The organism is Bradyrhizobium sp. Rc3b (genome assembly GCF_900114915.1).
Lineage (GTDB): Bacteria > Pseudomonadota > Alphaproteobacteria > Rhizobiales > Xanthobacteraceae > Bradyrhizobium.
Window position 1 is genome coordinate 452,443 of the sequence record NZ_FOUS01000004.1, and the last position, 56,143, is coordinate 508,585.

Consider the following 56,143-nt stretch of genomic DNA (forward strand, 5'->3'; position numbering starts at 1 on the left):
GCCTCGAGAACAACGACCAGAAGCCGATCCAGATGTCGGTCGACATCAAGGGCAAGGTGTTCATCAACGATGCCGAGATCGCGATCAACGAGCTGGTGCCGAAGCTGAAGGCGATCACGGATGCGCGCGGCGGGCTCGAGGAGCGCATCTATCTGCGCGCCGACAAGAAGGCGGATTACGGCACGGTGGCCAGGGTGATGGGCCTGTTGTCTGGCGCGGGCTTCAAGAAGCTGGCGCTCGTGACCGAGGCGGATCAGGGATAGGCCGGTGAAGGTGAACGTCGACAAGACACTCGTTGCGTCGATTGCCCTGCATGTCCTCGTGCTGGGATGGGGCCTCGTCACCTTTAGCAGCAAGGCCTACGTCGCGCCGGAAGAGTCGCTCCCGATCGACATCATCTCCACCGATCAGCTCGCGAAGATGATGGCCGGGCAGAAGACCGGCAAGAAGGAAGAGCCCAAGCCCAAGGTCGAGAAGATCGCCGAGCCCAAGCCGGAGGAAGACGCCGTCGGCAAGGTCACCGAGAAGAAAGAGCTGATCAAGACCAATTCGCAGCCAGAGCCGCCGCCGAAGCCGGTCGAGAAGCCGGTGGAGAAGAAGCCCGAGCCGCCGAAGCCCGTCGCCGAGGCGAAGCCGAAGGAAGAGCCGAAGCCGCAGGAAAAGAAGCCTGATCCGGCCAAGGAAGATCCGATCGCCGAGCTGCAGAAGAAGCTGGAGACCAAGAAGCCGCCGCCCAAGCCCGTGGAGCAGAAGGTTGCGGCGGTGCAGCCGCAGCAGCAACCGAAGCCCAAGGAGCGCAGCTTCGATCCAGCGCAGATCCAGCGCGACCTCGACAAGCGTGCCGCGACCCGGCACGAACAGACCGGCTCGGCGCTGAATGCGTCGGCCTCGCTGGGATCGGCGACCGGCACTGCTGCCAACAACGTTGCGACATGGCGCGGTGCGTTCCAGGGCGCGGTCAAGCGCTGCTTCACGCCGACCTATAACGGGCAGGATGCCGACCAGTACGAAGCCGACATCGACATTCCCATGAAGATCGACGGATCGCTGGCGTCCGAGCCCATCGTGGTCGCGGTGAGGGGACCGTCGCGGTCGATCGCCCAGGCGGTGGCGGAGAGCGCCAAGCGCGCCATCGTGCAGTGCCAGGTCTACTCGTTCATGCCGAAGCAGCAGTACGAGAGCTGGAAGCTCATTCCGATGACTTTCGGCCTGAAAGATATGTTGTGACATCCGAACAAAAGAATTTTGCAATGAATGACGTCCGATCGATGAACCGCCGCCGCTTCATGACCCTGACCGGATCGACGCTCGCGATGCTCGGGGGCGGACGTGCCTTCGCTCAAGGCCAGGACGGCCGCATCCGCATCGACCCCAATGCATTTCAGCCGATCCCGATTGCGATCACCGGCTTCGTGCCGGGCTCGCCGTCCGACGGCGACGTCGGCAACGGCGTCACGCAGGTCATCACCAACAATCTCAAGCGTTCGGGCCTGTTCGCGCCGATCGACCAGGCCGCCTTCATCGAGCGCATCAGCAACATCGACGTCGCGCCGCAATTCCAGAACTGGAAGACGCTCAACGCGCAAGCCCTCGTCACCGGCCGCATGACGCGGCAGTCAGACGGACGGCTGAAGGCCGAATTCCGTTTGTGGGACGTGGTCTCCGGCCAGCAGCTTGCCGGGCAGCAATATTTCACCTCGCCGGAATATTGGCGCCGCATCGCCCACATCATCTCCGACCAGATCTACGAGCGGATGACCGGCGAGAAGGGCTATTTCGACAGCCGCGTGGTGTTCGTGGACGAAAGCGGTCCGAAGGAGCGCCGCGTCAAGCGGCTCGCGATGATGGACCAGGACGGTGCCAATGTGCGCTACCTGACCCGCGGCTCCGACCTCGTGCTGACGCCGCGCTTCTCGCCGAACTCGCAAGAGATCACCTATATGGAGTTCGGCCAGGGCGATCCGAAGGTCTATCTGTTCAACATCGAGACCGGCCAGCGCGAGATCGTCGGCAACTTCCCGGGCATGACCTTTGCGCCGCGCTTCTCGCCGGACGGCCAGCGCGTCATCATGAGCTTGCAGCAGGGCGGCAATTCCAATTTGTTCGTGATGGATCTGCGCTCGCGCTCGACCACGCGCCTCACCGACACGCCGGCGATCGACACGTCTCCGTCTTACTCGCCGGATGGCACCCGCATCTGCTTCGAGTCCGATCGCGGGGGCAGGTCGCAGATCTACGTGATGGCGGCGGGCGGAGGACAGGCGCAGCGCATCTCCTTCTCCAAGGACGATACCAACGCCAGCTACTCGACCCCGGTGTGGTCGCCGAAGGGCGATTACATCGCCTTCACCAGGCAGGGCGGTGGACAGTTCTCGATCGGCGTCATGAAGCCGGACGGCTCCGGCGAGCGGCTGCTCACCTCCGGCTTCCACAACGAAGGGCCGACCTTCTCGCCGAACGGCCGGGTGCTGATGTTCTTCCGCGATCCCGGCGGCAGTGGCGGGCCGTCGCTGTACAGCGTCGACATCTCTGGCCGCAACGAGCTCAAGGTGCCGACGCCGGGCTTCGCCTCCGACCCCGCGTGGTCGCCGCTGCTGTCCTCGACGGCGGGCTGACAAGAGAACGCTAAAACATCGCGCGTTCAGACGCGCGATGTTGTCGAAAAAACGCGCCGATTTTTTCGACTTCTCGGCGCCAAGCAAGCTTTCCTTCACCTTGTGCCCGGCAAGGCTTGCCTAGTTGCTTGATATTTAAGCGGAAATCGGTTCGCTGATACCGAAAAACAACTCGACTTTAACGATGTTCCCTCAGAAAGACTTCATCTGGGCTGGGTAAGACTACGCGCCAAACAGGACGCGTAACAAGCCAATGCAACTGGCCGACCAGAAGCAGAGTGATCGAGACGAGCTGGAGCCGATACTCTACGCCGCTCTCATCAACTCCATGGTGCAGAATTTCTGGGCGATCTTCTTCGGCTCGGCCTCCGCGGCCGTGGCCGCGGTGATGACTGCGTTGAAGACGGGCGATGTCTGGCTGTGGCCGCTCGCGTTTCTGCTGATCGCTATCGGCACCGCGCGCGCGTTCCAGATGCGCGGGTATGAAAACCGCACCCAGGTGCTGTCATTCGAAGAGGCCAAGCACCTGGAGCCGCGTTACTGGATCGGCGCGCTGAGTTATGCGGCGGTGCTCGGTGTGTGGGCCTTCGTCGTCATCTACAACAACAACGATCCGGTCGCCGACATGCTCTGTGTGGCCATCGGCATCGGCTACACCGCGGGCGGCGCCGCCCGCAATTACGGGCAGCCCCGGGTGATCCAGTGGCACGTCGCACTGGCCTGCGGTCCGATGTCGCTCGCCCTGCTGCTGCACGGCGGCTTCTACCACATCGGTCTTGCCATCCTGCTGGTGTTCTTCTTCATCGGACTGAAGAACATCAACCTCAGCCTGCATGCGATCTTCGTCAAGGCGCTGACCTCGAGCTTCCGCGAATCCGCGCTGGCGAGCCAGTTCGACACCGCGCTCAACAACATGCCGCATGGCCTGTGCATGTTCCGCGCCGACGGCCGCCTTGCGGTGATGAACCATCGTTTCGGCGAGCTGATGGCCTTGCCCGAGGACCTCGTCAAGCGCGGCGCCACCGCCGCCGATATCGCGGCGGCCTGCGTTTCCGCCGGGTCGATCTCGGCGGAGAGCGGCGATCAGATCCTGGCCGAGATCGAGCATGCGCGGATCTGCGAGATCGTCACCGCGGATCCGGATTCCTCGCGCGGCCGCACCCTGGCCTGGACGTTCCAGCCGATGACCGGCGGCGGCACGGTGCTGCTGCTGGAAGACATCACCGAACGCACCAATGCGGAAGCCCGCATCAGCCATCTCGCCCGTTATGACGAGCTCACCGCGCTGCCCAACCGTGTCAGCTTCCACGACGAGATCGAGCGGCTGCTGAAGAATTCGCATCACGCCGAGCGGCTGTCCGCGCTGCTGTTCGTCGACCTCGACCAGTTCAAGCAGGTCAACGACACGCTCGGTCATCCCTGCGGCGACCAGCTGCTGTGCGCCGTCGCCAACCGTCTGCGCGAGATGCTGCGCCCCGAAGATTTCGTCGCCCGATTCGGCGGCGACGAATTCGTCGTGTTCCAGCAGAACATCTCCTCGCCCGAGGACGCCGCCGCGCTGGCCCGCCGCATCGTCGAGCGGCTGAGCGAGCGCTACCGCATCGACAATCATTTGGTCGAGATCGGCGCCAGCGTCGGCATCGCGCTGACCTCGCCGGGCGATGCCAGTGCCGATACGCTGCTCAAGAATGCCGACATGGCGCTGTACCGCGCCAAGGCCGACGGCCGCGGCACCTTCTGCTTCTTCCGCGACGAGATGGCGGCGACCGTCGAGGCCCGCCGCATCCTCGAGCTCGATCTGCGCAAGGCGCTCGCCAACGAGGAATTCGAGCTGTTCTACCAGCCGCTGGTCAATCTGAAGTCCGGCAAGATCACCACCTGCGAGGCGCTGCTGCGCTGGAATCATCCGGTGCGCGGCACGGTCTCGCCGATCGACATCATCCCGGTCGCCGAGGACATGGGCCTGATCGTCGATCTCGGCCGCTGGATCCTGCGCCGCGCCTGCATGGAATGCATGAAGTGGCCGGAGGGCGTCAGCGTCGCCGTCAACTTCTCGCCGCAGCAATTCCACCAGCGCGACGTGCTGAGCGAAATCCGCTACGCGCTGGAGGTGTCGGGCCTGCCGGCGCATCGGCTGGAGATCGAGATCACCGAGTCCTCCCTGCTGCGCAACACCCAGCTGACCCACGACATCCTGTCGCAATTGCATGCGCTCGGCGTGCGCATCTCGCTCGACGATTTCGGCACCGGCTATTCCAGCCTCAGCTATCTGCACAATTTCCCGATGCAGAAGGTGAAGATCGACCGATCCTTCCTCGAAGGCATCGACACCGACCGCCCGCTGACGCTGCTGCGCGGCGTGGCGCGGCTGTCCGCCGATCTCGGCATGGCCGTCGTGGTCGAAGGCATCGAGACCAATGAGCAGCTCGATCTGATCAGCGCCGACGGCACCGTCTCCGAGGCGCAAGGCTATTTGTTCAGCCGTCCGGTGCCCGCCGTGCGGATGCGCCAGCTGCTCAACGCCTCGCATGGACGGCGCGGCGAAGGCCAGCTCCACGTCGCCAGCTCGCGCTCCTTCGCTTAAGTCCGTTTCTCAAAACGTCCCAACATTTCAGGCTGTTGCAGGGTACCGTAGTGCTACGGTGGTTAACCCTAACCGTTCGATTGCTTTGCATACTTGTTAAGAAGGTGTTAATAAATCATGGCGCGCGCGCAAGTTGTCTTGCGGGAATTGCCTTTGAATGTCGCGACGTGAGTGTGGGTAAGGAGTTGGAATGCAGTCCTCAGCCAGATCTGTCATTTCGGCTGTTGGACGGGGAGCGGAGCTTCTGACCGACGTCGATTATCATCTTGCGGAAACCGTCGCGGAGAAGGAGGAGATCTACAATCTCCGCTACCGCGCCTATCTGCGGGAGGGCGCGGTCAAGCCCTCCGCCGATGCGCGGGTGACCGACCGCTACGACGAGCTGCCGAACGCGTGGACCTTCGGCGTCTATCTCCATGGCGAGCTCTGCAGCTCGGTGCGCATCAGCGTGCTGACATCGGAATGGCGCGAGTCCACCTCGGCCGATGTCTTCCCGGACATCCTGCTGCCGCGGCTCGACCGCGGCGAGGTCATGATCGACCCGACCCGCTTCGTCGCCGATCCCGACCAGGTCAAGCGGGTTCCGGAATTGCCCTATCTGACAACGCGTCTCGCTTACATGGCCTGCGAGCATTTCAATGCCGATCTCGGTCTCGCCATCGTGCGTCCCGAGCATCAGGCTTTCTACCGGCGGGTGTTCCTGCACGAGACCATCGCCGAGCCCCGCCTGGTTCCCGGCCTCACCAAGCCGTTCGGACTGATGGCCGCGGACTTCCCGACCTTCCGCAAGAAGGTGTTCGAGCGTTATCCGATCATGCGGTCGACCGCGTTCGAGCGGCGGATGCTGTTCGGGCGCGGCGGCCAGCGCCAGGTGCCGCAGCGACCGGTGCTCGTGGCGGACGCCGCGCACGCCTAAAGTCGGCGGTGGCGCGGATGCGGCGCCAGGTTTGAGCCTGGGCTCGGCCTTTGCCCGTCACCCTTTACCCGTCGCGCGTCGCCATCACGTCCTGGGCCCAAAATTCAGGCGAAAGCCGGCGTTTTTGCCGGCCGGTGCGACTTGCCTTCACCCTCGCGCCACATTTACAACCCATTAACCATGACGGGTGCTTTTCGCTGGTTGGGGGCATTTGATCGGCTGAGGCAAGGTTCCGTCAAGGTTGACGGAACGTTCGCTTAACCAACCCCCTGTAGACCGGACAGCAGTGGACTAACGTGAGCGTGGAGGCTCCGGAATGAAACATCCTATGCGTATCCTCCAGGGATTGAAGCTGGTCGCGGTGCTCGCCGTCGCGCTGTCGATGGGCGCCTGCGCCAACAAGAATGCTGCGACGGATGCGATGGCCAATGCGGCAACGCCTGGCAGTCAGCAGGATTTCGTCGTCAACGTGGGTGACCGCGTGTTCTTCGAAAGCGACCAGACCGATCTGACCCCGCAGGCGATCGTGACCCTGGAGAAGCAGGCGCAGTGGCTGCAGACCTATCCGCGCTACAGCTTCACCGTCGAAGGCCATGCCGACGAGCGCGGCACCCGCGAATACAACATCGCGCTCGGCGCCCGCCGTGCCCAGTCGGTGCGTTCGTTCCTCGCCTCGCGCGGTATCGATCCGAACCGCATGCGCACGATCTCCTACGGCAAGGAGCGGCCGGTCGCCGTCTGTAACGACATCTCTTGCTGGTCGCAGAACCGTCGTGCCGTCACCGTGCTGAACGCGAGCTCCTGACGCCGAGATACTGACACTCAGTCAGGCGCCGTTCATCTTCCAAGACCGATTATGCCGGCGCCCTCTCGGGCGCCGGTTTCGTTTCAGCAATCCGTGACAGAATCCCCGTGGTGCCAGACACATTTTTGGCGTACTCCCCTTCAATGTGTGGCGCGTCGCATGTTCCGTCGCAGGCCATTTCGCTTTCGTCGTCAGGGCAAGATGTCATCCAGATTTAAGGTCCTTACAGGCGCCGTGGCCATCGCCGCGCTGCTCCCCTTGTGCACGCCCGCCTTCGCCCAGACCGATGATGATCCCGAGATGCGGATCGAGCGGCTGGAGAACCAGCTGCGCCAGCTCACCGGCCAGAACGAAGAGCTGCAATACCGCAACCGCCAGCTCGAAGAGCGGCTGCGGGCGCTCGAGGGCGGCGCCCAGGGCGCGCCCGGACAGGCGCCCAACGTCGCGGCGATGCCGCCCGCCCAGGTCGGACCAGGTCAGGTCGCGCCCGGCTATCGCCAGCAGCCGCAGCAGCAGGCCGTGCAGCCGAATTACGAGCAGCCGCAGAGCGCCGCTCCGGCGCCGATCATTCAGGAGCAGCCGGCGCCCGGCGCTCCCGGCACGCGTCGCCGCGGCGATGCCTTCGATCCGAGCCAGAACCCGAACGCGCCCGGTGCGCCGCGCGCGCTCGGCGGCGGCCCGCAGCCGATGCCGTCGGGAGCACCCGGCGGCCGCGGCGCCGGCGAGCCGCTCGATCTCGCCAACACCGGCCCCCGTTATCAGCAGCAGGCCGCTCCCCCGGCCGCGCAGCCCGGCTATCCGCCGGCCCAATCCGGCTATCCGCCGCCGGCTGGCGGCGCCGGCCTGACCACCCTGCCGCCCTCGGCGACGCCGCGCGACGAGTTCGACCTCGGCATCGGCTACATGCAGCGCAAGGACTACGCGCTCGCCGAGCAGACCATGAAGAACTTCACGCAGAAATATCCGAGCGACCCGCTGCTCGGGGACGCGCAATACTGGCTCGGCGAGAGCTACTTCCAGCGCCAGCAATATCGGGACTCCGCGGAAGCCTTCCTCGCCGTCACCACCAAATATGAAAAATCGGCCAAGGCTCCGGATGCGCTGCTGCGGCTCGGCCAGTCGCTCGCCGCGCTGAAGGAGAAGGAGGCCGCCTGCGCCGCCTTCGGCGAGGTCGGCCGCAAATATCCGCGCGCCTCCGCCGGCGTCAAAGCCGCGGTCGACCGCGAGCAGAAACGGGTGAAGTGCTGACGTCAGGGTCCTGACAATGCGGATGGTGCTGCGCTAGACATCGTAACCATCCGCCTGCGGCAGTCAGGGCCCGCGTCATGTCAGACGATGACAATTCTCCGATCTCGGCACGCGAGGCGAGGCGGCTCTTCGCCGGCCTGAAGCGCGCGCCGGCGCTGGTGCTCGCCGTGTCGGGCGGGCCGGACTCGGTCGCGCTGATGTGGCTTGCGGCGCGCTGGCAGCGCAGCCTTGCGCGGGGCCCGCGTCTCACCGTCGTCACGATCGATCACGGCCTGCGGCGAGAGGCGGCGCGTGAGGCGCGCGATGTCAAGCGGCTCGCCACTGAGCTTGGATTGCCGCACCGGACCCTGCGCTGGCGCGGCGCAAAGCCGAAGACCGGACTGCCGGCGGCGGCGCGCGAGGCACGCTACCGCTTGCTCGCGCAGGCCGCGCGTGCCGTTGGCGCGAGCCATGTGCTGACCGCTCACACCCGCGACGATCAGGCCGAGACCCTCTTGATGCGCCTGTTGCGCGGCAGCGGACTTGCCGGGCTGTCGGCAATGGCCTCCCTCAGCGAGCGCGACGGGATCGTGCTGGCGCGTCCGCTGCTCGAGGTCCCGAAGGCGCAGCTGATCGCGACCTTGAGGCGGGCCAGGATCCGCTTTGCCGACGATCCCACCAACCGCGACACCGCCTTCACCCGGCCGCGGCTGCGCGCGCTGCTGCCGCTGCTTGCGGCCGAGGGTGGCGATGCCCGCACGCTGGTGCGGCTCGCGGCCCGGCTGGCGCGGGCCAATGCGGCGGTCGAGGTGCTGGCCGACGGCGCCGAGCGCTTCCTCCGTTTGCGGGATCGCGGCGATGCGCCGCAGGCAGGCGTTCGCAGCTTCGAGGCCGCCACCTTTGCCGGCCTGCCGGAGGAGGTCCGGCTGCGGCTGCTACTGCGGGCCATCAACGCGCTCGGGCATGAAGGGCCGGCGGAACTCGGCAAGATTGAATCTCTCCTGGCCGTGCTCGACCAGGCCATCGCCGCAAGCCCTCGCGCAGGCGCAAATGGCCGTCCGGCCATGAGGCAGACCCTTGCGGGAGCCTTGATCAGCCTTGCCGGCGGGCGTATCCACATCGCACCGGCGCCGGCCCGGCGTCGCAAGGGCGGATAGGCGTGGGCGTGGGCGGATCATGACACCGGCCAATTCGGCCCCGTGCCGTCAGGACACCTTAACCAGGCAGGAAAAACCACCGTCAGGTCGCCATTATTTCAGCGGGAATCGCTCTAAGATGGGATAAATAGTCCCATCTCGTTCCCTTGGCAGCGACCGGGGCGGCACCTAAATTGTATGCGTCTAACGATGAGGATTCCTTGGGGATTTCCTCGTAGAGCCCAAGGATGAGGCCGCGATCCGCGCGACCACGAAGGAAGATCGATGAACGCCAATCTGCGCAATTTCGCCCTCTGGGTCATTATTGTCTTGCTGCTTTTGGCGTTGTTCACGCTCTTCCAGAATCCAGGTCAGCGGGCCTCCTCGCAGGACATCGCCTTCTCGCAGCTCCTGAGCGAGGTTGACCGCGGCAATGTGCGCGACGTCGTGATCCAGGGGCCGGACATTCACGGCACCTTCACCAACGGCTCCAGCTTCCAGACCTATGCGCCCAGCGACCCGACGCTGGTGAAGCGCCTCTATGACAGCAAGGTCCAGATCACCGCGAAGCCGCCGGGCGACAACGTGCCGTGGTTCGTCTCGCTGCTGGTCTCCTGGCTGCCGTTCATCGCCCTGATCGGCGTGTGGATCTTCCTGTCGCGGCAGATGCAGGGCGGCGCCGGCAAGGCGATGGGCTTTGGCAAGTCGCGCGCCAAGATGCTGACCGAAGCGCATGGCCGCGTCACCTTCGAGGACGTCGCCGGCGTCGACGAGGCCAAGCAGGACCTTCAGGAAATCGTCGAATTCCTCCGCGACCCCGGCAAATTCCAGCGCCTCGGCGGCCGCATTCCGCGCGGCGTGCTGCTGGTCGGCCCTCCCGGCACCGGTAAGACGCTGATCGCGCGTGCGGTCGCGGGCGAAGCCAACGTGCCGTTCTTCACCATCTCCGGTTCTGACTTCGTCGAGATGTTCGTCGGCGTCGGCGCGAGCCGCGTCCGCGACATGTTCGAGCAGGCCAAGAAGAACGCGCCCTGCATCATCTTCATCGACGAAATCGACGCGGTCGGTCGTCACCGTGGCGCCGGTCTCGGCGGCGGCAATGACGAGCGCGAGCAGACGCTGAACCAGCTGCTGGTCGAGATGGACGGCTTCGAGGCCAACGAGGGCGTGATCCTGATCGCCGCGACCAACCGCCCCGACGTGCTCGATCCCGCGCTGCTGCGTCCCGGCCGCTTCGACCGCCAGGTCGTGGTGCCCAATCCGGATGTCGTCGGCCGCGAGCAGATCCTCAAGGTTCACGTTCGCAAGGTGCCGCTGGCCCCCGATATCAACCTCAAGACCATCGCGCGCGGCACCCCGGGCTTCTCCGGCGCCGACCTGATGAACCTCGTCAACGAAGCCGCGCTGACCGCCGCCCGCCGCAACAAGCGGATGGTGACGCAGGCCGAGTTCGAAGAGGCCAAGGACAAGGTGATGATGGGCGCCGAGCGCAAGTCGCTCGTCATGACCGAGGAAGAGAAGTTGCTGACGGCCTATCACGAGGGTGGCCACGCCATCGTCGGCCTCAACGTCGTCGCGACCGACCCGATCCACAAGGCGACCATCATTCCGCGCGGTCGTGCGCTCGGCATGGTCATGCAGCTCCCCGAGCGCGACAAGCTGTCGATGTCTCTGGAGCAGATGACCTCGCGGCTCGCGATCATGATGGGCGGCCGTGTCGCCGAAGAGCTGATCTTCGGCCGCGAGAAGGTGACCTCGGGTGCGTCTTCCGACATCGAGCAGGCGACACGCCTGGCACGTATGATGGTGACGCGCTGGGGCCTGTCCGAGGCGCTCGGCACCGTGTCCTATGGCGAAAACCAGGACGAGGTTTTCCTGGGCATGTCGGTGTCGCGCACCCAGAACGCATCGGAGGCGACGGTCCAGAAGATCGACACCGAGATCCGGCGTTTCGTGGAAGAGGGCTACAACGAAGCGACGCGTATTCTCACCGAGAAGCGCGCCGATCTCGAAGCTCTCGCCAAGGGCCTGCTCGAGTTCGAGACGCTGAGCGGCGACGAGATCGTCGATCTGCTCAAGGGCAAGAAGCCGAACCGCGAGTCCGTGCTCGAGCCGAGCACGCCGCGCGCCTCCGCGGTGCCCCCGGCCGGCAAGTCGCCGCGCCCGCGGCCCGATGCGGATCCCGGCCTGGAGCCGCAGCCGCAGGCGTAATCGCGAGCGACAGATGAGATTGCAAAACGCGGCGGAAACGCCGCGTTTTTTGTTGGCCGGCGGTTCGTGGATGCAGGGCGTCCCCGGCGCGAGCGAGGCGCGCGGCTTCCGGGGCAAACGCGGGAATCACTAAAGAAGAACTTAACGCTTGCGGCCTATTTTGGCCCGCCATGACTGACCAGGTCGTCCACAGCGCGGTTCAACCGTTTTCGGCACGTTCAGCGCTCCCTTGGGCAGTGGGCCTCGGTGTCTATGCCCTGCTGCTGATCGTTGGGCCGTGGCTGCTCGGTGATCCCGACAGCTATTCTCATATCGAGGTCGGGCGTTGGATCATCGCGCATGGCACCCTGCCGGAGAGCGATCCCTTTTCGTTTTCGAAGAATGGCGCGCCCTGGATCACGTTCGAATGGCTCTCCGAAATCGTCTACGCCGGAGCCTACGCATTGTCCGGCTGGCCCGGCGTCGTCGTCGTCGCAGCAGCGGCCATAGCGCTCGCCTTTGGCCTGTTCACCTTCTTCCTGCTGCGCGAGCTCTCGCCGGCCCTGACCCTGCTCATGGTGATCGCGGCCGTCATCCTGCTCGCGCCGCATATGCTGGCGCGGCCACATGTCCTCGTGCTGCCGGTGATGGTGATCTGGGCGGCTGCCCTGGTGCGCTGCATGGATCGCGGCGGGCCTCCGCCATACTGGGCGCTGCCGCTGCTGGTGCTGTGGACCAATCTGCATGGCAGCGTCGTGCTCGCGCTCGGGCTGATCGGTCCGGCGGTGCTCGAGGCGCTGCTGCGTGAGGAGCGAAGCGAATGGCCGCGCGTGCTGCTGCGATGGCTGCCCTTCTCGGCCCTTGCCCTCGCAGCTTCCTGTCTGACGCCGCACGGGCCGGAGCCGCTGCTGATGCCGCTGACGACGCTCGGCCTCGGCTCTGCGCTCGCCTGGATCGGGGAATGGCGGCCGCAGGATTTCAGCCATGTCGGTGGCTTCGAGTTGCTGCTGCTGGCCGGCATCTTTGCGCTCGCGCGCGGCGTGACGCTGCCGGTCGTGCGGGCCCTGGTGGTGATCGGCCTGCTCCATTTCGCACTGGCGCAGGTCCGCAACGCGGATCTGCTGGCCATGCTGGCGCCGCTCTATCTGGCGGCTCCCTTGGGGAGGAAGTTCGGCGGGCGGATCACGGACGATGCGGAGGGCGCGTCGCGCGGCCTGAATCTGGCCGCGTTCGGTGTTCTGATCGCGATGAGCGGGGCGGCGCTGGCGCGCGACATACGGCCGGCTCCCGTCATCACCCCTCAGGCTGCCATCGCTCAAGCCGACCTCGCCAAGGCGGGGCGCGTGCTCAACGACTATTCCTTCGGCGGCTATTTGATCTTTGCCGGCATTCCCACCTTTATCGATGGTCGCGGCGAACTGTATGGCGGGCCGTTCATCGACCGCTACAATCGTGCCCTGGCGCTGGTCGACCTCGCAGATTTTCTCAAGCTGCTCGACGAATACGACATCGGCGCGACGCTGCTCGCGCCGCGGACACCGGCGGTCGCGATGCTCGACCGGCTGCCGCAGTGGCAACGCGTCTACAGCGACGACGTGGCGGTCGTGCACAAGCGGCGGGATACGCCGCAAAGATAAAGTCAGACGGTCCCGAAGGCCGCGTATTGGCCGCCGAGCGACACGCCGCTCAGGGCATCTTCGAGGCGACGCGCCGGTTTGGTGTCCCAGGGGAGCAGCAGGAAATGGCGGGCGCCGATCTCGCGCAAGCCGCCCGCAGCCATCAGCTTTCGGGTTTTGCCGGCACTGAGCAGGACGGCGTCCCGGTCGAACTCACAGCGCGCAACGGCAAGACGTGTCAGCGGGTTGTAGGGATTGTGCTCGATCACGCAGACGAGCCCCCCGGGGCGCACCACCCGCCGCATCTCGGTGATGAAATGCGTCCATTCGGCCGGCACGATATGGTGCATCACGCAGATGGCCGTCACGAGATCGAAGCTGGCGTCCTCGAAGGGAAAACTGCGGCCGTCAAACTCGCGGTAGTCGACCCCGCTATTGGCCGCGCGTGCCTGCGCCAGGCTGGCCGACGAAACGTCGATACCGCTCAAGCGGCCGACCATGCCGTGCAGCAGGGGATGAAGGCTGCCCACGCCGCAGCCGACGTCCAGCATGTCGGGCCTCTCGGTGTTCAGCCGCTGCGCGATCAGATTGCGCAGCAGATCGGCCTTCGCGCGCATGAAGAAATCATGCGGCAAGCCGGAGAAGTCGATCGAGGATTGGACAACGTCACGGTAGTTGGCGTGATAGCCGTCGAAGAGCTCGCTCATGCGCCGGGTCACTCGTTGACGGCGTGGATGGCAGGTGCTGCCGCCGCCTCGTTGCGATCGAAGCCGGCGCGCGTCTGCACCACATAGAGCGGGCGGCGTTTCACCTCGGCATGGATGCGGCCGACATAGAGCCCCACGATGCCGGTCATCAGCATGTTGATTCCGCACAGCAGGGACACGACGACGATCGTCGACGACCAGCCGGTGACGAGATGGCTGTCCTTGCTGAGCCACAGCAGGATCACCCAGCCGCCGTAGAGCAGGGCCAGTCCCGAAACCGTCAAGCCGCACCAGATCGCAAGCCGCAGGGGCAGATCGGAAAAGCCGAGCGCGGCGTTCACCGCGAGCCGCACCATCTTGAACAGCGGGTATTTGGTTTCGCCCGCAGCGCGCTCGAGGCGGTGGAAGGCGACCTCGGCCTGCCGGAAACCGAGCCAGGCGATCATGCCGCGTACAAATCGATCCTGCTCCGGCATCTGCCTGAGTGCGTCGAGCACCTTGCGATCGATCAGGCGGAAGTCGCCGACATCGGCGGGGATGCCGACCGAGGACATCCTGCCGAGGAGCCGGTAGAACAGATGCGCGGTCGCACGCTTGAACCGGCTTTCGCCTTCGCGCGACAGGCGGCGGGCGTGGACGACGTCGTTGCCTTCCTGCCATTTTGCGATCAATTGCTCGATCACTTCGGGCGGATCCTGCAAATCGGCATCCATCACGATGATCGCGTCACCTTCCGCGGCGTCCATGCCGGCGGTGATGGCGACCTGATGGCCGAAATTTCGCGACAGGCCGATATAGCGAAAGCGCGGATCGCGCTTGGCGAGCGCCTGGAGCACGATCGAGCTGGAATCGCTGCTGCCGTCATCGACGAAGATCGCTTCGGCCGGACCGTCGAGCCGGGACAAGACGAGGTCGAGCCGGCGCAGCAGGACCGGCAGCACGGCTTCCTCGTTGAACACGGGGATGACGAGGCTGTAGCGGATCGATCTGGAATTGGCCGCCATGCGAGAGCTTCCGGCTGGGTTGCAGGGGCGGAGTCTAGTTCGGCGGTGGTTAAGGTCGCCTTGCCGCAACTGTTAAGGATCTAGGGCCCCGGGGCGACTGAGGGCAGGAAGCGGAGCGGAATGGCGATGCACGATTAACCATGCTTGCGCAGCCGTGGCCTCGGTCTAGGGCCTGCGGCGGATCTTGTAGAGGACAAATCGCTCCGAGGTGTCCAGCACCTCCAGCAGTTCCGGCAGCGGGTTCGCGGCCGGCGGTGCGAGCACATAGAGATAGTCGTAGTCCCGGTACCAGGTGCGGATGAATGGCGGAACGTCCTCCGGCGGCTGTCTCGTTGCGATCGCCGCAAGCAGCTCCGACGGCACCGGTCCTCCGTAGGGAATGGCAAGGCGGCGCACGGCCTCGCGTGGCCGCACCGGCTGCTTGCCCGCTTCCGTGAAGAGGTTGGGCACGAACGCGTTGGCATAATGCACGGCCAGCGTCGGCGCATAGTACATCGGATACGAGGTGAGGTCGGCGAAGGGCGGATCACCATTGTCGCCCGTGCTGCCAACGAGAACGCGTGAGCCGCGCTCGATCTTCCGGAACGAGGCGATGATCGCCGCATAGTCGGCGCGGTAAGGCAGCCACACCGCGAAAACGACCGCGAGATTGATCAGTATGATGCTGCTGATCGCGGCGAGCGCAGCCGTTCTCCAGGTCCGGCTGGGAAGCGACAGCGAGCAGAAGGCCGGCAGGATCAGAGCTGCAGCGGGAATCACGCGAAGGTCGACGAACGAGGTTCCGAACAGCTTCGAGGGAATGACGAGGTAAAGCAGTGCAAAGCCGATCGCGAGCCAGAGGCCGGCCGGCTCGAGCTTGAGGACGCCGCGCCTTGCAGCGAACAGCAACGAGATCATCAGCGCCAGCCCGGTCACTGCCGATGCCGTCAGGCTGTAGCCGTTCAGGATGCGCAGCGGCCAGATCGGCTTGAATCCGAAGAACCAGCTCGTCCCTTCGCTTCCGATCGAGCCCGCGGTCAATTGCATGATCCCGAACAACACAAGCGCCGGCAGGGCCAGCGCGCCGAGCCGCGCGGCCGCCACCCGGTACGATATTCGCTGCTGACGAATGCGCGAGAGCTCGTAGAGGCCAAGCGTCGCACCGTAGATGCCGAGCGAGAAGAAATGCGCCGCGTAGAGCGCAGCGACGAACAGCAGGTTGGCGACGAAGCGCAGCGGCCATGGGCCTTCGGCCAGCATCAGATAGATTGCGATGCCCCAGAGAGCGAGGCCGAGGCCAAACTCGAAATTCACGAAGCCCCAGCTGAACGGCAGACAGTAGAGGAAAGCGAGCGCAGCGAAGCCGGCAAGATGGACCCGTCCCTTCCGGGTCCATTCCAGCAGCAGCGCGCCCCCGACGATCAGCAATTGGCTCAGCAGCAGAAACAGCCGCGTGGCGTTCTCGACGCTCATCAGCCGCGCCAGCTGCGGCACCAGCAGATCCATTCCAAGGTTGGGATAGAAGGCCCAGGCCACCTCGTAATACGGATTGGCGTCGGGGGTGCCGTTCCGGCTCAGAATGTACATGCGGGCGAGGTGATTGGGATAATCCACCATCGCAGGAATGGGGGTCAGCAGCACCGGAAGAAAGGAGACCGCCGCCAGCACCGCAAGAACGGCGATCGCAAGGGACCGCTCCGAGCCGAGCCGAGCCGGGATTGTCAAAGTCGGCCTGTCAAAAGAAGACATGTCGCGGGATCGCCGGGGTTTGAGCGTGGTGTGCCAGGTCGCGTCCACGTCGTCTTTGGAGGGACATCTCACGGTTACGAGTACGCGCCCTCAAGGAGGTTCTCACTTCGAAGGCGTCGCGGTCGCGCTGTCCGCATGGTCTCGCACATGGATCACCGCGATGTCGTCCGCATAGATCCGCTTCCAGCCCTTGAGCTGGTCGAGGATCTGCGGGCCCGGCGCATCGGCAACCAGCAGCGTCGCGTCGATCTTGTACTCGTCGAGCAGGCGCGGCAGCAGCTCGGGCTTCTTGCCCTCCGTCGCCTTGAAGAAGTCCATGACGAATTTCTCGCCATAGAGCTCGGCACGGCCGTCAACGAAGACCGGAATATCGCGCGAGATCAGATAGCCGCCGAACTGATAAGCATTGAAGATGCGCTGCATCTTGCGTTGCTCGAGCACGTCGACGGCCGCAACCGGCGTGTGCGTCGTCGTGAAGGTGAAGCGGTGGTGCGCCATGTAGAGCGACGTCGAGGTCCAGCTCGCCACCACGATCATCAGCGCGCCAAGCGCGGTGACATAGCGGGCGGGCCAGCGCCCGGCACCGGCGGCGTCAGGCGCCGGGCGCGGGAACATCTCGCCGAGCGGCTTTGCCAGCACCAGCGGCACGACGAACGCAAATGCCTCGATGCTCCTGACATGGGTCAGCGCGCTCCAGGTCAGGAACAGGATCAGGAAGATCCGGGGCGCCGACAGTACCAGGCCGCGATAATAGCCGAATGCGATCAGGCCGAGCAGGGCGCCTTCGAATGGGGTGAACGTGGAGAAGTTCGCGGGCATCCATTCGAAGATCAGCGACAGCAGTTCGCCGAGGCCGAGAATATTGGTCGCGCCCAGCAGCGTCCGCCAGCCATACGGCGTGCAGCAGCTCGCGATCAGAGCGCCGATTCCGAACAACACCCAGCGCGTGAACAGCTGGAGCCGTCGTCCCTTCTCGGCGTGCTCGACAGCCTCGAGCGCGATCGGGCCGATCAGCACGAGGCCCAGCACGAAGCCGCCATGCAAATTCGCCCAGAGCGCCATCAGCGGCAGCCAATACCAGGACGGCGCGCTCTTGCGGTCGGCAGCTGCCATCAGCAGGCCGACCCACGCCACCATGACGGGCAGCGCCAGGATATGCGGCCGCGCCAGCACGTGATGGGCCGACAGCAGCAGCGCCAGCATCGCGAACAGCACTGCGCGTGGTGCCTCGATCTGAGCATCGAGCAGATAGACGAAGATCGCGACCGTGACCGCGACCGCGACCGCGGTGAGGATGACGGGACCTGCCCAGTCCCATTGCGCATGGGAATAGGCGAACAGCACCTGCGACAGCCACGACGTCGAGATCCATGGCGCGCCCGTTCGTGTGAACGAATAGAAGTCGGTGGTGGGCATGGCGCGGTGATCGAGGATCCACTGCCCGATCTTCACCTGCCAGAACGAGTCGGAGTCCTGCAGCCGGGTGTCGCCGAGATAGAGGAAGAACAGATAGACGCCGGCACCGACACACAGCGGCACCAGGGCCCTCGCGCGGCTCTGCGCCGCGATGCTGTTGGCAAAGGAAAGGGACATGCCGCCTCGTCGTCCTGTTGTTCTTGTCGGTCGGGCATGATCCGGACCCGGCGGGCCGCGTTGGCGCAAAGTGAGGCGCGGTTTCCGAGAAGATCATGCTCGAGCAATCACCTGAAGCGCGATGAACGATTTATCTCATCGCGCGCCAGTCCGAGCGGGCGGCATTGGACCACGGGCGGTCATAACTTCGGGTAAACCGGCAGGCCACGCCGGTTTCAGGTCCCGACAAATTTAACAGATTGTTTTAGATTTCAATTTACCATCGGCGAATACACGCGAACCGCTCGGTGTTTACGCAGTCGAATTAACTGCGGCGCAATTCTTTGCCTCTACGTTCGGTTCCATGGTCGGGCGGCGCTGGGAAGCCGAAAAGACCAGATCAGTTGTAGCCTCGTGTACTCATTTGGAGCACTCTATGAAGAACCTCGTTGCGCGTTTCCTCAAGGATGAATCCGGCGCCACCGCCATTGAATACGGCCTGATCGCTGCCGGCATCGCGCTGGCGATCATCACCGTCGTCAACAATCTCGGCACCACGCTGAACACCAAGTTCACCGCGATCTCGACCGGCCTCAAGTAAGACCGGACGAACTGCGAATTTCTGAGAGCCTCGTCGCTGACGGGGCTCTTTTCTTTTGGGCGAGGCCGGCAAGGGCCCTAACGAAGCCGGCGCTGCGGACCCACACGCCGTAACTCCGGTCGAGATAGAATTTCGCGGCCCAGATCGAGACTGCGGCGAGCGCGGCGCCGGCAGCGACGTCGGTGATAAAATGCGCACCGATCACCGGCGTCGCCGCGATCATCAACAGACTGAGCACGGCCACGATGCCGCCGATGCCACGCACCGGCTACAGCGCCCACATATAGAGCACGGCTGACGCCGCGTGAAAGCTCGGAAACGAGACGATGCCGGACAGAGAGAACAGCCGGCAAGCTCGCCTTTGACGAGCCGGTGGCCATAGGCGGCCGCGAGTAGCGCCGCGGCGATCGCCAGGGTCACACCTTAGGCGACCGGCTCGAGACTCAGTCCGGTCGAGGGGAGGCCGAGCGCCAGCAGGGTGGCCATCCCGAGAATCGGAAACCAGTTGAGGTGGAAAAGCTGCCAGGCGGTCCGGGAGTCCGTGTCGAGCATGGTGCGCGTTTGCGGCGCGGCCCCTCCGGTGGCGCTCCCACGCATTTGCATCTTGTCATCCCGCCTGAATAGTTGTTCAGTCCTTGCGGGGCGATTTGCATCTTTTGCGTGACGAAGCGTTTAGCCGCAGGGCGTGCGGCAGGCGTGTGGGACAGGAAGCGCGCCATGGTTTATCGGCGGACGCATCAAGTGGTGAAGCGCCTTGCGGCGCGGCGCAGTGCGATCTTGACGGCGGCGCGGGAGACTGCGGCGGAAGGCGGGATGGCGGCGGTGCAGATCGCGCCCGTCGCGGTCCGGGCCAATGTCGCGGCCGGCACGGTCTACCGCTACTTCCCCTCCAAGGCCGAGCTGATCTCCGAGCTGATTGCCGAGGTCTCCCGCGATGAGCTCGCGGCGATCCGCCGGGCGGCCGATGCCGCGCCGGGGCCGTCCTCGGCGCTGGCGGCCGCCGTCACTACCGTGGCGGTCCATACCCTGTCGCAGCGGCGGCTGGCCTGGGGCATTCTGGCCGAACCTGTCGATGTCGATGTCAGCGCCTCCCGCCTTGCCAGCCGGCGGGAGATTGCCGGCGAGATTGCCGCCCGGATCGATGCCGCCGTGCGTGCCGGTCACCTGCCGGCGCAGGACACCGCACTCGCCGCGACCGCCTTGCTCGGCGCGCTGCATGAGGCCCTGGTCGGGCCGCTTGCGCCTGACAATCTCGATGATCCCGTCAAGATGCGCGATGCGGTGCAGACCGTGACGCTGCTGGCGCTCCGTGCCGTCGGCGTCATGGACGCCCGCGCCCGGGGTCTGGTGGTGCAGCAGACGCTGCTGCCGACCGCGAAGGCGCTCGTTGGGGCGTGAAATCGCGGTGCGCACGAAGCGGCCGGCCTGACAGCGCTCAGCTGGTTGACTGAGCGAGCCTTTTCGCAAAACCGCAGCAGGCTCGCCGGGCACTCCGGCTACTGTGCATGGGGTTGTTTTTCGACTTTTTGTTTGGCGTGCCCTGGCGGGCCTACATGATCGCGTCGCCCTCGGGGCCGACCGAGGCGATGCGCACCATGTTGGTGGTGCCGGGGATGCCGAGCGGCACGCCGGCGACGATGATCACGCGCTGGCCGGCGCGGACGAAACCGTCCCGGAACGCGATCTGGCCGGCGCGGCCGACCATGTCGTCCTGGTCGCGCGCGTCTTCCGCCACGACGCAATGCACGCCCCAGACCACCGCGAGCCGGCGGCCGGCGGTGATGTTCGGCGTGATCGCCACGATCGGCGGCTTCGGCCGCTCGCGCGCCACCCGCACTGCGGTCGAGCCCGATGAGGTCCAGCAGATCAGGGCGGGCAGGTCGAGCGTCTCGGCGATCTGCCGCGCGGCGTCGGCAATGGCATCGCCCGCGGTGGATTCCGGCGCGGGGCGCTGCGCGGTGAGCACGGAACGATAAATCGGATCGCGCTCGACCTCCTCGCCGATGCGGTTCATGGTCGAAACCGCCTCGACCGGGAATTTGCCGGCCGCCGATTCCGCCGACAGCATGATGGCGTCGGCGCCCTCATAGACGGCAGTGGCGACGTCGGAGACTTCGGCGCGGGTCGGCACCGGCGACTGGATCATCGATTCCAGCATCTGGGTTGCGATCACCACCGGCTTGCCGGCGCGGCGCGCCATCCGCGTCATCTGCTTCTGCAGGCTCGGCACGCGCTCGAGCGGCAATTCGACGCCGAGGTCGCCGCGCGCCACCATCAGCGCGTCGGAGGCCTCGATGATGTCGGCGAGACGGTCGATCGCCTGCGGCTTCTCGATCTTGGCCATGACTGCGGCGCGGCCGCGGATCATCTTCTTGGCCTCGATCACGTCGTCGGCGCGCTGCACGAAGGACAGCGCGATCCAGTCGATGCCGGTGACGAGCGCCGCCTCGAGGTCGGCGCGGTCCTTCGAGGTCATGGCGGAGACCGGCAGGTCGGTGTCGGGCAGGCTGACGCCCTTGCGGTCGCTCATCTTGCCGCCGACCACGACCCGCGTCACCGCGTGCTCTTTCGAGGTTTCCTCCGCGATCAGGCGCACCTTGCCGTCGTCGAGCAGCAGCGCGTGGCCGGGGCGCAGCGCCGCCAGGATCTCCGGATGCGGCAGGTGGACGCGCGTGGTGTCGCCGGGGGCCTTGTCGGAATCCAGCGTGAAGGTCTGGCCGTTCTGCAGCTGCACCGAGCCTTCGGCGAAGGAGCCGAGCCTGAGCTTCGGGCCCTGCAGGTCGACCAGGATGCCGATCGGCCGGCCATAGCTGCTCTCGACGTTTCGGATCGTCGCCACCAGCTCCCGCATCTTGTCATGCGGGGTGTGGCTCATGTTGATGCGAAACAGGTCGGCGCCGGCCTCGAACAGGCGGCGGATCATCGCGAGGTCTGAAGAGGCTGGGCCCAGGGTCGCGAGAATCTTGATACGGCGAAGACGCCTCATGGCTTATTTCCAGACGGGGGCGAGGGAGCTGGCGGGAGGCCAGGCGGGGCGGGGGGCGTACCACCGGGCGGGCTATTGGGCAAACCCGGAACCCCGCCCGGGCCAACCGGACCGGGGAGGCCGGGTACGCGTTGCTGCGCCGGCTGTTCGTTGGCATCGGTAAGCTGCACCGTCCACGCCCGCTGCTCACCGGTATCGACCTCGAAATAGCCGGTCCGGTCATAGCCGCGCGCGAGGCAATCCTCGGTGCCGCGGATGGTGAACTCCTTGTCGCGCGAGCACATGAAGGCCTGCCCCGACCACTCGCCGCCGCGGTCATAGTCGATGGCGTAGATGTAATAGTAACGGGCGACCAACGTTCCCCGCAGCAGGGTCTCGCAGGAGCGGGACGAGATGTTCCACCAGCCTTCGGTGGTCCAGCCCTCGGCGTCCTTGTAGCCGAGCGCAATGCCGACCCGGCTCGACGTGTTGTTGCAGAGACGGAAATCGGCGGAGGCCGGGCTGCTCCACAAGCACAGCAGGCCAATCGCCAGCACCGGGACCAACCGGACGAGCATGCGAAGGGGGGAGCGGGGAGATTCGGCGATCATTGTCGCGGAAGCTATATCAGATCATTGACGATTTGGCGTAGGGGGCCGGGGAACTGCCTCAAGGCCGGGCTCGGGTCGGTTTGCGCCGGGATATGGCAAAATCTGTGACAGGACCCACCTGATCCCGTAAGGGTGACCTCCATCGGGTCAGGCCCAAGGGGATACCAAGGATACAGCCATGGCAATCGACGACAAAACCAGAACGGAGCTCGAGGCGGCCGCTTTCCGCCGTCTGGTCGATCATCTGAAGTCGCGGACGGATGTCCAGAACATCGACATGATGAATCTGGCTGGCTTCTGCCGCAACTGCCTGTCCAATTGGCTCAAGGAAGCCGCCGACGCCCAGGGCGTCGCCTTAAGCAAGGACGAGAGCCGGGAGGCCGTCTACGGCATGCCCTACGAGACCTGGAAGTCGAAATACCAGGGCACGGCCACGGCAGAACAGCTCGAGATGATGAAGAAGGTCCATCCCCACGGGCACGGGCACTGAACGGCCCGGGCGCGCGCCTCGCCTGAGTCGCACCACACAACAGCTTTCTTGGCCTCGCCGCAGGAAGGTGTGGGCGCGCTGTGGACGAGCGCGATGCTGCCTTGAACGCCGTCGGTACCAACCCTAAGGGTCTACCAGCACGCGCGGTGAGGGATGCCGGCGTCACCTCGTTTTGCCAGTTCCATTGGGAGTACCTAGATGGCCACCTCCGCCGCCGTCCGCGACGACGAGCCCGCGACGAAATTTGCCAAGGACCAGCTCAAATCCATCATCGAGCGCATCGAGCGGCTGGAGGAAGAGAAGAAGGCGATCTCCGACGACATCCGCGACGTCTATGCCGAAAGCAAAGGCAACGGCTACGACGTCAAGGCGCTGCGCACCATCGTGCGCATGCGCAAGCAGGACCCCAACGAGCGCGCCGAGGCCGAGACCATCCTCGAGACCTACATGCAGGCGCTGGGCATGCTTTGAGGCGTTAGCGCCTCAAGCACGACTGCCGTAGCTCGGATAAGCGACAGCGAAATCCGGGCTCTCGCAGTGTGAAAGCAATCCCCGGATTGCGCCGCGCTCCATCCGGGCTACAAATTGCGCGTGTTTCGTTTGCGAACGGAGTCGCGAATGACTGCGCCACCGCTGCCGCGCGAGGTGAGCCGTGCCTTCGGCGCTCTTCCAACGCCGATCGGCAAGCGGCTGCTTCAGGTGCGTGCGCTGATCTTCGCGACCGCCGCGGCGCATGAAGAGGTCGGCCGGCTCACCGAAACGCTGAAATGGGGCGAGCCGGCTTATCTAACCGATCAGACCGGCAGCGGCTCGACGATCCGGCTTGGCCGCGTCAAGGACTCCGCACTTGCCGCCATCCTGTTCAATTGCAAGACGACGCTGATCGATAGCTTCCGCGAACGCTTTCCCGATCAATTCGAGTACCGGCAGACACGGGCGTTGCTGTTGCCGGTGGCGGGCAGGCTGCCGAAGCGGGAATTATCCGTCTGCCTGTCGCTGGCGCTGACCTATCATCTGGACCGGCGAGCGAGGAAAGCGCGGTAGGGCGCCCTCGTAGCCTGGATGGAGCGAAGCGTAATCCGGGGCCGTCGTTGCTCGTGGCGCGATTCCCGGATTGCGCTTCGCTCATCCGGGCTACGAGACTGAATTCGTGGAGGTAGCTCGGCGCCTCAGCGCAGCGCCGCGGTGCGCATGACGAACGACGTCGTCTGGAGCTTCGCGGTCGCGCTGCCCGAAAAACTGTCGCAGGACAGGCCGTGCATCGGGTCGTCGACAAAGCCCATCGCGATCACCGCCTGCGGCTTGACGAAATAGCCGCGCAGCGCGGCCGTATCGAGCTCACCCATCAGCGTGACCGACATCGCGCGGCTGGCGCTCGGCGACAGCATCACGATCTTGAGCCAGATGCTCTCGCTCTTGGCGGCGGAGAGGCGGGTCGCGGTCGCGACCGCGCCGTCGACGCTCTTGCCGACCACCGTGTTGATTTCGGTCGCCTGAGCGATGTTGCGCGACGCGGGACGGGCCGAGCGCGGGATCGGCGCGGAGGCGGCGACGACATTGGCGCGATCGACCGGGGAGGCGGCCGGCGCGAAAGCCAGCGCCTGAAGAGCGGCGTTGGACACGCTCGCGGTCGGTTGCGGATCGGTGGCGGCGGCAAGGGCCTGGCGGGCCTTCAGCGCAGCGATTTGCGCCGGCGTCGCCTGCTGCGGCGCGGCCGGGACATCATCCCAGAAGCCGCGGGCATTAATGATGTCGGCCGGGGTCTCCGGCTTGCCGGCAGCGGGCTTGTCGGCCACCGGCGCGGGCTTCGGCTTGGGCGGTGCAACGAGCTGCGCATCGGCCGAGGCGAGCTGGATCGCGGTGGGGATCTGCGGCTTGGCACGCGGCGTCGGCACCGGTTCGGCGGGCTTGGCGGCGGCTGCGACCACGGTCGGTGTCGCCGGCTTGGCGGCCGGGGCGGGCGCGCCCTCGTCGTCCTCGTCGCTGCTGGCGGCCGGAGCGGCGGACTTGCCCTTGAACAAAGCGGCGAAGAAGTTCGGCTTGCTGCTGCTGGAGTCGTCGCCATTGCCGCGGCGCTCGATCTCGGCCTTGGCGAGCTCATAGTTCTTCAGCGGCACGCCGTCGGTCGGCAGATGCACCGTCTTTCCGTCCGGGAAGACTCGGGCGAGCTGGTCATGCGTCATCCGCGGCCAGTGCCGGACGCTGCCGGTATCCAGATGCACGAAGGGGGAGCCGGAGGTCGGATAGAAGCCGACGCCGCCGCGCTGGAGGCGCAGGCCGGCGAAGCGGATCTGCTCCAGCGCCACGCCCGGAATGTAGAAGTCCATCGCATGGCCCAGCATGTGCTGGCTGGCGCGCGCCACACCCGAGGAGCGGCGGCGGAGCATGGCGTTGGTGGCGGGGGAGCGGTAGGAGGAGATGATCTGGATCGGCTGCTTGCCGTCGACGTCGCGGTAGACTTCCCAGAGGATATCGAAGAGGCGGCGGTCCATGACCGTCTCGTCCTGGGTGCGCCAGTCGCGCAGGAAGTGGTTGAGCTGCTTCAGCGCCGCTTCGTCATAGCGGCCATCGCGCTTGAAGGTGACGGTCAGGTCTTCGCCGGAATGGGTGTGGTGGAAGGAGAGCGTCTTGGTCTCGTTCAGCGCGGCGGCGTTATGAACCGAGCCTGCGCCCGCAAGCAGCAATACGGCAGCGAGGCCGATCCGCGAACCGGTCTTCACTCCCGCATGGGACAACGACAGCACAGCAAGTTGGCGTGCGAGACCAGTCAGCACGTATGAGCCCACCCAGTCGACGAGCGTTCAAATGGACTCTCCCGCCAACCCCGTAGCAGCGCGAAAGAGGATGAACGCTTTCTTAAAGCAAGAAGGTTAATTCGAGGTTGACCTTCCCGCCCCCAAACCAAGTCAGACTACAATCCTAACCCGTTGAGTGTGGCAAAAAAACGCCCGGTGCCGGGAGCCAGGTGGACAATGGTTAACGTTAAACGGCCCCATCCATGGGACGGGGCCGTTGATATCGTTGTGAAATTCGAAAAGCCGGGTCCGCGCAGGCTTACCGGGTGAACACCCGCTGCTGCTGTGGCCGGCGGCCGACCGGAGCCGGCGGGGGCGTCGGCGCCCCGCCTCCGAAGAGCCGCTCGAAGAAGTTCGGGCCGGAGGACCCGAAGCCGCCGCCATTGTTGGCCACCGCCACGCCCGAGGGCAGGGTCGTCGCCGGGCGCGAATAGCTCGGCTGCGAGTGCGCAACGACGGCCTCGAGATCCTTGCCGCGGTTGTTCTTCAGGATGTTGATCATGGTCGCGTCGCGGCCATAGACGTCCTTGCGGAACTGCAGCTTGCCGGCATCGTCCACAAAGGCGGTCTGATAGGTGATGTTGACCGGGACCGGGGTCGGGAATTTCAGGTCGATCTCGCTCTTGCCGTACATGCTGCGCACGCGCTCGGGCGTGTACTTCTCGTTCGGCATGGTGATGTTGAGCAGCACGGACGCGTACTGATCCGGGTTCTGCACGCGCATGCAGCCATGGCTGAAGGCGCGATCTTCCCTGGCGAACAGGTTCTTGTCCGGCGTGTCGTGCTGATAGACCAGGAACTTGTTCGGGAAGTTGAAGCGGATGCGGCCGAGCGCGTTGGCCTCACCGGGCGGCTGCGAGATGTGCACCGAGCCGTCGCGGTTCTGTTCGAGCTTGAGGCCCATGCGCTGGAGCACGGTCGGGTCCTGCTGCAACGCCGGCAGGTACTCGTTGTAGACGATCGACGGCGGCACGTTCCAGGTCGGATTGACCGTGATGTACTTCATCGTCTCGGTGAGCAGCGGGGTCGCGTGCGTGCCTGGCTTGCCGGTGACGACACGGGTGGTCCAGACCTGCTGGCCGCGCTGCATCACCTTCAGCGTGTAGTCGGGAATGTTGAGGATCACATAGGCATCGCCCAGCGCGGGCGCGCCGAGATCGCGCGGCAGCCAGCGCCAGCGCTCCATGTTCACCAGCACCACGTCGATCTGCTTGTCGCGCTTCGGGGTGTTGAGCGCCTTGACCGTCTTGTCGTCGAGGATGCCGGTCGCCTTCATCTCGGCGCCGCTCTGGAATTTTCGCACGGCGTCGGCGACCGCTGCGTCATAGCGGGTGTCGCTGGCGTTCTCGGCAAGGCCGAGCTTGGTGCGGAGTTGCGGCACGCGCGGATCTTCCACGACGATCTCAGCCTGCTTCTTGCTGGCCGGGGTGTATTTCAGCGCCGGACCATCGGCGATCTCGATCGCCGGGCTGCTGCCCTGACCGCGAAGCTCCGCGAGCTTGGCCTTCAGCTCCTTGTAGAGCTTGTGGGGCGGATTGTAGCTGTCGAGCGCAGCGGAGGCGTCCGTCGCGGTCGTGACCTTGGCGAGCACCTCGTTCGGGTCGACCGGATGCTCGGGATAGAGGATGTCGCCGCTGACCTGCGACCAATGCATGCGGCCGCTCTGGGCCTGGCGCGCATAGTCGAACATGCTGGCGGTGAGCTTGAGCTCGGCATCGGCCAGCGCATCGGGCGTGCTGGCGCTGGCGAAGTCCGGCACCGGATAGTCGGCGGGATTGAGGCCGTCGGACGCGGCGTCCTTCAGCCGCGCGATGACGCCTTTGGCCGCGGGGGTCAGGCTGCCGCCTTGCGTCCAGACCGGCGCGAAGTCCCGTGCGCCATAAAACTTCTCGATCGCCGCGCGCTCGTTCTTGCGGTCGAAATGGCGCGAAGCCTTGGCGCCGATGATGTCCTTGAGCTTGTCGGCGACCGGCTGGTCGGCGGCGGGAACGTTGCTCGCAGCCTTCACGGGCTCGGCGGCAGGGGCCGCAGCCGTGGCGGGTGCCGCAGGCGCAGCGGTTGCGGGCTCGGACTTCGCGGTGTCGCTCTTCGGCGCCTCGGGCGCGGGCGTGGTGGCGACGTCGGACGGCTTGGTTTCCACCTTCTCGGGGGCCGGGGCCGGCACGACGTCAGCCCTTGTAGGCTCCTTCGCCGGCTCCTTGGCGGAATCCTGCACCGTGGCGGTGGTGTCGAGCTTGATGTCGGATGCGGTCGGGGGCGGGACGTTGGCCGGCTCGGGGCGCGGGATCGCGGCTTCGATCGCGAGCTCGGCGGCGCTGCTGCGCGCCTGATCCTGCGCCAGGGCCGAGCTGGCCGACACCGTGAGGAAGGTTGCCGCGACCGTCATCAAGACACGGTCGAAGCCCGCACGGTGGTTCAAACAGTCACGCATTGTGTCGCACCCCTCGGGTGAACTGTCCCTCGTGGAACAGCTTTGTTATCGCCTATTGAGCTTCGGCTAAATCGCGCCGGCCTCTCGAAAGTTGCACGCCTGCACGCAACGATTCATACGTAGACGATATACAGGCCCCGGTTTTGCAGCCAGCGCTAACCGGGACAACTCACGCCAAACTGACTTCAAGGGAGCCTCTTGGCAACGGATTGTGCGCCTGCCCAGCGCGCTTTTCCCTGTGTCTGTCACTTCCAAGTCACGGTTCAAGAAGCAGTCGAATTCTGTCGTCATGCGAACGGCTTACAGCCGGTCTCGCATCGCCGCACGAACCCTCGTTCGCATGGGCTCAGTGCGTCTCCTCGCCGCTTTTCCCGCCATGTCCGGGAACCCCGGCCTCGTCGAGTTTGCGGTAGAGGGTGGACCGGCCGATTTTGAGGCGGCGGGCCACCTCGGACATCTGGCCGCGGTAGTGCGAGATCGCGAAGCGGATGATCTCGTTCTCCATGTCCTCGAGCGCGCGGACGTCGCCGGTGGGGGTCAGCATGGCCAGATTTCCCACAGCCGGGAGCGGCGCGATTGGTATTTCATTGCCCGATACCACCGAAGGGGTCGCCGCCGGCTCGAGCATCAGCGGAGCGGTCGGAATCTCGGTTACGGGATGCGGCGGCGAAGCGAGCAGAGGGAAGTCGCCGAGGCCGAGCTGGTCGCCGTCGCTCATCACCACAGCACGGTAGACCGCGTTCTCGAGCTGGCGGATGTTGCCGGGCCAGTCGAGCTGGGCAAGATGGGCCATGGCCTCGCCGCTGATGCCGGTGATCGCGCGGTTCTCCTCGGCGGCAAACCGCGCCAGGAAATGCCGGAGCAGATGCGGGATGTCCTCGCGCCGCGCCCGGAGCGAGGGGATCGTCAGCGGCAGCACGTGCAGACGATAGAACAGGTCTTCCCGGAAGTGTCCCTGTTTCACCCGCTCCAGCAGCCGACGATTGGTGGCCGAGACGATGCGGACGTCGACCTTGACGGGCTTGCGGCCGCCGACCGCCTCGACCGCGCCTTCCTGGAGCGCGCGCAGCAGCTTGACCTGCGCGGTCAGCGGCAGCTCGCTGACCTCGTCCAGAAACAGCGTGCCGCCATGGGCCTCGACGAACTTGCCCATGTGCCGCTCGGTGGCGCCGGTGAAAGCGCCCTTCTCGTGGCCGAACAGAATGGACTCGACGAGGTTGTCGGGGATCGCGCCGCAATTGACGGCGACGAAGGGCTTGGCCTTGCGCTCGCCACTGCCATGGATGGCTCGCGCGAACATCTCCTTGCCGACGCCGGACTCGCCTTCGATCAGAACGGGAATCGCGGAGTTCGCCGCCTTCTGCGCGGCGCGCATCACGCCTGCCATCGCCTCGGCGCGGGTGATGATGTCGGAGAAGGTCAGCCGGCCCTCGCGGCTGTGTCGGATGCGCTGCAATTCGCCCTTGAGCGCGGAGGCGTTGAGCGCGTTGCGCAGCGAGACCTGGAGCCGCTCCACACCAACCGGCTTGACCACGAAATCGGCCGCGCCGGCGCGCATCGCCGAGATCACGTTGTCGATGCCGCCATGGGCGGTCTGCACGATGACGGGGACGCTGAGACCTGCTTCGCGGATTTTCGCCAGCACGCCCATGCCGTCGAGGCCGGGCATCACGAGATCGAGGATGACGGCGTCGATGGCCGGAGCATCGGGCGCGGTGAGGGCTGCGATCGCGGCGTCACCGGAGTCCACGACGACCGTCTCATAGCCGCATTTCTGCACCATGTTCTCGACCAGCCGGCGGGCTACGGCGTCGTCGTCGGCGATCAAAATACTGGCAGCCATGGTGTTCCCCGCACGCTACTACTATCTGTCTCGAATCGGGGCACTCTGGCCGAAGCCGATTAACGCACTCTTAAACCTTGATGCCCCCGCCCGCCGTCGCGCTTGTTGAACACAGGTTTCCCACACAATGAATTCGCGCTCCAAGCCTGCTCTTAAAAAGTCCGCCCTCCACAAGCCAGCTGCCAAGACATCCGCCGCCAAGAAATCTACCGTCAAGACGAAGTCCTCCGGGTCTTCACGCGCAAAGCCTGCGAGCAAGACCGGCAAGCTTCCGGAGTGGAACCTTGCCGATCTCTATTCCGGGATCGATGCGCCGGAAGTGGCGCGCGATCTCGAAAAGATGGATGCCGACTGCGTCGCGTTCGAGACGGACTACAAGGGCAAGCTGGCGACAGGGACAGCAAACGAAGATGGCGGAAAATGGCTCGCGGAAGCCGTGCGACGCTATGAGGCAATCGACGATCTTGCCGGCCGGCTCGGTTCCTATGCCGGGCTCATCCACGCCGGCGACAGCGTCGACCCTGCGATTTCAAAGTTTTACGGCGATGTGTCGGAGCGGCTGACGGCGGCGTCCACGCATTTGCTGTTCTTCGCGCTCGAGCTCAACCGTGTCGATGACGATATTTTGAACCGGGCCATGCAAGCGCCCGAGCTCGCGCACTACCGTCCCTGGATCGAGGATCTGCGCAAGGAGAAGCCATATCAGCTCGACGACAAGCTCGAGCAGCTTTTCCTGGAGAAGGCGCAGACCGGCTATTCCGCCTTCAACCGGCTGTTCGACCAGACCATCTCCGGACTGCGCTTCAAGGTCGGGGCCAAGGAGCTGGCGATCGAGCCGACGCTCAATCTGCTGCAGGACCGCGACGGCGCCAAGCGCAAGAGCGCGGCCGAGGCACTGGCAAAAACCTTCAAGGCCAACGAGCGCACCTTTGCGCTGATCACCAACACGCTCGCCAAGGACAAGGACATCTCCGACCGCTGGCGCGGCTTCCAGGACGTCGCGGATTCCCGCCATCTCAACAACCGCGTCGAGCGCGAGGTGGTGGATGCGCTGGTCGCCTCGGTGCAGGCTGCCTATCCAAAGTTGTCGCATCGCTATTACGCGTTGAAGGCGAAGTGGTTCGGCAAGAAGCGGCTGGCTTATTGGGATCGCAACGCGCCGCTGCCGTTTGCCGCGACGGACGTCATCGGCTGGCCCGATGCGCGCAACATGGTGCTGACGGCCTATCGCGGCTTCTCGCCCAAAATGGCTGATATCGCCGAGCGCTTCTTCACCGATCGCTGGATCGACGCGCCGGTGCGGCCGGGCAAGGCGCCCGGCGCATTCTCGCATCCGACCACGCCCTCGGCGCACCCTTATGTGCTGATGAACTACCAGGGCAAGCCGCGCGACGTGATGACGCTCGCCCACGAGCTCGGCCATGGCGTGCATCAGGTGCTGGCGGCGAAGAACGGCGCGCTGATGGCGCCGACGCCGCTGACGCTGGCGGAGACCGCAAGCGTGTTCGGCGAGATGCTCACGTTCAGGCGGCTCCTTGCCCAGACCAAAAATGCAAAACAGCGCCAGGCGCTGCTGGCCGGCAAGGTCGAGGACATGATCAACACCGTGGTGCGGCAGATCGCGTTCTACTCGTTCGAGCGCGCGGTCCACACCGAGCGCAAGAACGGCGAGCTCACCGCGACCCGGCTCGGCGAGATCTGGCTGTCGGTGCAGGGCGACAGCCTCGGGCCGGCAATCGAGATCAAGGCGGGTTACGAGAACTACTGGATGTATATCCCGCACTTCATCCATTCACCGTTCTACGTCTACGCCTACGCGTTCGGCGATTGCCTCGTGAACTCGCTCTATGCTGTCTACGAGAACGCGAACGAGGGCTTTGCCGAGCGCTATCTCGACATGCTCGCCGCCGGCGGCACCAAGCATTATTCCGAGCTGCTGCGGCCGTTCGGACTGGATGCCAAGGACCCGAAATTCTGGGACGGCGGTCTCTCGGTCATCGCCGGGATGATCGACGAACTTGAGGCGATGGGCTGAGGCGGTGGGCGGCCCGTAAAACATTTGTTGAACTTCTGTTCGCCGGACGTTATACAGATGTATAACGAGGTGCGGCCATGAACGAGAAGGCGGACCCCAAGGACCTGAAGAGCGGCTCTACCGTGCTTCAGGTCCGCAAGATCGGCAATTCCATCGGCGTTATCCTACCGAAGGAACTTGCCGGTCGTCTGAATCTCAAAGAGGGCGACAAGCTGTTTCCGGTCGAGCAGTCGGACGGTGGCGTCTTGTTGACGCCGCATGATCCCGACTTCGAAAAAGCGATGGAGATCGCACGGCGAAGCATGAAGCGTTATCACAACGCCCTCGCCGAACTCGCCAAATGAGCGAGCCGTTCTGGCTGACGCGTCGGATCATCATTGCGATCCACGACGAACAACTGGCGATCCATGGCGGCGCAAGCGGCCTTCGAGATGAAGGCATGCTCGAATCCGCGCTCGATCGGCCCAGAAACAAATGGTCTTACGAGAGCGCCGATCTTCCCGAATTGGCGGCGGCGTACGCCTTCGGCATCGCGCGCAACCGTCCGTTCGTCGACGGCGATAAGCGCACGTCGCTGCTGGCGTTGTACACGTTTCTCGGCGTGAACGGCATCGACTTCGTTGTACCCGAGGCTGAAGCGGCAGCCATCATCCTGTCGCTCGCTGCCGGCGAGGTCAGCGAGGAGAACCTGACGCGCTGGATCCGCGACAATTGGGATTCCAAATGACCTGATTTGCAGGAAAACCGCGTCCCGGTGCCGTTGCCCTGCCCGAAACTTTGCGGTATCCCAGCCCAAGAATTCGACTTTCGACTGGGGACAATCCATGGCTGATCATAGCGAAGTGGCGTACAGCACCGCCGACGGCAACGACTACGTTGCTCACGAGCAGACCTACGAGGGCTTCATCAAGCTGGTGAAGTACGGCACGGCCTCGGTCGCGCTCATCGTGATCCTGATGGCGATCTTCCTGACCTGATCTGTCGGCAGCTGCCCACGCCAGCGGCAGCAGCTGCCCAGAATATTTGCATCCAAGCCGGTGCCAAAACCGGTATCGAACGCCGCGGGAGTAACGCTTAGTTTGCGCGCGCGCTGTCCCGCGCCGCCGGAGGACCTATGAAGATCGCCGTTGCCAAGGAAATCGATCCGCTCGAGCCGCGAGTCGCCGCTTCGCCCGATACGGTGAAGAAGTTCAAGGCGCTGGGCGCCGAGATCGCCGTCGAGCCGGGCGCCGGCATCAAATCGGGCCTGCCTGATTCCGAATTCACCGCCGTGGGTGCCACCGTCAGCGCAGATGCGCTGAAGGATGCCGACATCATCATCAAGGTGAAGCGCCCTGAAGCCTCCGAGCTCGCGCAGTACAAGCGCGGTGCGCTCGTCATCGCCATCATGGACCCCTACGGGAACGAGGCTGCGCTGAAGACGATCGCCGATGCCGGCGTCTCCGCCTTCGCGATGGAATTGATGCCGCGCATCACGCGCGCGCAGGTGATGGACGTGCTGTCCTCGCAGGCGAACCTTGCCGGCTACCGCGCCGTGATCGAGGGCGCCGAGGCGTTCGGCCGCGCCTTCCCGATGATGATGACCGCCGCCGGCACCGTGCCCGCGGCCAAGGTGTTCGTGATGGGGGTCGGCGTTGCCGGCCTCCAGGCGATCGCGACCGCGCGCCGTCTCGGCGCCGTCGTCACCGCGACCGACGTGCGGCCCGCGACCAAAGAGCAGGTCGAATCGCTCGGCGCGAAATTCCTCGCCGTCGAGGACGAGGAGTTCAAGAACGCGCAGACCGCCGGCGGCTACGCCAAGGAAATGTCTAGGGAATACCAGGCCAAGCAGGCCGCGCTCACCGCCGAGCACATCAAGAAGCAGGACATCGTGATCACCACGGCGCTGATTCCGGGTCGGCCCGCGCCGAAGCTCGTCTCCGGCGAGATGGTCAAGTCGATGAAGCCGGGCTCGGTGCTGGTCGATCTCGCCGTCGAGCGCGGCGGCAATGTCGAGGGCGCGAAGGCCGGCGAGGTCGTCGACCGCGATGGCATCAAGATCGTCGGCTACACCAACGTCGCCGGCCGCGTTGCCGCCTCGGCTTCCAGCCTCTACGCGCGCAATCTGTTCTCCTTCATCGAGACCATGGTCGACAAGAAGGAGAAGAAGCTCGCCGTGAACTGGGACGACGAGCTGGTCAAGGCGACCGCGCTCACGAAAGACGGCGCCGTCATCCACCCGAACTTCCAGCCGAAGGTTTAAGGAGACCCGCCATGGAGCATGCTGCACAGGTCGTCGACCCCTTCATCTTCCGGCTGTCGATCTTCGTCCTCGCCGTCTTCGTCGGCTATTTCGTGGTGTGGTCGGTGACACCGGCCCTGCACACGCCGCTGATGAGCGTGACCAACGCGATCTCCTCGGTGATCGTGGTCGGCGCGTTGCTTGCCGGCGGCGTCGCGAACGTCTCGAGTGGCTCGGGCTGGGCCCGCGCCTTCGGCTTTGTCGCGCTCATTTTCGCCTGCGTGAACATTTTTGGCGGCTTCCTTGTCACCCAGCGCATGCTGGCGATGTACAAGAAGAAGTCGAAGTAAGCGGCCACCTCGGGCTGAAGGATTAATGGGGACCTGAGATGAGCGCCAACCTCTCTGCATTTTTGTATCTCGTGGCGGGAGTGCTGTTCATCCTGTCGCTGCGCGGGCTGTCCAGCCCGGCTTCGTCGCGCCAGGGCAATCTGTTCGGCATGATCGGCATGGCGATTGCGGTCGCCACCACGCTGGCCAACCATCCGCCGGCAGACGGCCTCGCCTGGGTGCTCGTCATCGTCGGCATCGCCATCGGCGGCGCGATCGGCGCGGTGATCGCCCGCCGCGTGCCGATGACCTCGATGCCGGAACTGGTCGCCGCCTTCCACTCGCTGGTCGGCATGGCCGCGGTGCTGGTCGCCGCCGGCGCGTTCTACGCGCCCGAAGCCTTCGACATCGGCACCCCCGGCAACATCCATCCGCAGAGCCTGGTCGAGATGTCGCTCGGCGTCGCCATCGGCGCGCTGACCTTCACCGGCTCGGTGATCGCGTTCCTGAAGCTGTCCGCACGCATGAGCGGCGCGCCGATCATCCTGCCCGCCCGTCACATCATCAACATCGCGATTGCGGTGGCGCTGGTGTTCTTCATCGTCCGCCTGGTCCTCACCGGCGGCGCGCTCGACTTCTGGCTGATCGTCATCCTGGCGCTGGCGCTCGGCGTGCTCATGATCATCCCGATCGGCGGCGCCGACATGCCGGTCGTGATCTCGATGCTGAACTCGTACTCGGGTTGGGCTGCGGCCGGCATCGGCTTCACGCTCGGCAATTCCGCGCTGATCATCACCGGCGCGCTGGTCGGCTCCTCGGGCGCGATCCTGTCCTACATCATGTGCCACGCGATGAACCGGTCCTTCATCTCGGTCATCCTCGGCGGCTTCGGCGGCGAGACCGCGGCGGCCGGCGGTGGCGGCGGCGAGCAGAAGCCCGCCAAGCTCGGCTCGGCCGACGACGCGGCCTTCATCATGAAGAACGCCCAGAAGGTCATCATCGTGCCCGGCTACGGCATGGCGGTGGCGCAGGCGCAGCACGCGCTGCGCGAGATGGGCGACATCCTGAAGAAGGAAGGCGTCGAGGTGAAATACGCCATTCACCCGGTCGCCGGCCGAATGCCCGGCCACATGAACGTGCTGCTCGCCGAAGCCAACGTCCCCTATGACGAGGTGTTCGAGCTCGAGGACATCAACTCCGAGTTCGCGCAGGCCGACATCGCCTTCGTGATCGGCGCCAACGACGTCACCAATCCGGCGGCCGAGGAGGACAAGACCTCGCCGATCTACGGCATGCCCGTGCTGCAGGTCTGGAAGGCCGGCACCGTGATGTTCATCAAGCGCTCGCTGGCGTCCGGCTATGCCGGCATCGACAATCCGCTGTTCTACCGCGACAACACCATGATGCTGCTCGGCGACGCCAAGAAGGTCACCGAGAACATCGTCAAGGCGATGTAGCACGCGAAGGAAACGGACCGTGGCCATCAACAGGGATTGGCACCGGTCTCATCGCATGCCTCTCAAGGCGACGCGCGAGCAGCGCGTCGCATGGCATGCCGCCCACAAGGCGGCGTGCGGCTGCCGGGACGTACCGGCGAGCCTCCGGCCCGACGTCATGAAATTGCTGCGGAGCCGTCGCAAGCCCTGAGCCTGAACCGGGGGCCGGCCGCGCAATGATCACCATCGCCAAATGGACCGTCATTCTGCTTGCGACCGTCTATCTCGCCGGGCTCCTCGTGCTCTATGCCCGGCAGCGCGAGATGCTGTTTCCGATACCGACCGCCAAGCGGACCCCGCCTGAGGCGGCAGATTGTCCCGAGGCGGAGGAGCATGTCCTGACCACCTCGGATGGCGAGAAGATCATCGTCTGGCACGTGCCGGCGAGGCCCGGTCGTCCCGTGATCCTGTATTTTCCGGGCAATGGCGACTTTCTTGCCGGCCGTGTCAGCCGCTTCAAGGTCATGACGGCAGATGGCACCGGCCTCGTTGCGCTGTCCTACCGCGGCTATGCCGGCTCGAGCGGCGCGCCGAGCGAGGAGGGGCTGCTGCGCGATGCCGCCGCCGCCTACGCCTTCACCACGGCGCGCTACACGGCGGAACGAATCGTCGCCTGGGGCTTCTCGCTCGGGACCGGCGTGGCGGTCGCGCTCGCCGCAGAACAGCGTGTTGGAAAGCTGGTCCTGGAGGCGCCCTATACGTCGACGGCCGACATTGCATCTTCGTCATTCTGGTTCGTGCCGGTGCGCCTCTTGATGCGCGATCCGTTCCCTTCCGACCAGCGGATCGCGCGCGTCACGGTGCCGCTCCTGGTGATGCATGGCACCAATGACCTTGTCATTTCAATCGTGTTCGGAGAACGTCTGTTCGCGCTCGCGCATGAACCGAAGCAGTTCGTTCGCTTTGCGGGCGGCGGACATGACAATCTCGATGCATTCGGTGCGATCGAAACGGCAAGGCGCTTCATTGGAGAATAAACGACTCGTCACGCGAATCCCGGCCGTATCGCTCGTTGCCATCCTCACCTTGTTGCCGCAGCCGGCCTGGGCCGCAGCCGGGCTCGATGGTGCGGCGATGCGCTGGCCCTATGCGCTGCCCTTTGCCGGCCTGTTGCTGTCGATCGCGCTCGGACCGCTGTTGTTTCCGAAAGTCTGGCACCATCATTACGGCAAGATCGCCGCTGCTTGGTCGCTGGCGGCGCTCGTCTCACTCGTGATTTTTGCCGGAAGCGCGGTCACGCTGGCTGTGCTCGTGCACGCTCTGCTCGCCGAATATCTTGGCTTCATCGTGCTGCTGTTCGCGCTCTATGTCGTGGCCGGCGGCATTCTCATTACCGGCGACATCAAGGCCACGCCAGCGATCAATGCTGGCATCCTCGCGCTCGGCACGCTGGGTGCAAGCATTGTCGGCACCACGGGTGCCGCGATGATCCTGATCCGTCCGCTGATCCGCGCCAACCGGCCGCGGCGCCACAATGCCCATGTCATCATCTTCTTCATCATCCTGGTCGCCAATGTCGGCGGCGCGCTGAGCCCGCTCGGCGATCCCCCGCTCTTCGTCGGTTTCCTGCACGGCGTCGACTTCTTCTGGACCACGCGGAGCATCTGGCTGCAGACCGCGATCGTCGCCGGATTGCTGCTCGCGATCTTCACCGCCATCGATTTCTGGCGCTTCCGCAGCGAACCTCAGCTCAGCGACGCCGGTCCCGCGGATCCGGTCCGCATTCGCGGTCTCGTCAACCTCGTGCTGATCGCAGCCATCGTCGCGAGCCTGCTGGCCTCGGCGATGTGGAAGCCCGCTGTTGCTTTCGACATTCTCGGAACGAAGCTGGGGCTGGAAGACATCGCGCGCAATGTGGCGCTGCTTTCCATTGCGGCGCTGTCGGTGTGGTTGACACCGGACGAGCACAGGGAGGCCAACGGCTTCACCTGGGAGCCGATCCGCGAGGTCGCAAAACTGTTCGCGGGCATCTTCGTCGCCATCATCCCGGTCATTGCCATGCTCAATGCCGGCCACCACGGCGCCTTCGCCTGGCTGTTGTCGGCCGTGACGGCACCGGACGGTGCGCCGCGCGAGGTCGCCTATTTCTGGTTCACCGGCCTGATGTCAGCGTTTCTCGACAATGCGCCGACCTATCTGTTGTTCTTCCAGCTTGCCGGCGGTGATCCGCAAACGCTGATGCACGAGCTGTCGGGCACGCTCGCGTCGATTTCGATGGGCGCCGTCTACATGGGAGCGCTCACCTATATCGGCAATGCGCCGAACTTCATGGTCAGCAGCATCGCGAGCGAGAACGGCATCGAGATGCCGAGCTTCTTCGGCTATCTCTTGCGTGCCGGCGCCGTGCTGATCCCGCTGTTCATGCTGCTGACGCTGCTGCCGGTCGCTCCGATCCTGCGCTGGCATTGAATCTGCCGGCCGATTTGCTACTGCTCGTCTTCAGTGATTGGAGCCGGTAGATGAGCGCGCATAATCCGATGCCCCGGTCGGCCTGGATCTTTCCGGCGCTGGCCGTGCTGTTGTTCGCAGCCGTCAGCGCGACGGGCTACGTCTTCACGCTGTCGTTGGGCGGGCTCGTCTTCGCCATCGTCCTTCTGGTTATCCTGTTCGGCACCGTGTTCGCCGCGGTTCATCATGCCGAAGTGATCGCCGAGCGGGTCGGCGAGCCCTATGGCACGCTGGTGCTGACGCTCTCGGTGACCGTCATCGAGGTGGCGCTGATCACCACGATCATGCTGGGCGACAAGCCCGCCCCGGAACTGGCGCGCGACACCGTGTTCGCCGTGGTCATGATCGTCTGCAACGGCCTCGTCGGGCTCTGCATCTTCATCGGCGGCCTGCGCTATCGCGAGCAGGGCTTTCAGCTCTCGGGGGCCAACGTCTATCTCAGCGTCCTGTTCGCGCTCGCGACCATCACGCTGATCATGCCGAACTACACGACCACCGCGCCGGGGCCGGTCTATTCGGCGGTTCAGCTCGGTTTCGTCGACGTGGTCACGCTCGCGCTGTACGGAGTGTTCCTCTACACCCAGACCGTCCTGCACAAGGATTACTTCGTCCATGAACGGGCTGACGGCGGCAGCGGCGTGGCGCATCTGCCGGGCCGGATGTTGGTGGTCAGCGTCGTGCTGCTGCTGATTGCGCTGCTGGCCGTGGTGCTGCTCGCCAAGAAGTTTTCGCTGGTGGTGGACGCCGTCGCGGCCAAGATCGGCGCGCCGCCGGCCTTTGCCGGCCTTCTGGTCGCGCTCCTGATCCTGATGCCGGAAGGCGTCGCGGCGGTATCGGCGGCCCGCAAGAACGACCTCCAGAAGAGCATCAACCTCGCGCTCGGCTCGTCCCTCGCCACCATCGGGCTGACCATCCCGGCGGTGGGGGTCGCCACCTACGCGCTCGACAAGGAGCTCACGCTCGGCCTCAGCGCCCAGGGCAGTGTGCTTTTGCTCCTGACCTTCTTCCTGAGCATGCTGACCTTCGGCACCGGCAGGACCAATGTCCTGTTCGGGCTGGTCCATATGGTGGTATTTGCCGTCTACGCCTTCATGGTTTTCGTGCCCTGAAGCGCTGCGTCCCAAGAGAGGTTCCAATGCTTGCCGCCAAGTCCGAGGTCCAGGTCGACAACGAGGAGGTCCGGGTGACCGAATGGCGGCTTCCGCCCGGTAGCGCCACCGGCCATCACACCCACGGCATGGACTATGTGATTGTTCCCGTCGTTGCGGGAGAAATGACCATCGTGGCGCCGGGCGGCGAGCGGTCCAAGGCGCAACTGGCAGCCGGGAAATCCTACTTCCGCAAGGCGGGCGTCCAACATGACGTACTTAACGAAACCTCAACCGAGATCGTGTTCCTTGAGATCGAGCTAAAGCCGTAGATCCGGCCTTAACACTTGCCATCGATCCGTCGCAGTTGATCCCTTACAATGCCCTAAAGTTCCCGCATCAGATCGCGCGGGGAGTGGCCGGAATGCTGAAATACCTCGCTAAAATCTCGATGGATATTTTCCCCTCGGTGCTCGCGACGATCATCGGGGCGTACATCGTTAACCACTACATCAACGCCAAGCCGGCGGCTGATGCCCCTGCGGCCGTCGTGGCCCCTGCCGAGGCCGGCAAGAACGGCAAACCCGCCGATGTCGCCAATCTCCCTGCGCCCGGCGTCAAGGCCAAAGGCATCCCCGAGAAGAGCGTGACGGACAAGCCGGCGGTCGAAAAGGCTGCCGATCAGCCGTCCGCCGAGCACAAGGCTGCCGATGTGGCCCCGGCCGAGGCCAGCCCGCGTGGCAAGCCGTCGGCGCGCGAGAAGGCGGTCGCCAAGTCGACCCCGGCCACCAGCACGCCCGCTCCCGCCGCTCCGGTGGTCGAGGCCAATTCGGCGCCGGCTGCTGCGGCTCCGGCCCCCGACGCCAACGACCTCGTGCGTGCCGCGATCGAGCGCCTGCGCAAGACTCCTGAGGGCAAATCTTCCGAGGGCAAGTCTTCCGAAGGAAAGTCGTCTGCCGAAACCAAACCTGCCGAGGTCAGGCCGTCCGAGACCAGGTCAGCCGAGAGGCCGACTGAGCCTGCCGTGCGGGAAGCAGCCCGCACGCCCGAGGCCCCGCGGGTCGTCAGCATGGAGCCGGCTACGGTCCGTCCGCTGCCGCCGCCGATCACGGTATCGACGCCCTCATCGGAGGCCTATGGCAAGGATGGCTCCTCGCCGGCCAATCCGCCCTACACGGCCTCGGTCGGCAACGATGATCCGAATCGGATGACGCCGCCGGCTGACATTCCCGTGCCGATGATCGCGCCACCGCTCGATCTGCGCGCCGACGCCGGTGGCTCCATGCCGCGGCCGAAGAAGACCAATGTCGCCGACGAGATGCTGTCGGGCATGAAGTCGATGTTCCACTCGGTTCTGCCGAAGAGCGCCACCCCCGATTAAGACGGCGCCTGCGCCGTCAAAACCGTCAGCCGCCGACACGGGCAAGACCGTTGCGCGCGGCGTCGTCGCGTGGGCGAAGCGAGACAGCCCTGGTGTAGGACGCCGCCGCCTTGGCTCTGTCGCCCAGCCGCTCATAGGCCTGTCCGCGCGTGGTCCAGACCTGGGCGTTGTGCGGATCGGCCTCGGAGGCCTCATCCAGATCGGCCGTGGCCTCCTTGACCTTGCCGAGCGCGAGATAGCTGGTGGCGCGGCCGAGCAGCGGCTCGACCTTCTGGGGATTGAGTCCGCTCGCAGCGCTGAAATCTGCGATGGCGAAGGCGTGCTGATTGTTGCCCTGGTAGATCAGGGCACGGCCATACAGCGCCTGCGCATTGTAGGGATCGAGTCCGACCGCGCGATTGAACTCATCGAGCGCTGCCGCGACCTCGCCTGACTTGGCCAGGGATTGGGCTTTTGCAGTGTGGGCCTGAGCTTCGGTGACGTTGCCGGCGCTCACCGCGCTCTCGGCGGGCGCAGCCGCCTGGGGGGCTTCCTGCGGCTTGTCCTTCTCCGGCATCAACGATCCCAGATCGAAGGAGCAGCCGCACAGCGCAATCCCCATCAATGCCAGCACGAACGGCGGCTGCCAGATCCGGCGTCGCCGCGCCAAGCCGCGCTGGGGGAAGGGGGAGGCCATCTGCGGTTCGCTCGCGCTAGAGCATGATCCGGACCCGAAGGGCCGCGTTGACGAAAAGTATGAAGCGGTTTTCCCTCGCGACAAAGGCGGAACGCGCTTGCGTAGAGATCAAGGTCAAACAACAAACTAAAGCGCGACGACGTTCAATCCAAATCTCATCGCGTTTGCGTGCCGCATCCGTGGTGCCTGGCCCAAAGAGCAGCGCGCACAAACAATGACGCGGGCCAGAGGCCCGCGTCATCGAAACTGAAATCTTGCAAAATTCGGTGAATCAGCGCGGTCCGCGCGGACCTGCACCCGGGCCGCCACGACCGCCGCGATCACCGCCGGGACCTGCGCCGAACACCGGCTTCGGCTTCATCGGCAGCAGGCCTTCGCGCTGCAGCTTCTTGCGGGCCAGCTTGCGCGCGCGGCGCACGGCTTCGGCCTTTTCGCGGGCCTTCTTCTCGGAGGGCTTCTCGTAATGACCGCGGAGCTTCATCTCGCGGAAAATTCCCTCGCGCTGCATCTTCTTCTTCAGAGCCTTGAGGGCTTGGTCGACATTGTTATCGCGAACGAGAACCTGCACGCGGCATCCTCTTCAGTGGATCGGATTTGAATTCTGGTAAGACGAAGGGGATGGCGAAAACGCGCAAGCCCTTAACCTTGAGGGCGCGGATGTATCAGACAAATCCCGGGATGTCCACCGGACAAGCGGGTTTTCGGGCCAAGTTCAGCCATTAAATGAGGCAAAAATACCTCTGTGCGGCCCTGATTTGGGCGATTCGACGCCAGGGATGGGGCCGTTTCCGGAGCTTTGTTCCGGAATCTTTGAAAGCAGGGGACTACACATGGATATCAAGAAATACGCTGCTGAAGCCATCGGCACCTTCTGGCTCACATTCGCAGGCTGCGGAAGCGCGGTGATCGCTGCCGGCTTCCCGCAGGTCGGAATCGGTCTGGTCGGTGTCTCCCTCGCATTCGGACTGAGCGTGGTCACCATGGCCTATGCGATCGGCCATATCTCCGGCTGCCATCTCAACCCGGCCGTCACGGTCGGTCTTGCCGCCGGCGGGCGTTTTCCGGCCGGGCAGATCCTGCCCTATGTGATCGCGCAGGTGGCCGGCGCGATCGTGGCCGCCTGGCTCCTCTACGTCATCGCGAGCGGAGCTCCCGGATTCGATGTCAGCAAGGGCTTCGCATCCAACGGCTATGATGCGCATTCGCCCGGCCAGTACAGCATGATCGTGTGCTTCCTCACCGAGGTGGTGATGACCATGATGTTCCTGTTCATCATCATGGGCGCGACCCATGGCCGCGCGCCCGCAGGCTTCGCGCCGCTCGCGATCGGGCTCGCGCTGGTGATGATCCATCTCGTCAGCATCCCCGTCACCAACACCTCGGTGAACCCGGCGCGCAGCACGGGCCCCGCGCTGTTCGTCGGCGGCTGGGCGACGGCGCAGCTCTGGCTGTTCTGGGTCGCACCGCTGATCGGCGGCGCGCTGGGCGGGGTGATCTATCGCTGGCTCAGCGAGGAGCCCACGGGCGTCGTCGCAGGCGCGAAGACGGCCTAATCGCGGAGCGGGATCGCAGCTCGAAGCTGCGGTCCCGCTACTTGCCTTTCGTCGGCCTGACTTCGGTGACGTGGCCCATCTTTCGGCCGGGACGCGGCGCACCCTTGCCGTAGATGTGCACGGTCGCGCCCGGCACGCTCAGCCACTTTTCGTAATCATTGATCTCGTCGCCGATCAGATTGGTCATGGTGACGATTTCGCCGTGGCGCACGGGCTTGCCGAGCGGCCAGCCGGCGATGGCGCGGATGTGCTGCTCGAACTGCGAGACCGAGGCGCCGTCGAGCGTCCAGTGCCCTGAATTGTGCACGCGCGGGGCGATCTCATTGACCAGCACCTTCGGGCCGGTGCCGTTGGCGAGCACGAACATCTCGACAGCGAGCACGCCGACATAGTCGAGCGCGCTTGCGATCTTGCCGGCGATGCTGCGTGCTTCCTCGGCAAGCGCAGGCGGGATCGGCGCGGGCGCGCGCGATATCTTCAGGATGTGGTCGCGGTGCTCGTTCTCGGTGACGTCGAAACACTCGACCTGGCCTGTGACCGAGCGTGCGGCGATCACGGAGATCTCGCGCTCGTAGGGCACGAAGGCTTCCAGGATCGCCGATTTGGTGGCGAGGCTGGTCCACACCTTGGCGATGTCGTCGCCCTCGCGGATGATGGCCTGGCCCTTGCCGTCATAACCGAAGCGGCGGGTCTTGAGCACGGCCGGAAGGCCGATCCTGGCGATCGCCTCGCGCAGCGAGGATACGGAGGTGACGTCGGCATAGGCTGCGGTGCCGATGCCGAGCCGCGTCACGAAATCCTTCTCGGCGAGCCGGTCCTGGGTGGTCTCGAGAATCTTGCGGTTGGGCAGGACGGGTCGGCGCGCGTCCAGCACCATCGCGGCGGCCGATGGCACGTTCTCGAATTCGTAGGTGATGACGTCGACGTCGTTGGCGAACAGTTCGAGCGCCTCGACATCGGCATATTCGGCGCAGGTCGCGTTCAATACGACGTCGAAGGCCGGCGAGTCCGGATCGGGCGAGAAAACCTGGCAGCGCAGGCCGAGCCGCGCCGCAGCCATGGCCAGCATCCGGCCCAATTGTCCGCCGCCGAGAATTCCGATGGTGTCACCGGGCTTCAGTTTCACCTGCCTGGTGTCGGTCACGCCTTGTCCTCCGGGCGCTCGGCGACCGCCTCGGTCTGCGCCTTGCGCCAGGCCGCGAGGCGATCGGACAAGGCCGGGTCGGACAACGCCAGGACGGCCGCCGCCAGCAGCGCGGCGTTGGTCGCGCCGGCCTTGCCGATGGCGAGGGTGCCGACCGGGATGCCGGCGGGCATCTGGACGATCGAATAGAGCGAATCGAGGCCCTTGAGCGTCTTGGATTCGACGGGAACGCCGAACACCGGGAGTTCGGTCAGCGCCGCCGCCATGCCGGGCAGGTGTGCAGCGCCACCTGCGCCGGCGATGATGACCTTGTAACCGGCGGCCTTGGCGCCCTTGGCGAAAGCAAAGAGACGGTCGGGGGTGCGGTGGGCCGAGACGATGCGGGTGTCGGCGGCGACGCCGAGCGCGGCAAGCGTGTCGGCGGCATGCCGCATCGTGTCCCAGTCCGACTGGCTTCCCATGATGATGGCGATCGGCGCGGTCATGACGTTAATTGTGCCCGAAAAACAGAAAGATAGGCCAGATTAACGGTTCCGGCCGGCGGCTCGCAAGGCGGTGGCAAGGAGAAGGGAATCCACTATCCTGTCTTGGTGAATCCCCGCAAGCCTTCATTGAGCAGGATGCCCATGAAGAAACCAAAAAGGGCAGGCGCTGCGAAGGCCAAAAAGGGCCGGAAGACCAGTGCCGGCCGATCCAAAACCGCCCCAAAACGGCTGACCAGGCGGCCGGCGAAGCCGCCGGGGCGTGACGCGTCGGGCGATGATGGGGCCAAGGATACCGTCAGGGCGACGATCCGGGGCTTGCGGACCAAGCTCAAGGAGGCGCAGCGCCGGGTCGCGGAACTGGAAGCTGCGGCCGACACCGATTTCCTGCTCGAGATTCCCAACCGGCGCGGCTTCGAGCGCGAGCTGGCGCGTGCCATCGCCTACATGAAGCGCTACCGCGCCAGCGGGGCACTGATCGTGCTCGACGTCGATCGGTTGAAGCCGATCAACGATTCGTTCGGTCATGGCGCCGGTGACGAGGTGCTCAAGGCGATTGCCGCCACGCTGACGCGGCAGGTCCGCGCCTCCGACGTGGTCGGGCGGCTGGGGGGCGACGAGTTCGCGCTGCTGCTGTGGAATCTCAGCGAGACCGACGCCAAGGCAAAGGCGGCCATCTTCGAGCAGGCGGTCGACGAATTGTCCTTTGTCTTTCGCGGCGAGCACGTGACCGCGGGCGCCTCCGCCGGTGTCGCGCTGCTGGGGGCGCAGTCCGACGCGGGCCGCGCCCTGGAGGAGGCCGATGCCGCCATGTATGTGCGCAAGGCGCACCGGCGGCACGAGCCGCGGGTCCGGCTGGTCGGCAGCTAAAGCGCGCTGAGATCTGGCGGTACGTTACCGAATGTCCGCAGCAATTTGGCGTCGCCAAACTCGCCGGTCAGGGGATCGCCGCTGCGGCTGAAGGCGACGGCGCCGATATGGCCGGCGCCGTGCGCCAGCATTTCCGCACGACGCAGGGCGGCAGCCGATGTCTGACATTCCTCGGCCGCACCTGCCACCGGCGATCCGTCCTCGTCGATCAGGAAGGGCAATGCAACGTAGTAGGTGACGTCGGGCATGGTCGGCTCCGATAGCTGACGGTTCAGGCGGCGCTGCTCTTGCTCCGCATCTTGCTGCGCGAGGTCTCCGGAATGCAGCCGGCGGAAATCGCCGCCTGCAATTCCTCCAGCTCGGCCTCCAGATATTCGTTGGCCATGATCAGCGCCTTGATGGTGCTGCGCAGATTGCCGTCGCACATCGCGATCGCCTGATCGCAGGCCTGTTCATAATGGCTGTTGTCGAGAAGGGCGGCGGTCGACATCTGCATTGTCCTTGTCAGTTGTGCTGGACGTTTCCTGGGGGCGCTGGGGCGCTCGAATGTTCCTATTTTGTTCTATTCGAGTCAAGCGGATTCATCTGCACGAGGGAAGCCGGCTCGCAGGTCAGGCGATGATGTCGGGGGTGATCTGGTCTTCGATGAACGCGATGCGGTCTCGTAACAACAGCTTGCGCTTCTTCAAGCGCTGTAACCGCAATAGGTCGGGGGCGGGCGATTGATGCAGTGCATCGATCGCCGCATCGAGATCTCGGTGTTCCTGCTGCAACCGGGTGAGCTCGGCTTCGAGCTCACGCTCGTCTTCATTGGTCATGTCTGCGGTGGCCGAAAACCGATAGGCGTGGGATTAAGGCTGTGGATGCCCTGTGGAAATTATCGTCCTTGCGCGGCGTGATCGCAAGCGATCTGCGACCACCGTTCGCCGATCTCCAGCGACATATTTCCGCTGATCGCCGCGGCGCTGCGCAAGCGCATTGATATCATGGATTTTTCCCGTGCGGTTCCTTTACTCACGCTTCGTTACATATGAATTTTCAAAAATGAAGCTGTCACGACGGTTATCCATCGACAGAACGAATCGCTGATGTACACTTCCTTGTCCGGATCGAATCCTGAGGTTCAACCCTACCGAGGAGGTTTCGAATGACAATTCAGGCACATCTCGTTGAATTGGAGCGGAAGCACAAACTTCTCGAAAACGAATTGCACGAAGCTCTCGTGCACCTTTCAACAGACGACCTGCAAATTGTTGAGTTGAAGCGCCGGAAGTTGATGGTCAAGGACCAGATCGAGCGTCTGAGGCACGGCGACACGCTCCACTAGTGACCCCCGTAACAGCGTAGAGTTGATCGTACCCTTATCCCGCAGGGGTGAGAGCTTTTGCGCTCATCCCTGCAGCAAAGTGCGCACCGTGCAAAGAAGTTTGCGCGGTGTTTCGTTTTTGTCTGAACGCGTTGTCTTGCCGCGAACCGGTACCCGCTTCGCTCGAAAACGCCTTCAGATGTCTGCGAGCTCGGCGACGTGATCTGCGATCGCGAGCGACGACGTCAGTCCCGGCGATTCGATGCCGAACAGATTGATCAGGCCAGCGACGCCGTGATCGCGCGGGCCCTGCATCAGGAAGTCCTGCGTGGCCACCGCGGGCGGTACGATCTTCGGCCGGATACCCGAATAGCTCGGCATCAACGCGCCGTCAGGCAGCGTCGGCCAGTATTTGCGGATCGCCGGGTAGAACCGCTCGGCGCGTGACGGGTCGACCTCGTAGTCGATCGTCTCGATCCACTCGACGTCAGGGCCGAAGCGCGCCTGGCCTGCCATGTCCAGCGTCAGATGCACTCCCAACCCGCCGGGCTCGGGCACCGGGTAGATCAGGCGCGAGAACGGCGCCTTGGCATTGCAGCTGAAGTAATTTCCCTTGGCGAGATAGGCCCGTGGAATTCGGTCCAGCGGCATGCCGTCGATGTTGCGCGCCACATTCGTCGCCGAGAGCCCCGCGGCGTTGACGAGGAGGCTGCATTGCAGCGTCATTGGCGCCTCGCCGCCGGCGTCGATCTCGATCAGGCCGTTCGCCGCCTTGGCGCGGATCAGCGGGGTGTGAAACGCGAAGGCCGCGCCGGCTTCCTCGGCTTCGCCGCGCAGCGAGAGCATGTAGGCGTGGCTGTCGATGATGCCCGTAGAGGGCGACAGCAGTGCGGCGTCGCAGGCCAGCGCCGGCTCCAGCGCGCGTGCCGCCTCGCCTGTGAGCAACTGCATGTCGAGCACGCCATTGGCCTCGGCATGCGCCTTGATCGATTGCAGCTTCGCGGTCTCCTGCGGGCTGGTCGCAACGATCAGCTTGCCGCAATTCTTGTGCGGGATGCCGCGCTCGCCACAGTAGCGGTAGAGCGCGTGCTTGCCGTCGACGCACATGCGCGCCATCCAGCTCCCGGCGCGGTAGTAGATGCCGGCATGGATCACCTCGCTGTTGCGCGAGGAGGTGATGGTGCCGATCGCCTCGGCCTCCTCGAGCACGATGACCTCGCGCCCGGCCTGCGCAAGCTTTCGAGCCACCGCGAGCCCGATCACGCCGGCTCCGATGACGACGCAATCGACCCTATCCATGGTTGTGCAGGATGTCCGCTGGAAGCGCCGGTGGCGTCAGGCCTGGAGAGAATGCCGCGGGGCCATTTTCCGTTAAGGAAGAATTTATCATGTCAGGGCAATTGCCGTATTTCACGTCACATTTTTCTGTTGCGCGTACAGGCGTTTACCCGATCCAAACGCGTGAAGCCAGACAATCCGACGTTGAAATCGCGGGTGGCTGATGGCTGAGAAGAACTGGCACGAGGGCAGCACGCTTCCGATTGCTGTGCAGGCCGTTGTGTGCCTGGCCGGCACGGTTGCGCCTGCGCGCGCCTTTGCGCTGTCGGACAGCTTCGCCGCGCCGAGCTATCTCGGCCAGCTCGATCCCAACGTGGTCTGGGAGGTCCTGATCGCGGGCATCGTCGTCTGCGCGTTCCTCGCCGCGATCGTGCTGTGGATCCATTCCTCGCTGCGCCGGACCAGGCGCTTGCAGTTGCGGCGCAACGCCTTCGTCTCCTCCGCCATGAACAATCTCAATCAGGGCGTGGTGATGACGGATGCGCACCGCCGCATCATCTTCTGCAACGACCGCTATCTCGAGATCTACGGCCTGACGCGGTCGGAACTCTGGGCCAATATGGACGGCCATGAGCTTCTCGATCTCAGGCGCAAGCGCGGGGTGCTTGGCGGCATCTCCGACGATGAGTTCTACGAGAAGGCGGCAAGCCACAACGGCCTGATCACCGAGCTGCCCGACGGCCGGGCCATCCTGGTGAAGTTTTTCGTGCTGCCGAACGGCGGCTCGGTGGCGACGCATCTGGACGTCAGCGAGCAGCGAAAGCTGTCGCGACAGCTCGCTTCCACCAAGCAATTCCTGGAATCGGTGCTGGACCATGTGCCGGCCTGCGTGGCCGCGAAGAACATCGAGGATGGTTGCTACATCTTCGCCAACAGCGCCTATGAGCGATTCTGGGGGTTCTCGCGGGATCACGCCGTCGGCAAGAACGCAGGCGAGCTGTTTGCGCCGGTCTCGGCAGCCATTATCGAGGCGACCGACCGGGCGGCGCTCAACTCCCCGGACGGCCAGTTCCGCAACGAATTCGAGGTCGACCGCGGCGGCGAGCGGCGCATGGTCGCCTCGATCCGGATCGTGGTCCGCAACGAGAGCAACAAGCCCGAGTTTCTGCTGCTGGTGTTCGAGGACATCACCGACCGCCGGTCGCTGTCGCAGGAATTGGAGAGCACCAAGAAGTTCCTTGAGCTCGTGGTCGACAACATCCCGGTGGCGCTGATCGTCGAGCAGGTGAAGGACGGCCGCTATCTGCTCGCCAATCGCAGCGCGGAGACGATCCTCAACCGCCGGCGCGAGGAGGCCACGGGCCTGACCGCGTCCGACATCTTCAACCCCAAGGAAGCCAAGCTGATCATCGCGCGCGACGAGGCCGCGATCAAGAAACGCGGGATGATCACCGAGGAGCATCCGATCTCCACCAAGGACGGCCTGCGGCTGTTCCTGACCCGGCGTGCCACGGTGCTCGGCGATACCGGCGAGCCGCAATATCTGATCAAGACCCACGAGGACGTCACCGACCGCCGGCAGACCGAGTCGCGCATGGCGCACATGGCCTATCACGACGGCCTCACCGATCTGCCGAACCGCGCCGCCTTCCTCCAGGCGCTGACCCAGATGATCGAGGCCTGCGAAGGCACCGGCGAGGAGTTCGCGGTCCTCTGCGTCGACCTCGACGGCCTCAAGGAGGTCAACGACGTCTTCGGTCATGCGCTCGGCGACAAGCTCCTGATCGAGGTGGCCCAGCGGCTCCAGGACTCCGCCCGTGGCGGCGTGGTGGCGCGCCTGTCCGGCGACGAATTCGGCCTGATCATCGACGGCAAGCAGCCGGACGCAGGTCTTGCACTGGCGCAGCAGATTGGCGACGCCGTCGCGAAGGACTTCCAGATCGACGGCCGTGCGGTCCGCGCCGGCGTCACCACCGGCATGTCGATCTTCCCGCACAACGGCGCCGATGGCGCCTCGCTGCTCGCCAATGCCGGTGCGGCGCTGTTCCGCGCCAAGCAGAAGTCGCGCGGCACGATCAGCCTCTACCAGCCCGAGATGGACCACCAGATCCGCGACCGCCGCGTGCTGCACCAGGACCTGTCGGTGGCGATCAAGAACGGCGAGCTTTCGCTTGCCTTCCAGCCGCAGGGCGTCGCCGGCCACAGCGTTGCCGAGAGCGAGATCATCGGTTTCGAGGCGCTGGCGCGCTGGCAGCATCCGGTGCGCGGCCAGGTCTCGCCGGCCGAATTCATCCCGATCGCCGAGGAGAGCGGTCTGATCGTCGAGATGGGCGAGTGGATCCTGCGCCAGGCCTGCCGCGAGGCGGCGTCCTGGCCGAAGCCGCTTCAGGTCGCGGTCAATCTGTCGCCGGCGCAGTTCATGCACGGCGACGTGGTCGGCCTCGTCCATTCGATCCTGATCGAGACCGGCCTTGCACCCGGCCGGCTCGAGCTGGAGATCACCGAGGGTGTGCTGATCGAGGATTTCGACCGGGGCCTTGCGCTGCTGCGCCGCCTGAAGGCGCTCGGCGTGCGCATCTCCATGGACGATTTCGGCAGCGGTTACTCCTCGCTGAGCTACCTCCAGGCGTTCCCGTTCGACAAGATCAAGATCGACCGGGCCTTCATCATCAATCTCGGCCGCAACCCGCAATCGGCTGCGATCGTTCGCGCGGTGATCGATCTCGGCCACGGCCTCGAAATGTCGATCATTGCCGAGGGCGTCGAGACGGTCGAGCAGCTCGCCTTCCTCGCCAAGGAGGGCTGTGACGGCGTGCAGGGCTATCTGCTCGGCAAGCCCCTGCCGATCGGGAAATATGCCGGGCTGGTCGGCCGCGCTGAACTCATGGAGCTTGCGCTCAAGACCGGTTAGAGCGTTTTCGAGCGACGTGGATACCGGTTCGCGTCAAGAAAGAGCGTCAGAATAAAAATCTAGAGCCCCCGTTCCGATTTCATCGGAACGGAAATGGCTCTAGTGATGATGGGGCGCTTTGCTCCCATTCGACGGCTTCATGGCGGATTACGATCTCGCGATCATCGGCGGCGGGCTGAACGGTGTCAGCCTCGCGCGCGATGCGGCCGGCCGCGGCTTGCGGGTCATCCTGTTCGAGCAGGGCGATCTCGGCGGCGCGGCCTCCTCGGCAACACCGCGGCTGATCCACGGCGATCTGTCGGTGCTGGAGCGGCGCCGGTTCCGGCGGGTGCGCCGGGCCCTGGCCGAGCGCCGGACCTGGCTCCGGATCGCGCCGCATCTGGTCCGGCCGATGCGTTTCGTGATCCCCGCGCATGCCGACGAGCGTCCACCATGGCTGCTGCGGGTCGGCCTTTATGTCTATGACGGTCTAACGAACCGGGGCGGTCTGCCACCCTCGGCGACCATCGACATCACGCATCATCCGGTCGGCAACGCGCTGAAACGCCCGTTCGGTACGGCGTTCGAATATTCGGACTGCGTTGTCGACGACTCCCGCCTGGTGGCGCTGACGGCACTGGATGCCGCTGAACATGGCGCGGCGATCCGGACCGGTGCGCGTTGCGTCCGTGCCGACAGAACCGACATTTGGCGGCTCGCGGTGGTCGATCGTGGCCACCGCCGCACGGTGACGGCGCGGGCGCTGGCCAACGCCACCGGCGGCTGGACGCCAATGGTCGCTGAGACCGTGCTGCGGCAGCCGCAGCCCGCGATGGCGGCCACGCAGATGAGCCAGATTATCGTGCCCAAGCTGTTCGACTCCGAGAACGTCTACGTCTTTCAGAACAATGATGGGCGGCTGATCTTTGCCCGGCCCTTCGAGCGCGACTTCACGCTGATCGGCACGGTCACGCACGCCTTCACCGGCGATCCCGCAATTGTGGCGATGCCTGGGGCCGACGTCGGCTATCTCTGCGAAGCGGCGAGCCGCTATTTTCGTGAGCGCGTCGCCCCGACCGACGTGGTCCGGACGGTCTCCGGCGTCAACCTGACGCTGGCGTCCGTGCGCGGACGCGACGGCACGATGCTGTTCCATGCACGCCGGCGCAAGGCGCCGCTGCTCACGATGTTCGGCGGCGACGTCACCACCTCGCGCCTGCGCGCGGAGTGGGCGGTGACGAAGCTGACGCCGTTCTATCCGATGTCGCCGCCCTGGACTGCTGGAGCTGCGCTGCCCGGCGGAGATTTCGCCTGGGACCGTTTCGACATCGAAGTCGACCTCGCGCGCGACCGCTGGCGCTTTCTGTCGGAGCCAGAAGCCCAGCGTCTGGTCGGAGCCTATGGCTCGCGGTTGTCCGCGGTGCTAGGCGAGGCAAAGACCCGCGACGAACTTGGCCCGGCGTTCGGCCCCGAGCTGACCGGTGCCGAGGTGCGTTATCTGATTGCCAGCGAATGGGCGCGCTTTCCGGACGATATCCTCTGGCGCCGCTCCAAGCTCGGCTTGACCATGCCCGCGGCGGATCGTGACGCTCTGGCGGCGTTCATGGCGGGTGTGAAAGATGCACCGCTAATTGGTTGAGCAAAAGCCGATCGGCCGCTAGCGTGCGGCGGAATCGGGGTTGGCAGGGAACATGACGGACGAATTGCCCAAAACGCACGCCGCGACAGGTGCGGCCGATGGAGACGCATCCGCGGCGGGCCGGCCGCTGCTGCGCATCGAGGGCGTCGTCAAAACCTTTGGCACTTTCCGCGCGGTGGATGGCGTCTCGCTCGACATCAAGGCCGGCGAATTCTTCGCGCTGCTCGGGCCCAGCGGCTGCGGCAAGACCACGCTGCTGCGCATGCTCGCCGGCTTCGAGGCGCCGGACGAGGGGCGCATCCTGCTTGGTGATAAGGACATCGCGCAGGCGCTGCCGCATGAGCGCCCGATCAATATGATGTTCCAGAATTATGCGTTGTTTCCGCATCTGTCGGTGCGTGACAACATCGCCTTCGGCTTGAAGCGCGCCGGCCTGTCGCGCGCCGACACCGCCACCCGAGTGGCCGAGATGGTCGCCCTGGTGAAGCTCGAAGGGCTCGAGAAGCGCAAGCCGGATCAGCTCTCCGGTGGCCAGCGCCAGCGCGTGGCGCTTGCCCGCGCACTGGCGCGCCGGCCGCAACTGCTGCTGCTCGACGAGCCGCTCGCAGCGCTCGACAAGAAGCTGCGCGAGAATACGCAAGGCGAGCTGATGGAGCTGCAGCGCCGTCTCGGCATGACCTTCATCGTCGTCACGCACGACCAGGAGGAAGCCATGACGATGGCGAGCCGGATCGGCGTGATGAAATCAGGCAAGCTCGCTCAGGTCGCGAGTCCCCGCGATCTCTACGAAGCGCCGCGCTCGCGCTGGATCGCGGAGTTTGTCGGCGACGTCAACCTGTTCGACGGCGAGACGAAATTGCGCGACGGTCATCGCCTGGTCATTGGCACGCGTGATGCGGGTACGTTGGTGGTGGCGGAGCCGCGCGAACCGGTCGGTGCGGGAAGATTCTCGATCGCGATTCGTCCCGAGAAGATCAAGTTGTCGCGGCGCGCCCCGGTGAGCGAAGCCGGTCGTGAAACCATGATCAACAGCCTGGACGGCGTGGTCGCGGACATCTGCTATCTCGGCGGCACCACGACCTATAAAGTGAAGCTCGATACCGGCGGAATCGTACGGGCCTCGGTCGCCAACAGCGCCCGCCTGGATGTCGACGCCTATAGCGTGGGCCAGCAAATCGTCGCCTGGTTCACGCCGGATGATTGCGTGGTGCTGCCGTCATGAGCTCCCGCCGCATCTTTGCGCGCCCGGCGCGCTTTGCCGCGATCGCGCCCTATGTCTGGATGGTGCTGTTCTTCCTGGTGCCGTTCGCCTTCGTGCTGAAGATCAGCCTGTCGCAGACGGCGATCGCGCAGCCGCCTTACGAGCCGGTATTCGCGCTGACGGCGGGGTGGGATGCGCTCAAGGCGGCCTTTGCCGCACTGTCGATCGAGAATTTCAAGCTGCTCGTCTCCGACGACATCTATGTGTTCGCCTATGTGCGCAGCCTCACCGTCGCTCTGACCGCGACTACGCTGCTGCTGCTGATCGGCTATCCCATCGCTTATGGCATGGCGCGGCTGCCGAAGAGTTGGCAGGCTGTGGCGATGGTGCTGGTGATCGTGCCGTTCTGGACCTCGTTCCTGATCCGCATCTATGCCTGGATCAACATCCTCCAGCACGACGGCCTGCTGAACCAGATCCTGCTGGCGCTACATCTGGTCAGCCAGCCCGTGGTCTGGCTCTCAACCGACAGCGCGATGTATATCGGCATCGTCTATTCTTATTTGCCATTCATGATCCTGCCGCTCTACGCCACGCTCGCCAAGATGGAGCCGGTGCTGGAGGAGGCGGCCTCCGATCTCGGCGCGCCGCCGTGGCAGGTGTTCTGGCTCGTCACCTTCCCGCTGTCGCTGCCCGGCGTCGGTGCCGGCGTGCTGCTGTGCTTCATTCCCATCGTCGGCGAATTCGTCATCCCGGACCTTCTGGCCGGCTCCAATTCGCTGATGATCGGCCAGACCCTGTGGCTCGAATTCTTCACCAACAAGGATTGGCCGGTCGCCTCTGCAGCGGCCATCGTGCTGCTGGTGGTGCTGCTTGTGCCGCTGCTGCTGTATGAGCGGCTCCAGAAGCGGCAGCTGGAACAGGGCCGCTGACGCCATGCGCAAGGTCTCGCGCCTGTCCCGTTTCAACGTCGCCTCGCTCGCGCTGGGGCTGGCGTTCCTTTACTTGCCGATCCTCATCCTCGTCATCTATTCCTTCAATGCCTCGCGGCTGGTGACGGTGTGGGGCGGCTGGTCGCTGCGCTGGTATCACGAGTTCTTCAACGACCGCGCCATGATCGAGGCGGCCTGGATGAGTTTTCGCGTGGCGGTCTCCTCCGCGACCATCGCCACGCTGCTCGGCACGCTCGCCGCGGTCGCCTTGTCGCGCGGCGAGCGCTTCCGAGGCCGTACGCTGTTCTCTGGCATGCTCTACGCGCCGCTGGTGATGCCCGAGGTGATCACGGGGCTGTCGCTGCTATTGCTGTTCGTGGCGCTGAACGCCGAGCGCGGCTTCTGGACCGTGACGATCGCCCATACCACGCTGACGATGTGTTTCGTCGCCGTGGTCGTGCAGTCCCGCCTCGGCTCGCTCGATCGTTCGCTGGAGGAGGCGGCGATGGACCTTGGCTGCGACCCGGTGCGCGCCTTTCTTTCGGTGACGCTGCCGCTGATCGCCCCCGCGATCGTCGCAGGCTGGATGCTGGCCTTCACGCTGTCGCTGGACGATCTCGTGATCGCGAGCTTCACCACCGGCCCCGGCTCGGCGACATTGCCGATCCGGATCTATTCCGAGGTGAGGCTGGGCGTGAAACCCGAGATCAACGCGATCTGCACGCTGGTGATCGCCCTGATCGCGGTGGTGATCGTGATCGCTTCGCTCGCCTCAAAACTGTCGAGCTCGCAGGGCGAGAGCGCCGCGCCGCTGTAAGCGGGGCCCGCTTCTCAGAAAGCAGCCAACACCCACTTGGCTCCGTCCGCGCGTAAGATGTATAGCTTGCCGCGCGCCAACACGGTCTGGAAGTCGGCATTTCCCGTTCCGATGATGGCCTTGAGCTCGCTGCCGGCTGCATCGGCTTGTACGGTCAGGATCTGCCGTGGCGCCAGCTCGATCTTTTGTGAAACTCCCCCGACAACGAACTGGAAGCCGAGTGGCTGACCGGCGTCGTTGTAAAAGCCGACGCTGTTTGCTGCGACCACCGGCTCGGCGAGCGAGCGGACGGGAACGGTGAGACCTTGATTGCCATTCGGAGCCAGCCCTGTGGCTGTTGGAACGTGGCCCGGCGCAAGTCCGGGGACTTGGAGCGGCATCCGGGTCACATAGGGAGTCATCGGAGCCAGATCAGGCCTGATCGCGTTTCTCTCGATCGCCGTCTGCGGATTTGGGGCTCGCAAACCAAGATTTCCAGGCGAGGCTGATTGAGCCGATGCCAACTGGGGCGCCGAAATCAG

The 56,143-nt window shown here is 65.0% G+C and carries 55 protein-coding genes (2 of these 55 running past the window's edge); 35 read left to right on the plus strand and 20 right to left on the minus strand.

Annotated elements, in window-relative coordinates; all coding sequences use genetic code 11:
- From tolR to BM190_RS12195, 10 genes are all read left to right on the plus strand, one after another.
- A protein-coding gene (gene tolR, locus BM190_RS12150; protein ID WP_092254686.1) for a protein TolR crosses the window boundary here: on the plus strand, positions 1–263 show its 3' portion. 187 nt of this gene lie to the left of the window's left edge; the window shows 263 of its 450 coding nt (coding positions 188–450); the start codon falls outside the window, past its left edge; it ends in the stop codon at positions 261–263.
- A gap of 4 nt (positions 264–267) precedes the next feature.
- Positions 268–1,227 carry a cell envelope integrity protein TolA gene (tolA, locus tag BM190_RS12155; protein WP_092254689.1) on the plus strand — a complete coding sequence of 320 codons (960 nt, stop codon included), beginning with the start codon at positions 268–270 and terminating at the stop codon, positions 1,225–1,227.
- Between the two features lie 41 nt (positions 1,228–1,268).
- Positions 1,269–2,615 carry a Tol-Pal system beta propeller repeat protein TolB gene (gene tolB, locus BM190_RS12160; protein ID WP_177237051.1) on the plus strand — a complete coding sequence of 449 codons (1,347 nt, stop codon included), beginning with the start codon at positions 1,269–1,271 and terminating at the stop codon, positions 2,613–2,615.
- 253 nt (positions 2,616–2,868) lie between these two features.
- Positions 2,869–5,199, plus strand: a complete 2,331-nt coding sequence (locus BM190_RS12165) for a putative bifunctional diguanylate cyclase/phosphodiesterase (protein WP_018317775.1) — start codon at positions 2,869–2,871, stop codon at positions 5,197–5,199.
- Between the two features lie 190 nt (positions 5,200–5,389).
- The gene (locus tag BM190_RS12170; RefSeq protein ID WP_018317776.1) at positions 5,390–6,115 is read left to right on the plus strand and encodes an N-acyl amino acid synthase FeeM domain-containing protein; all 726 of its coding nucleotides are present in this window, start codon (positions 5,390–5,392) and stop codon (positions 6,113–6,115) included.
- Positions 6,116–6,431: 316 nt separating this feature from the next.
- The gene (gene pal, locus BM190_RS12175) at positions 6,432–6,920 is read left to right on the plus strand and encodes a peptidoglycan-associated lipoprotein Pal (protein WP_018317777.1); all 489 of its coding nucleotides are present in this window, start codon (positions 6,432–6,434) and stop codon (positions 6,918–6,920) included.
- 201 nt (positions 6,921–7,121) lie between these two features.
- On the plus strand, positions 7,122–8,168 hold the full coding sequence (gene ybgF / locus BM190_RS12180; RefSeq protein WP_177237044.1) for a tol-pal system protein YbgF: 1,047 nt from the start codon (positions 7,122–7,124) through the stop codon (positions 8,166–8,168).
- A 77-nt stretch (positions 8,169–8,245) separates the two neighbouring features.
- Entirely contained in the window at positions 8,246–9,304 is a 1,059-nt protein-coding gene (gene tilS, locus BM190_RS12185; protein ID WP_092254698.1) for a tRNA lysidine(34) synthetase TilS, read from the plus strand.
- 264 nt (positions 9,305–9,568) lie between these two features.
- Complete coding sequence (gene ftsH, locus BM190_RS12190; RefSeq protein WP_018317780.1) at positions 9,569–11,494, plus strand: ATP-dependent zinc metalloprotease FtsH; 1,926 nt, start codon at positions 9,569–9,571, stop codon at positions 11,492–11,494.
- Positions 11,495–11,664: 170 nt separating this feature from the next.
- Positions 11,665–13,110 (plus strand): hypothetical protein, encoded by a 1,446-nt coding sequence (locus tag BM190_RS12195; RefSeq protein WP_092254701.1) that lies wholly within the window; start codon positions 11,665–11,667, stop codon positions 13,108–13,110.
- 2 nt (positions 13,111–13,112) lie between these two features.
- Here the strand turns inward: BM190_RS12195 and BM190_RS12200 are convergent, their stop codons facing one another.
- From BM190_RS12200 to BM190_RS12215, 4 genes are all read right to left on the minus strand, one after another.
- A complete protein-coding gene (locus tag BM190_RS12200) occupies positions 13,113–13,796 on the minus strand; it encodes a class I SAM-dependent methyltransferase (protein WP_210321551.1) in 684 nt (227 codons plus the stop codon).
- Positions 13,797–13,804: 8 nt separating this feature from the next.
- The gene (locus tag BM190_RS12205) at positions 13,805–14,800 is read right to left on the minus strand and encodes a glycosyltransferase family 2 protein (protein WP_091956434.1); all 996 of its coding nucleotides are present in this window, start codon (positions 14,798–14,800) and stop codon (positions 13,805–13,807) included.
- 165 nt (positions 14,801–14,965) lie between these two features.
- The gene (locus BM190_RS12210) at positions 14,966–16,528 is read right to left on the minus strand and encodes a hypothetical protein (RefSeq protein WP_092254710.1); all 1,563 of its coding nucleotides are present in this window, start codon (positions 16,526–16,528) and stop codon (positions 14,966–14,968) included.
- Positions 16,529–16,630: 102 nt separating this feature from the next.
- Positions 16,631–18,121, minus strand: a complete 1,491-nt coding sequence (locus tag BM190_RS12215) for a hypothetical protein (protein WP_092254713.1) — start codon at positions 18,119–18,121, stop codon at positions 16,631–16,633.
- Between the two features lie 415 nt (positions 18,122–18,536).
- Between BM190_RS12215 and BM190_RS12220 the strand changes: the two genes are divergently transcribed.
- Entirely contained in the window at positions 18,537–18,701 is a 165-nt protein-coding gene (locus BM190_RS12220) for a Flp family type IVb pilin (protein ID WP_018317786.1), read from the plus strand.
- On the opposite strand, the gene BM190_RS41085 is transcribed toward BM190_RS12220, so the two are convergent.
- Both BM190_RS41085 and BM190_RS41090 read right to left on the minus strand, forming a co-directional pair.
- On the minus strand, positions 18,694–18,966 hold the full coding sequence (locus tag BM190_RS41085; protein ID WP_244550638.1) for a hypothetical protein: 273 nt from the start codon (positions 18,964–18,966) through the stop codon (positions 18,694–18,696). The two genes, BM190_RS12220 and BM190_RS41085, sit on opposite strands and share 8 nt — an antisense overlap.
- A gap of 158 nt (positions 18,967–19,124) precedes the next feature.
- Positions 19,125–19,304 (minus strand): hypothetical protein, encoded by a 180-nt coding sequence (locus BM190_RS41090; RefSeq protein WP_244550639.1) that lies wholly within the window; start codon positions 19,302–19,304, stop codon positions 19,125–19,127.
- Positions 19,305–19,418: 114 nt separating this feature from the next.
- On the opposite strand from BM190_RS41090, the gene BM190_RS12230 reads away from it, so the two are divergent.
- A complete protein-coding gene (locus tag BM190_RS12230) occupies positions 19,419–20,099 on the plus strand; it encodes a TetR/AcrR family transcriptional regulator (RefSeq protein ID WP_026201906.1) in 681 nt (226 codons plus the stop codon).
- Between the two features lie 151 nt (positions 20,100–20,250).
- Here the strand turns inward: BM190_RS12230 and pyk are convergent, their stop codons facing one another.
- Positions 20,251–21,687 carry a pyruvate kinase gene (gene pyk / locus BM190_RS12235; protein ID WP_018317789.1) on the minus strand — a complete coding sequence of 479 codons (1,437 nt, stop codon included), beginning with the start codon at positions 21,685–21,687 and terminating at the stop codon, positions 20,251–20,253.
- Positions 21,684–22,277: a DUF1036 domain-containing protein gene (locus BM190_RS12240; RefSeq protein ID WP_018317790.1), complete on the minus strand. Its 594-nt coding sequence runs from the start codon at positions 22,275–22,277 to the stop codon at positions 21,684–21,686. The genes pyk and BM190_RS12240 overlap by 4 nt, the downstream gene beginning before the upstream one ends.
- Before the next feature lie 178 nt (positions 22,278–22,455).
- Here BM190_RS12240 and BM190_RS12245 point away from each other — a divergent pair, with 178 nt between their 5' ends.
- The 3 genes from BM190_RS12245 (at position 22,456) to BM190_RS12255 (ending at position 23,811) form a co-directional block, all read left to right on the plus strand.
- Entirely contained in the window at positions 22,456–22,767 is a 312-nt protein-coding gene (locus BM190_RS12245) for a DUF1244 domain-containing protein (RefSeq protein WP_092254716.1), read from the plus strand.
- A 198-nt stretch (positions 22,768–22,965) separates the two neighbouring features.
- Positions 22,966–23,238: a DUF2312 domain-containing protein gene (locus tag BM190_RS12250; RefSeq protein ID WP_014492426.1), complete on the plus strand. Its 273-nt coding sequence runs from the start codon at positions 22,966–22,968 to the stop codon at positions 23,236–23,238.
- A 147-nt stretch (positions 23,239–23,385) separates the two neighbouring features.
- On the plus strand, positions 23,386–23,811 hold the full coding sequence (locus BM190_RS12255) for a hypothetical protein (protein WP_092254719.1): 426 nt from the start codon (positions 23,386–23,388) through the stop codon (positions 23,809–23,811).
- A gap of 125 nt (positions 23,812–23,936) precedes the next feature.
- Here BM190_RS12255 and mepK read toward each other — a convergent pair whose 3' ends face one another.
- The 3 genes from mepK to BM190_RS12270 all read right to left on the minus strand — a co-directional run bounded on the left by mepK (position 23,937) and on the right by BM190_RS12270 (position 29,836).
- Entirely contained in the window at positions 23,937–25,541 is a 1,605-nt protein-coding gene (gene mepK, locus BM190_RS12260; RefSeq protein WP_409362477.1) for a peptidoglycan L,D-endopeptidase MepK, read from the minus strand.
- Positions 25,542–25,821: 280 nt separating this feature from the next.
- On the minus strand, positions 25,822–27,993 hold the full coding sequence (locus BM190_RS12265) for a L,D-transpeptidase family protein (RefSeq protein WP_092254725.1): 2,172 nt from the start codon (positions 27,991–27,993) through the stop codon (positions 25,822–25,824).
- Positions 27,994–28,339: 346 nt separating this feature from the next.
- The gene (locus BM190_RS12270) at positions 28,340–29,836 is read right to left on the minus strand and encodes a sigma-54-dependent transcriptional regulator (RefSeq protein ID WP_092254728.1); all 1,497 of its coding nucleotides are present in this window, start codon (positions 29,834–29,836) and stop codon (positions 28,340–28,342) included.
- Positions 29,837–29,963: 127 nt separating this feature from the next.
- Between BM190_RS12270 and BM190_RS12275 the strand changes: the two genes are divergently transcribed.
- The 12 genes from BM190_RS12275 to BM190_RS12330 all read left to right on the plus strand — a co-directional run bounded on the left by BM190_RS12275 (position 29,964) and on the right by BM190_RS12330 (position 40,834).
- Positions 29,964–31,871: a M3 family oligoendopeptidase gene (locus tag BM190_RS12275; protein ID WP_092254731.1), complete on the plus strand. Its 1,908-nt coding sequence runs from the start codon at positions 29,964–29,966 to the stop codon at positions 31,869–31,871.
- 77 nt (positions 31,872–31,948) lie between these two features.
- Entirely contained in the window at positions 31,949–32,215 is a 267-nt protein-coding gene (locus BM190_RS12280) for an AbrB/MazE/SpoVT family DNA-binding domain-containing protein (protein WP_092254734.1), read from the plus strand.
- Positions 32,212–32,598 (plus strand): type II toxin-antitoxin system death-on-curing family toxin, encoded by a 387-nt coding sequence (locus BM190_RS12285; RefSeq protein ID WP_092254737.1) that lies wholly within the window; start codon positions 32,212–32,214, stop codon positions 32,596–32,598. The genes BM190_RS12280 and BM190_RS12285 overlap by 4 nt, the downstream gene beginning before the upstream one ends.
- 97 nt (positions 32,599–32,695) lie before the next feature.
- Entirely contained in the window at positions 32,696–32,848 is a 153-nt protein-coding gene (locus BM190_RS12290) for an aa3-type cytochrome c oxidase subunit IV (protein ID WP_018317799.1), read from the plus strand.
- 137 nt (positions 32,849–32,985) lie between these two features.
- Positions 32,986–34,113 (plus strand): Re/Si-specific NAD(P)(+) transhydrogenase subunit alpha, encoded by a 1,128-nt coding sequence (locus BM190_RS12295; protein WP_092254740.1) that lies wholly within the window; start codon positions 32,986–32,988, stop codon positions 34,111–34,113.
- Between the two features lie 11 nt (positions 34,114–34,124).
- Positions 34,125–34,442: a proton-translocating transhydrogenase family protein gene (locus BM190_RS12300; protein WP_018317801.1), complete on the plus strand. Its 318-nt coding sequence runs from the start codon at positions 34,125–34,127 to the stop codon at positions 34,440–34,442.
- Between the two features lie 38 nt (positions 34,443–34,480).
- Positions 34,481–35,878: an NAD(P)(+) transhydrogenase (Re/Si-specific) subunit beta gene (locus BM190_RS12305; protein WP_018317802.1), complete on the plus strand. Its 1,398-nt coding sequence runs from the start codon at positions 34,481–34,483 to the stop codon at positions 35,876–35,878.
- A gap of 218 nt (positions 35,879–36,096) precedes the next feature.
- A complete protein-coding gene (locus BM190_RS12310; protein WP_092254922.1) occupies positions 36,097–36,894 on the plus strand; it encodes an alpha/beta hydrolase in 798 nt (265 codons plus the stop codon).
- Entirely contained in the window at positions 36,848–38,326 is a 1,479-nt protein-coding gene (locus BM190_RS12315) for a sodium:proton antiporter (RefSeq protein ID WP_092254743.1), read from the plus strand. The genes BM190_RS12310 and BM190_RS12315 overlap by 47 nt, the downstream gene beginning before the upstream one ends.
- Positions 38,327–38,376: 50 nt before the next feature.
- Positions 38,377–39,474 carry a calcium:cation antiporter gene (locus BM190_RS12320; RefSeq protein WP_092254745.1) on the plus strand — a complete coding sequence of 366 codons (1,098 nt, stop codon included), beginning with the start codon at positions 38,377–38,379 and terminating at the stop codon, positions 39,472–39,474.
- A gap of 26 nt (positions 39,475–39,500) precedes the next feature.
- Positions 39,501–39,785 carry a cupin domain-containing protein gene (locus BM190_RS12325; protein ID WP_092254748.1) on the plus strand — a complete coding sequence of 95 codons (285 nt, stop codon included), beginning with the start codon at positions 39,501–39,503 and terminating at the stop codon, positions 39,783–39,785.
- Between the two features lie 92 nt (positions 39,786–39,877).
- Positions 39,878–40,834, plus strand: coding sequence for a hypothetical protein (locus BM190_RS12330; protein ID WP_092254751.1), 957 nt, complete (start codon positions 39,878–39,880; stop codon positions 40,832–40,834).
- A gap of 25 nt (positions 40,835–40,859) precedes the next feature.
- On the opposite strand, the gene BM190_RS12335 is transcribed toward BM190_RS12330, so the two are convergent.
- The gene (locus tag BM190_RS12335) at positions 40,860–41,510 is read right to left on the minus strand and encodes a tetratricopeptide repeat protein (RefSeq protein WP_092254754.1); all 651 of its coding nucleotides are present in this window, start codon (positions 41,508–41,510) and stop codon (positions 40,860–40,862) included.
- A gap of 271 nt (positions 41,511–41,781) precedes the next feature.
- Positions 41,782–42,078, minus strand: coding sequence for a 30S ribosomal protein S21 (rpsU, locus tag BM190_RS12340; protein WP_008546194.1), 297 nt, complete (start codon positions 42,076–42,078; stop codon positions 41,782–41,784).
- Positions 42,079–42,340: 262 nt separating this feature from the next.
- Here rpsU and aqpZ point away from each other — a divergent pair, with 262 nt between their 5' ends.
- Positions 42,341–43,063, plus strand: coding sequence for an aquaporin Z (aqpZ, locus tag BM190_RS12345; protein ID WP_018317810.1), 723 nt, complete (start codon positions 42,341–42,343; stop codon positions 43,061–43,063).
- Positions 43,064–43,100: 37 nt separating this feature from the next.
- Here aqpZ and BM190_RS12350 read toward each other — a convergent pair whose 3' ends face one another.
- On the minus strand, positions 43,101–44,207 hold the full coding sequence (locus tag BM190_RS12350) for a 5-(carboxyamino)imidazole ribonucleotide synthase (protein WP_018317811.1): 1,107 nt from the start codon (positions 44,205–44,207) through the stop codon (positions 43,101–43,103).
- Positions 44,204–44,692 (minus strand): 5-(carboxyamino)imidazole ribonucleotide mutase, encoded by a 489-nt coding sequence (gene purE / locus BM190_RS12355; protein WP_018317812.1) that lies wholly within the window; start codon positions 44,690–44,692, stop codon positions 44,204–44,206. Before purE ends, BM190_RS12350 begins: the two co-directional genes overlap by 4 nt.
- A gap of 141 nt (positions 44,693–44,833) precedes the next feature.
- On the opposite strand from purE, the gene BM190_RS12360 reads away from it, so the two are divergent.
- Entirely contained in the window at positions 44,834–45,559 is a 726-nt protein-coding gene (locus tag BM190_RS12360; protein ID WP_177237045.1) for a GGDEF domain-containing protein, read from the plus strand.
- On the opposite strand, the gene BM190_RS12365 is transcribed toward BM190_RS12360, so the two are convergent.
- The 3 genes from BM190_RS12365 to BM190_RS12375 form a co-directional block, all read right to left on the minus strand.
- Positions 45,556–45,807 (minus strand): hypothetical protein, encoded by a 252-nt coding sequence (locus BM190_RS12365; protein WP_018317814.1) that lies wholly within the window; start codon positions 45,805–45,807, stop codon positions 45,556–45,558. The two genes, BM190_RS12360 and BM190_RS12365, sit on opposite strands and share 4 nt — an antisense overlap.
- A gap of 23 nt (positions 45,808–45,830) precedes the next feature.
- Positions 45,831–46,049 (minus strand): hypothetical protein, encoded by a 219-nt coding sequence (locus BM190_RS12370; protein WP_026201909.1) that lies wholly within the window; start codon positions 46,047–46,049, stop codon positions 45,831–45,833.
- 121 nt (positions 46,050–46,170) lie between these two features.
- Positions 46,171–46,377, minus strand: coding sequence for a YdcH family protein (locus BM190_RS12375; protein WP_008546179.1), 207 nt, complete (start codon positions 46,375–46,377; stop codon positions 46,171–46,173).
- 329 nt (positions 46,378–46,706) lie between these two features.
- Between BM190_RS12375 and BM190_RS12380 the strand changes: the two genes are divergently transcribed.
- A complete protein-coding gene (locus BM190_RS12380; RefSeq protein ID WP_026201910.1) occupies positions 46,707–46,886 on the plus strand; it encodes a YdcH family protein in 180 nt (59 codons plus the stop codon).
- A 174-nt stretch (positions 46,887–47,060) separates the two neighbouring features.
- On the opposite strand, the gene BM190_RS12385 is transcribed toward BM190_RS12380, so the two are convergent.
- Positions 47,061–48,164 carry an NAD(P)/FAD-dependent oxidoreductase gene (locus tag BM190_RS12385; protein ID WP_092254760.1) on the minus strand — a complete coding sequence of 368 codons (1,104 nt, stop codon included), beginning with the start codon at positions 48,162–48,164 and terminating at the stop codon, positions 47,061–47,063.
- 202 nt (positions 48,165–48,366) lie between these two features.
- Here BM190_RS12385 and BM190_RS12390 point away from each other — a divergent pair, with 202 nt between their 5' ends.
- The 5 genes from BM190_RS12390 to BM190_RS12410 all read left to right on the plus strand — a co-directional run bounded on the left by BM190_RS12390 (position 48,367) and on the right by BM190_RS12410 (position 55,622).
- The gene (locus BM190_RS12390) at positions 48,367–51,054 is read left to right on the plus strand and encodes a sensor domain-containing protein (protein WP_092254763.1); all 2,688 of its coding nucleotides are present in this window, start codon (positions 48,367–48,369) and stop codon (positions 51,052–51,054) included.
- Positions 51,055–51,193: 139 nt separating this feature from the next.
- Positions 51,194–52,672 carry a glycerol-3-phosphate dehydrogenase gene (locus BM190_RS12395; protein WP_092254924.1) on the plus strand — a complete coding sequence of 493 codons (1,479 nt, stop codon included), beginning with the start codon at positions 51,194–51,196 and terminating at the stop codon, positions 52,670–52,672.
- Between the two features lie 52 nt (positions 52,673–52,724).
- Entirely contained in the window at positions 52,725–53,894 is a 1,170-nt protein-coding gene (locus BM190_RS12400; protein ID WP_092254765.1) for an ABC transporter ATP-binding protein, read from the plus strand.
- On the plus strand, positions 53,891–54,805 hold the full coding sequence (locus BM190_RS12405; protein WP_092254768.1) for an ABC transporter permease: 915 nt from the start codon (positions 53,891–53,893) through the stop codon (positions 54,803–54,805). Before BM190_RS12400 ends, BM190_RS12405 begins: the two co-directional genes overlap by 4 nt.
- A 4-nt stretch (positions 54,806–54,809) precedes the next feature.
- Complete coding sequence (locus BM190_RS12410; RefSeq protein ID WP_091956459.1) at positions 54,810–55,622, plus strand: ABC transporter permease; 813 nt, start codon at positions 54,810–54,812, stop codon at positions 55,620–55,622.
- A 14-nt stretch (positions 55,623–55,636) separates the two neighbouring features.
- Here BM190_RS12410 and BM190_RS12415 read toward each other — a convergent pair whose 3' ends face one another.
- Positions 55,637–56,143, minus strand: partial view of a hypothetical protein gene (locus tag BM190_RS12415; protein WP_143109037.1) — the 3' portion only. Its footprint extends 42 nt past the window's final position; only the last 507 of its 549 coding nucleotides appear in the window; the start codon falls outside the window, past its right edge — the gene reads right to left on this strand; it ends in the stop codon at positions 55,637–55,639.

Excerpts from the sequence above, each read along its gene's own strand:
- tolB (WP_177237051.1), top strand. The coding sequence starts at position 1,269 with ATGAACCGCCGCCGCTTCATGACCCTGACCGGATCGACGCTCGCGATG.
- BM190_RS12165 (WP_018317775.1), top strand. The coding sequence starts at position 2,869 with ATGCAACTGGCCGACCAGAAGCAGAGTGATCGAGACGAGCTGGAGCCG.
- BM190_RS12170 (WP_018317776.1), top strand. The coding sequence starts at position 5,390 with ATGCAGTCCTCAGCCAGATCTGTCATTTCGGCTGTTGGACGGGGAGCG.
- pal (WP_018317777.1), top strand. The coding sequence starts at position 6,432 with ATGAAACATCCTATGCGTATCCTCCAGGGATTGAAGCTGGTCGCGGTG.
- ybgF (WP_177237044.1), top strand. The coding sequence starts at position 7,122 with ATGTCATCCAGATTTAAGGTCCTTACAGGCGCCGTGGCCATCGCCGCG.
- tilS (WP_092254698.1), top strand. The coding sequence starts at position 8,246 with ATGTCAGACGATGACAATTCTCCGATCTCGGCACGCGAGGCGAGGCGG.
- ftsH (WP_018317780.1), top strand. The coding sequence starts at position 9,569 with ATGAACGCCAATCTGCGCAATTTCGCCCTCTGGGTCATTATTGTCTTG.
- BM190_RS12195 (WP_092254701.1), top strand. The coding sequence starts at position 11,665 with ATGACTGACCAGGTCGTCCACAGCGCGGTTCAACCGTTTTCGGCACGT.
- BM190_RS12200 (WP_210321551.1), bottom strand. The coding sequence starts at position 13,796 with ATGAGCGAGCTCTTCGACGGCTATCACGCCAACTACCGTGACGTTGTC.
- BM190_RS12205 (WP_091956434.1), bottom strand. The coding sequence starts at position 14,800 with ATGGCGGCCAATTCCAGATCGATCCGCTACAGCCTCGTCATCCCCGTG.
- BM190_RS12210 (WP_092254710.1), bottom strand. The coding sequence starts at position 16,528 with ATGTCTTCTTTTGACAGGCCGACTTTGACAATCCCGGCTCGGCTCGGC.
- BM190_RS12215 (WP_092254713.1), bottom strand. The coding sequence starts at position 18,121 with ATGTCCCTTTCCTTTGCCAACAGCATCGCGGCGCAGAGCCGCGCGAGG.
- BM190_RS12220 (WP_018317786.1), top strand. The coding sequence starts at position 18,537 with ATGAAGAACCTCGTTGCGCGTTTCCTCAAGGATGAATCCGGCGCCACC.
- BM190_RS41090 (WP_244550639.1), bottom strand. The coding sequence starts at position 19,304 with ATGCAAATGCGTGGGAGCGCCACCGGAGGGGCCGCGCCGCAAACGCGC.
- BM190_RS12230 (WP_026201906.1), top strand. The coding sequence starts at position 19,419 with ATGGTTTATCGGCGGACGCATCAAGTGGTGAAGCGCCTTGCGGCGCGG.
- pyk (WP_018317789.1), bottom strand. The coding sequence starts at position 21,687 with ATGAGGCGTCTTCGCCGTATCAAGATTCTCGCGACCCTGGGCCCAGCC.
- BM190_RS12240 (WP_018317790.1), bottom strand. The coding sequence starts at position 22,277 with ATGATCGCCGAATCTCCCCGCTCCCCCCTTCGCATGCTCGTCCGGTTG.
- BM190_RS12245 (WP_092254716.1), top strand. The coding sequence starts at position 22,456 with ATGGCAATCGACGACAAAACCAGAACGGAGCTCGAGGCGGCCGCTTTC.
- BM190_RS12250 (WP_014492426.1), top strand. The coding sequence starts at position 22,966 with ATGGCCACCTCCGCCGCCGTCCGCGACGACGAGCCCGCGACGAAATTT.
- BM190_RS12255 (WP_092254719.1), top strand. The coding sequence starts at position 23,386 with ATGACTGCGCCACCGCTGCCGCGCGAGGTGAGCCGTGCCTTCGGCGCT.
- BM190_RS12265 (WP_092254725.1), bottom strand. The coding sequence starts at position 27,993 with ATGCGTGACTGTTTGAACCACCGTGCGGGCTTCGACCGTGTCTTGATG.
- BM190_RS12270 (WP_092254728.1), bottom strand. The coding sequence starts at position 29,836 with ATGGCTGCCAGTATTTTGATCGCCGACGACGACGCCGTAGCCCGCCGG.
- BM190_RS12275 (WP_092254731.1), top strand. The coding sequence starts at position 29,964 with ATGAATTCGCGCTCCAAGCCTGCTCTTAAAAAGTCCGCCCTCCACAAG.
- BM190_RS12280 (WP_092254734.1), top strand. The coding sequence starts at position 31,949 with ATGAACGAGAAGGCGGACCCCAAGGACCTGAAGAGCGGCTCTACCGTG.
- BM190_RS12285 (WP_092254737.1), top strand. The coding sequence starts at position 32,212 with ATGAGCGAGCCGTTCTGGCTGACGCGTCGGATCATCATTGCGATCCAC.
- BM190_RS12290 (WP_018317799.1), top strand. The coding sequence starts at position 32,696 with ATGGCTGATCATAGCGAAGTGGCGTACAGCACCGCCGACGGCAACGAC.
- BM190_RS12295 (WP_092254740.1), top strand. The coding sequence starts at position 32,986 with ATGAAGATCGCCGTTGCCAAGGAAATCGATCCGCTCGAGCCGCGAGTC.
- BM190_RS12300 (WP_018317801.1), top strand. The coding sequence starts at position 34,125 with ATGGAGCATGCTGCACAGGTCGTCGACCCCTTCATCTTCCGGCTGTCG.
- BM190_RS12305 (WP_018317802.1), top strand. The coding sequence starts at position 34,481 with ATGAGCGCCAACCTCTCTGCATTTTTGTATCTCGTGGCGGGAGTGCTG.
- BM190_RS12315 (WP_092254743.1), top strand. The coding sequence starts at position 36,848 with ATGCATTCGGTGCGATCGAAACGGCAAGGCGCTTCATTGGAGAATAAA.
- BM190_RS12320 (WP_092254745.1), top strand. The coding sequence starts at position 38,377 with ATGAGCGCGCATAATCCGATGCCCCGGTCGGCCTGGATCTTTCCGGCG.
- BM190_RS12325 (WP_092254748.1), top strand. The coding sequence starts at position 39,501 with ATGCTTGCCGCCAAGTCCGAGGTCCAGGTCGACAACGAGGAGGTCCGG.
- BM190_RS12330 (WP_092254751.1), top strand. The coding sequence starts at position 39,878 with ATGCTGAAATACCTCGCTAAAATCTCGATGGATATTTTCCCCTCGGTG.
- BM190_RS12335 (WP_092254754.1), bottom strand. The coding sequence starts at position 41,510 with ATGGCCTCCCCCTTCCCCCAGCGCGGCTTGGCGCGGCGACGCCGGATC.
- aqpZ (WP_018317810.1), top strand. The coding sequence starts at position 42,341 with ATGGATATCAAGAAATACGCTGCTGAAGCCATCGGCACCTTCTGGCTC.
- purE (WP_018317812.1), bottom strand. The coding sequence starts at position 44,692 with ATGACCGCGCCGATCGCCATCATCATGGGAAGCCAGTCGGACTGGGAC.
- BM190_RS12360 (WP_177237045.1), top strand. The coding sequence starts at position 44,834 with ATGAAGAAACCAAAAAGGGCAGGCGCTGCGAAGGCCAAAAAGGGCCGG.
- BM190_RS12365 (WP_018317814.1), bottom strand. The coding sequence starts at position 45,807 with ATGCCCGACGTCACCTACTACGTTGCATTGCCCTTCCTGATCGACGAG.
- BM190_RS12370 (WP_026201909.1), bottom strand. The coding sequence starts at position 46,049 with ATGTCGACCGCCGCCCTTCTCGACAACAGCCATTATGAACAGGCCTGC.
- BM190_RS12375 (WP_008546179.1), bottom strand. The coding sequence starts at position 46,377 with ATGACCAATGAAGACGAGCGTGAGCTCGAAGCCGAGCTCACCCGGTTG.
- BM190_RS12380 (WP_026201910.1), top strand. The coding sequence starts at position 46,707 with ATGACAATTCAGGCACATCTCGTTGAATTGGAGCGGAAGCACAAACTT.
- BM190_RS12385 (WP_092254760.1), bottom strand. The coding sequence starts at position 48,164 with ATGGATAGGGTCGATTGCGTCGTCATCGGAGCCGGCGTGATCGGGCTC.
- BM190_RS12390 (WP_092254763.1), top strand. The coding sequence starts at position 48,367 with ATGGCTGAGAAGAACTGGCACGAGGGCAGCACGCTTCCGATTGCTGTG.
- BM190_RS12395 (WP_092254924.1), top strand. The coding sequence starts at position 51,194 with ATGGCGGATTACGATCTCGCGATCATCGGCGGCGGGCTGAACGGTGTC.
- BM190_RS12400 (WP_092254765.1), top strand. The coding sequence starts at position 52,725 with ATGACGGACGAATTGCCCAAAACGCACGCCGCGACAGGTGCGGCCGAT.
- BM190_RS12405 (WP_092254768.1), top strand. The coding sequence starts at position 53,891 with ATGAGCTCCCGCCGCATCTTTGCGCGCCCGGCGCGCTTTGCCGCGATC.
- BM190_RS12410 (WP_091956459.1), top strand. The coding sequence starts at position 54,810 with ATGCGCAAGGTCTCGCGCCTGTCCCGTTTCAACGTCGCCTCGCTCGCG.